At 66.8% G+C, this 44432-nt stretch carries 39 protein-coding genes and 2 tRNA genes; 29 read left to right on the top strand and 12 right to left on the bottom strand.

The window, feature by feature from the left end; translation table 11 throughout:
- Window positions 1-796: 796 nt before the first annotated feature.
- Entirely contained in the window at window positions 797-1504 is a 708-nt protein-coding gene (locus tag WS91_RS02870) for a lysozyme inhibitor LprI family protein (protein WP_059669703.1), read from the bottom strand.
- A 554-nt stretch (window positions 1505-2058) separates the two neighbouring features.
- On the opposite strand from WS91_RS02870, the gene WS91_RS02865 reads away from it, so the two are divergent.
- Both WS91_RS02865 and WS91_RS31885 read left to right on the top strand, forming a co-directional pair.
- The gene (locus tag WS91_RS02865) at window positions 2059-3225 is read left to right on the top strand and encodes a DUF4382 domain-containing protein (RefSeq protein ID WP_059669702.1); all 1167 of its coding nucleotides are present in this window, start codon (window positions 2059-2061) and stop codon (window positions 3223-3225) included.
- A 64-nt stretch (window positions 3226-3289) separates the two neighbouring features.
- Window positions 3290-3445 carry a lipoprotein gene (locus tag WS91_RS31885; protein ID WP_038754640.1) on the top strand — a complete coding sequence of 52 codons (156 nt, stop codon included), beginning with the start codon at window positions 3290-3292 and terminating at the stop codon, window positions 3443-3445.
- Window positions 3446-3783: 338 nt separating this feature from the next.
- Here WS91_RS31885 and WS91_RS36645 read toward each other — a convergent pair whose 3' ends face one another.
- A complete protein-coding gene (locus WS91_RS36645; RefSeq protein WP_162836179.1) occupies window positions 3784-3954 on the bottom strand; it encodes a hypothetical protein in 171 nt (56 codons plus the stop codon).
- Between the two features lie 160 nt (window positions 3955-4114).
- Between WS91_RS36645 and speG the strand changes: the two genes are divergently transcribed.
- From speG to WS91_RS02845, 3 genes are all read left to right on the top strand, one after another.
- On the top strand, window positions 4115-4675 hold the full coding sequence (gene speG / locus WS91_RS02855) for a spermidine N1-acetyltransferase (RefSeq protein WP_059669700.1): 561 nt from the start codon (window positions 4115-4117) through the stop codon (window positions 4673-4675).
- 486 nt (window positions 4676-5161) lie between these two features.
- Window positions 5162-5509, top strand: a complete 348-nt coding sequence (gene sap1 / locus WS91_RS02850) for a surface attachment protein Sap1 (protein ID WP_038754645.1) — start codon at window positions 5162-5164, stop codon at window positions 5507-5509.
- Window positions 5510-5701: 192 nt separating this feature from the next.
- Entirely contained in the window at window positions 5702-6256 is a 555-nt protein-coding gene (locus WS91_RS02845; RefSeq protein WP_038754648.1) for a YaeQ family protein, read from the top strand.
- 193 nt (window positions 6257-6449) lie between these two features.
- Here the strand turns inward: WS91_RS02845 and WS91_RS02840 are convergent, their stop codons facing one another.
- Window positions 6450-6866, bottom strand: a complete 417-nt coding sequence (locus WS91_RS02840; protein ID WP_038754650.1) for a VOC family protein — start codon at window positions 6864-6866, stop codon at window positions 6450-6452.
- Between the two features lie 402 nt (window positions 6867-7268).
- Between WS91_RS02840 and ada the strand changes: the two genes are divergently transcribed.
- The 3 genes from ada (at window position 7269) to gshA (ending at window position 11087) form a co-directional block, all read left to right on the top strand.
- The gene (gene ada / locus WS91_RS02835) at window positions 7269-8366 is read left to right on the top strand and encodes a bifunctional DNA-binding transcriptional regulator/O6-methylguanine-DNA methyltransferase Ada (RefSeq protein WP_059669699.1); all 1098 of its coding nucleotides are present in this window, start codon (window positions 7269-7271) and stop codon (window positions 8364-8366) included.
- Window positions 8363-9304 carry a DNA-3-methyladenine glycosylase family protein gene (locus tag WS91_RS02830; protein ID WP_059669698.1) on the top strand — a complete coding sequence of 314 codons (942 nt, stop codon included), beginning with the start codon at window positions 8363-8365 and terminating at the stop codon, window positions 9302-9304. The genes ada and WS91_RS02830 overlap by 4 nt, the downstream gene beginning before the upstream one ends.
- 169 nt (window positions 9305-9473) lie before the next feature.
- Window positions 9474-11087 (top strand): glutamate--cysteine ligase, encoded by a 1614-nt coding sequence (gshA, locus tag WS91_RS02825; RefSeq protein ID WP_038754673.1) that lies wholly within the window; start codon window positions 9474-9476, stop codon window positions 11085-11087.
- Between the two features lie 353 nt (window positions 11088-11440).
- Here the strand turns inward: gshA and WS91_RS02820 are convergent, their stop codons facing one another.
- From WS91_RS02820 to WS91_RS02805, 4 genes are all read right to left on the bottom strand, one after another.
- Complete coding sequence (locus WS91_RS02820; RefSeq protein ID WP_059669697.1) at window positions 11441-13531, bottom strand: NAD(+) synthase; 2091 nt, start codon at window positions 13529-13531, stop codon at window positions 11441-11443.
- A 211-nt stretch (window positions 13532-13742) separates the two neighbouring features.
- Window positions 13743-15194: an RNA polymerase sigma factor RpoD/SigA gene (locus WS91_RS02815; RefSeq protein WP_059669696.1), complete on the bottom strand. Its 1452-nt coding sequence runs from the start codon at window positions 15192-15194 to the stop codon at window positions 13743-13745.
- Between the two features lie 248 nt (window positions 15195-15442).
- Window positions 15443-16027, bottom strand: coding sequence for a hypothetical protein (locus WS91_RS02810; RefSeq protein WP_059643443.1), 585 nt, complete (start codon window positions 16025-16027; stop codon window positions 15443-15445).
- Window positions 16028-16714: 687 nt separating this feature from the next.
- Complete coding sequence (locus tag WS91_RS02805; RefSeq protein WP_059669695.1) at window positions 16715-17683, bottom strand: LysR family transcriptional regulator; 969 nt, start codon at window positions 17681-17683, stop codon at window positions 16715-16717.
- Between the two features lie 142 nt (window positions 17684-17825).
- Here WS91_RS02805 and WS91_RS02800 point away from each other — a divergent pair, with 142 nt between their 5' ends.
- Genes WS91_RS02800 through aguB form a run of 3 tightly spaced genes read left to right on the top strand, consistent with a single transcriptional unit; the run spans window position 17826 to window position 20947 of the window.
- On the top strand, window positions 17826-18920 hold the full coding sequence (locus WS91_RS02800) for a polyamine ABC transporter substrate-binding protein (protein ID WP_059669694.1): 1095 nt from the start codon (window positions 17826-17828) through the stop codon (window positions 18918-18920).
- Window positions 18921-18948: 28 nt separating this feature from the next.
- Window positions 18949-20061 carry a class II histone deacetylase gene (locus WS91_RS02795; protein ID WP_059583725.1) on the top strand — a complete coding sequence of 371 codons (1113 nt, stop codon included), beginning with the start codon at window positions 18949-18951 and terminating at the stop codon, window positions 20059-20061.
- Between the two features lie 10 nt (window positions 20062-20071).
- Complete coding sequence (aguB, locus tag WS91_RS02790; RefSeq protein ID WP_038754670.1) at window positions 20072-20947, top strand: N-carbamoylputrescine amidase; 876 nt, start codon at window positions 20072-20074, stop codon at window positions 20945-20947.
- Window positions 20948-21969: 1022 nt separating this feature from the next.
- Here aguB and WS91_RS02785 read toward each other — a convergent pair.
- Window positions 21970-22045: transfer RNA gene (locus WS91_RS02785), tRNA-Lys, on the bottom strand.
- A gap of 191 nt (window positions 22046-22236) precedes the next feature.
- Between WS91_RS02785 and WS91_RS02780 the strand changes: the two genes are divergently transcribed.
- Window positions 22237-22641, top strand: a complete 405-nt coding sequence (locus WS91_RS02780; protein ID WP_038748597.1) for a PaaI family thioesterase — start codon at window positions 22237-22239, stop codon at window positions 22639-22641.
- A gap of 38 nt (window positions 22642-22679) precedes the next feature.
- Entirely contained in the window at window positions 22680-23549 is an 870-nt protein-coding gene (locus tag WS91_RS02775; protein ID WP_059669693.1) for a patatin-like phospholipase family protein, read from the top strand.
- Window positions 23550-23836: 287 nt separating this feature from the next.
- Here WS91_RS02775 and WS91_RS02770 read toward each other — a convergent pair whose 3' ends face one another.
- Window positions 23837-24853, bottom strand: coding sequence for a D-2-hydroxyacid dehydrogenase family protein (locus WS91_RS02770; RefSeq protein WP_059583732.1), 1017 nt, complete (start codon window positions 24851-24853; stop codon window positions 23837-23839).
- Between the two features lie 438 nt (window positions 24854-25291).
- Between WS91_RS02770 and WS91_RS02765 the strand changes: the two genes are divergently transcribed.
- Window positions 25292-26350 (top strand): LysR family transcriptional regulator, encoded by a 1059-nt coding sequence (locus WS91_RS02765; protein ID WP_038748594.1) that lies wholly within the window; start codon window positions 25292-25294, stop codon window positions 26348-26350.
- A 211-nt stretch (window positions 26351-26561) separates the two neighbouring features.
- On the opposite strand, the gene WS91_RS02760 is transcribed toward WS91_RS02765, so the two are convergent.
- The 3 genes from WS91_RS02760 to dprA all read right to left on the bottom strand — a co-directional run bounded on the left by WS91_RS02760 (window position 26562) and on the right by dprA (window position 31002).
- Complete coding sequence (locus tag WS91_RS02760; RefSeq protein ID WP_038748593.1) at window positions 26562-29171, bottom strand: DNA topoisomerase III; 2610 nt, start codon at window positions 29169-29171, stop codon at window positions 26562-26564.
- A gap of 211 nt (window positions 29172-29382) precedes the next feature.
- On the bottom strand, window positions 29383-29754 hold the full coding sequence (locus tag WS91_RS02755; RefSeq protein ID WP_038748592.1) for a thioredoxin family protein: 372 nt from the start codon (window positions 29752-29754) through the stop codon (window positions 29383-29385).
- A 60-nt stretch (window positions 29755-29814) separates the two neighbouring features.
- Complete coding sequence (dprA, locus tag WS91_RS02750) at window positions 29815-31002, bottom strand: DNA-processing protein DprA (protein ID WP_059583738.1); 1188 nt, start codon at window positions 31000-31002, stop codon at window positions 29815-29817.
- 232 nt (window positions 31003-31234) lie between these two features.
- Between dprA and def the strand changes: the two genes are divergently transcribed.
- The 15 genes from def (at window position 31235) to WS91_RS02680 (ending at window position 44337) form a co-directional block, all read left to right on the top strand.
- Entirely contained in the window at window positions 31235-31738 is a 504-nt protein-coding gene (def, locus tag WS91_RS02745) for a peptide deformylase (RefSeq protein WP_038748590.1), read from the top strand.
- Window positions 31739-31769: 31 nt separating this feature from the next.
- On the top strand, window positions 31770-32753 hold the full coding sequence (fmt, locus tag WS91_RS02740; protein ID WP_038748589.1) for a methionyl-tRNA formyltransferase: 984 nt from the start codon (window positions 31770-31772) through the stop codon (window positions 32751-32753).
- Window positions 32754-32873: 120 nt separating this feature from the next.
- Complete coding sequence (locus WS91_RS02735; RefSeq protein WP_038748588.1) at window positions 32874-33512, top strand: LysE family translocator; 639 nt, start codon at window positions 32874-32876, stop codon at window positions 33510-33512.
- Between the two features lie 105 nt (window positions 33513-33617).
- A complete protein-coding gene (gene htpX / locus WS91_RS02730) occupies window positions 33618-34475 on the top strand; it encodes a zinc metalloprotease HtpX (RefSeq protein WP_038748587.1) in 858 nt (285 codons plus the stop codon).
- Between the two features lie 182 nt (window positions 34476-34657).
- Window positions 34658-34951, top strand: coding sequence for a hypothetical protein (locus tag WS91_RS37125; RefSeq protein WP_156432267.1), 294 nt, complete (start codon window positions 34658-34660; stop codon window positions 34949-34951).
- Window positions 34952-34955: 4 nt separating this feature from the next.
- Window positions 34956-36368 (top strand): 16S rRNA (cytosine(967)-C(5))-methyltransferase RsmB, encoded by a 1413-nt coding sequence (rsmB, locus tag WS91_RS02725; protein ID WP_059669692.1) that lies wholly within the window; start codon window positions 34956-34958, stop codon window positions 36366-36368.
- Entirely contained in the window at window positions 36365-36955 is a 591-nt protein-coding gene (locus WS91_RS02720) for a DUF4390 domain-containing protein (RefSeq protein ID WP_038748585.1), read from the top strand. The genes rsmB and WS91_RS02720 overlap by 4 nt, the downstream gene beginning before the upstream one ends.
- 1 nt (window position 36956) lies before the next feature.
- A complete protein-coding gene (esaS, locus tag WS91_RS02715; RefSeq protein WP_038748584.1) occupies window positions 36957-39365 on the top strand; it encodes a sensor histidine kinase EsaS in 2409 nt (802 codons plus the stop codon).
- Complete coding sequence (gene esaR / locus WS91_RS02710) at window positions 39366-40052, top strand: response regulator transcription factor EsaR (protein ID WP_038748583.1); 687 nt, start codon at window positions 39366-39368, stop codon at window positions 40050-40052.
- A gap of 59 nt (window positions 40053-40111) precedes the next feature.
- Window positions 40112-40187: transfer RNA gene (locus WS91_RS02705), tRNA-Phe, on the top strand.
- 336 nt (window positions 40188-40523) lie between these two features.
- A complete protein-coding gene (queC, locus tag WS91_RS02700) occupies window positions 40524-41258 on the top strand; it encodes a 7-cyano-7-deazaguanine synthase QueC (protein ID WP_059583743.1) in 735 nt (244 codons plus the stop codon).
- Window positions 41259-41345: 87 nt separating this feature from the next.
- Window positions 41346-41978: a 7-carboxy-7-deazaguanine synthase gene (gene queE, locus WS91_RS02695; protein ID WP_038748640.1), complete on the top strand. Its 633-nt coding sequence runs from the start codon at window positions 41346-41348 to the stop codon at window positions 41976-41978.
- Between the two features lie 19 nt (window positions 41979-41997).
- The gene (queD, locus tag WS91_RS02690; RefSeq protein WP_038748581.1) at window positions 41998-42450 is read left to right on the top strand and encodes a 6-carboxytetrahydropterin synthase QueD; all 453 of its coding nucleotides are present in this window, start codon (window positions 41998-42000) and stop codon (window positions 42448-42450) included.
- 325 nt (window positions 42451-42775) lie between these two features.
- Window positions 42776-43561, top strand: coding sequence for an HpcH/HpaI aldolase family protein (locus WS91_RS02685; RefSeq protein ID WP_038748580.1), 786 nt, complete (start codon window positions 42776-42778; stop codon window positions 43559-43561).
- Complete coding sequence (locus tag WS91_RS02680) at window positions 43558-44337, top strand: tetratricopeptide repeat protein (protein WP_059669691.1); 780 nt, start codon at window positions 43558-43560, stop codon at window positions 44335-44337. Before WS91_RS02685 ends, WS91_RS02680 begins: the two co-directional genes overlap by 4 nt.
- The last annotated feature ends 95 nt before the right edge of the window (window positions 44338-44432 follow it).

The following is a 44432-nucleotide window of genomic DNA, read 5'->3' as shown; positions in this document are numbered from 1 at the left end:
GGCCAACACGAGCGCTCGATAACCAATCATGCCTCACGTGCGCGCCGGATTGCGGACGGCCTTCGCGAGGCGCTTACCGTGCAGCGGCGCGGGGGAGTCTTTTGCGCGCACCGTTCCAGACGGTAGACATTGCTTGCAAAGCACCCGCCCGAACGCTTGAGACGAGGCCGCCTGTCTCCAACTTTGTCTCCAAGAAATTGGGTGTTTTGGAGATACACTTGGAGATAGTCGCCTCTATGCCAGACAAGGCTCACAAGCCGAAACGAGTGTTTGTCTCCAAATCTCCAGATATTTTTGCTTCCGGCGGCACGACAAGGTTACGCACAGCGCCTCCCTTCCCTGATCGAGCCTACGCCGATACGCCTGTTGGTATTTTTGTTGGTATCTACGGAACACCCATGCTGGAATAGCAGATACAGCCAAGCGATATGAATTCTGTCGGGGCACCGCTGCGGGGCGCGTACCCTGCGAGGGCGGTCATTTCTGAGCAGCGTCCCGCGTGACGTTTGCCAACTTCGGCAGCCCATGTTTGCCGGTGGATAACTGCGATGACTTTGTGGTTTTAGTACACAAGTTAGTACACAAGGTAAGGGCGACAGGCCGCTGATCCTTTATGTCATGGGCATTTTTGGAGCATTGCTAGGTTCTGTATTGATCGCACGACACCATCAACGCAAGATCGAACCGCCAGCCCAGTTGCCTAACACGGGTTTCCACTGCGCCATGTCCGAAGGCTCGGCCGATTGATCTCGCGCATCGCTTTCCGCGCGTGACCCGGCATCGTCGAAGCCGGTGCTCACTGCGACTGCGCGTTCACGTCACCGGTCTGAGCGATTTTCGTCAAAACCTCCTTTTGATACACGTACCACGAAACGAGACATGGCTTGTCTCGGCAATTTTTTTGACGATAGTTCCATTGCCTTCGCGTGCGTTCGGCGAATGCGGCCTTGTCAGGAACCGCTTCTTTCGCTTGTCGGTAGATATCAGCGAGCTCTCGATCCGAAGCGGCAAGTTCCGGATCATGGCAGATCAGGTATTCGGGAATCGAGTTGGCTTTCGAGCAATCGAAACTCGTTTGCTGCGCAATTGATTCCGTCTGCGAAGCTTGCGTCGTCGATTGCGCCGAAGTCGTCGCCGCGGTATTGGCGGGCGGAACGGAAACGGGTTGCGGCATCGATGGCGACGACTGGCCATACGGTTTCAGTTGGCCCGATAGCGCGTCTTCCAGCATGGCGCCTATCAGCGAATTCGGTACAACGCGAATGGTATCGGTTTTGAGAACCGTCGCGGCGGACATGCTCTGCACTTTCGCAAAATTGCACGGCGCCTGGCATGTCACGCGCGTCGCATAAGTTTCGTTATCCGGATCAAGCATCAGCAACACGTACGTTCCGTCTCGAAATCCGACATAACGCATCATGACGAGAGGCTTCGTTGCTTTGCCGCTGCGAACGTCGTCCTCGCTCAAGGCCGGCTCGTAGCCATACGTACCGTCTTGCTCCATTGCGTATTGGTGAGAAGGCAGCGCGGGCGCAGCGATCGGCGCGGGAGGCGGGGGCGGCGCGTTGTTGGAACTGCTCGCGGACGCCGGCTGTTGCGGGCTTGCCGAAGCAGTGGGCGTTTCCTGCTTGCTCGAGTGGTTGCAAGCGCCAAGCGTCGCCGCCAATAGGCACGACAGCACCGAAGTTCTCATGGCTCACCCCGTCGTATTGTGTTGGTTCTCGTGCCGCCGACAACGTGATTGCCTTTTGATTTTAGTGCTATGCCCGGCGCCGGCAGCGAGGAAAATACGCACTCGAGACGTGGCTGGAAGAAATGAAACTCACTCAACAATTAACAATCTTTCACATTCCTCGGCAGCCGGTTCGACATCGTCAAACACCGCCAAACTTGCCTCGGCGTTTCTCCTAACTCCGTCCTTCTCTTCATACTGACAAGCTTTTCCGAGCCGCTCTGAAACACAAGATGCAAAAGTTACGGCTGGTTGCAAAAGGGTAAAAGACGAACACTCATCCGCTACGTATCCTTCGCACACCAAGACAATGGTTGGGGGGTGTCATGAAAACAATCTGGAAGATTCTCGGCCTGACGGCCGCGGCGTCGATCTCGCTCGCCGGCTGCGGTGGTGGCGACGGCGGCGGCAGCAGCAGCGGGCAAACCGGCACGCTGCATGTCGCGATGACCGACGCGCCGTCGTGCGGCTTCGATCACGTCTACGTGACCGTCTCGAAGGTGCGCGTCAACATGAGCGCGCAAGCGGGCGACAACGATTCCGGCTGGACCGACGTCGCGCTCGCGACGCCGCAGAAGGTCGACCTTCTGTCGCTGACCAACGGCGTGCTCGCCGACCTCGGCCAAAGCGCGCTGCCGGCCGGCCAGTACCAGCAAGTGCGGCTCGTGCTCGCGCAGAGCCAGGGCAATACGCTCGCGAACTCGGTCGTGCCGACGGGCGGCACCGAGCAGCCGCTCGCCACGCCGAGCGCGACGCAAAGCGGCTACAAGATCATCACGCCGTTTACGGTTCAACCGAACACGCTCGTCGATCTCGTTCTCGACTTCAACGCGTGCAAGTCGATCGTCCAGCGCGGCAACGGCGCGTATGCGCTCAAGCCAGTCGTGACCGCCACGCCGACCGTCGTCAGCGGCGCGATCGACGGCTATGTCGCGCCGAACGAAGCCGGCGCGACGGTCTACGCCGAGCAGAACGGCCAGGTCGTCAGGGGCACCATCGCCGACAGCAGCGGCCACTTCGTGCTGACGCCGCTCGTGCAGAGCTCGACGAACGGCAACTACGACATCGTGATCGCGCAGAACAACGTGGCGACCGGGATCGTTCGTTCGGTGCCCGTCGTCGTGAACACGACGACGTCGGTGTCGACTTCATCCGTGCCGATCACCCTGCCCGCATCGACGATGAACGTCGTGAGCGGCACGGTCACGGCGAGCGCCGACGCGATCCTGCGCGCGCTGCAGATGGTGAACTCGCTGCCGTACGAGGTTGCATCGACGAACGCGAATCTCGACACGGGCGCCTACGCGCTGACGCTGCCGACCGCGGCGCCGATCGTCGGCACGTATTCGGGTTCGCTGCCCGTCGCGATGAGCGCGGCGCCGAGCGCTGCCGGCCAGTACACGATCGAAGCCGATGCGGCGAACGGCGCGACGCAGCAGCAGCCGGCGAACATCGCCGCAGGCTCGGTCGCGAACGTCAATTTCGGGTTCTAATCGTCGGCAATACGAACGGAAGGGGCGCTGCTCCTTCCGCCTTCATCACAAACGGGGAAACAACATGAAGAAAATCATCATCGCGCTGGCGGTTTCCACAGGTGTCCTGAGCGGCTGCGCAGTCTACGTGCCGGATCAGCCGGGCGTCATCATGGCGCCGCAAGGCGGCCCGGGCAATGGCTTCTGCCCGCCGGGACAAGCGAAGAAGGGAAATTGCTGAGTCTCGCGAGCACGTGTACCAAGGCGCCTTCGGGCGCCTTTTTCGTGTCCGAACGCGGGGTATCGAGGATTGGCGGGATGTGCGGCGGTTCGACTCGGATCGGCGTGTTTCGATGCGCGCGTGAAGCGAAGCGCGGCACGTGACGCACGGCGCGCAGCGCCTCGGCGGCAAGCTCGCGGCCTGACGTGCGACGGGAATGGCGCGTCGAACGAATCACGCGTGCGTGGCAGGAGCGCCGATGCGGCGCGTACTTGCCGCTTTCGCCGAGCGGCGGCGCGGCGGATGTCCTCGTATGCGGCCAATCCGCGCGCGGCCGGTGCGCGGACGTCTCGACGCCGTCAGTGCCCTCGCCGCAGGAGCCGCCACGGGTGGCGCCAATCGACATGCGGTGCGTGCTCGTCGCGCGGATGCTGCAGGCGATGTTCCTGCCAGAGTTCGTCCGAATACAGCACCGCGACGATGAGAAGCGGGAGTACGAGAAAAACGCCCAGTATCACTTGCTCGATCACGATAGTCTCCATCGCGGGGCGGGAACCCTCGCTTAATTTTAGACTCTGTACCAAAGCCCACAGTCATTTTCCGTCGATGCTTTCTTCGACGCACTCCGCGCTTGTACGGGTGTCCATGCCGCCCCCACGCCGCCCCTCGAATGACTCAAGGACAATCAACATGCAAATCCAGAACGAACAACACACGCTCGCGCTGAGGCCGCTCGAGCGTCAGGACCTGCGTTTCGTGCACGAACTGAACAACGACGCGAAGATCATGCGTTACTGGTTCGAAGAGCCGTACGAAACGTTCACCGAGCTGTCGCAACTGTACGACCAGCACGTGCATGACCAGCGCGAGCGCCGCTTCGTCGCGTTCGATTCGGATGACGAACTTGTCGGTCTCGTCGAACTGATCGAGCTCGACTACATTCATCGCCGCGGCGAGTTCCAGATCATCATCGCGCCGAACCGTCAGGGCCGCGGCTACGCGACGCGCGCGACCCGGCTCGCCGTCGAATATGCGTTCAAGGTGCTGAACCTGCGCAAGCTGTATTTGATCGTCGACAAATCGAATGCCGCGGCGATTCGGGTTTACGAGAAATGCGGTTTCAAGCACGAAGCCGAATTGATCGAAGAGTTTTTCGGCAACGGCCAATATCACAACGCATTGAGAATGTGCATTTTCCAGCGCGATTATTTCGAGACCCAACGGGGTGCGGAATTACACGGGTGCGAATAAAGCCGGCCGGCGTGTACGGCGGCGCGCCGCGCCAGCCGGGGCGCTTGAAGGCTGGCGACGGAACGGATGCCGGGTGCGAACGCACCTGGCATTTTTTTTGAATTCCGCTGATCAGAAGATTTTCATGTGGCGGTGCGAAATTTCTTGACGAATTTATGTGCGGCGCATCAAATCGATAAGCGGCGCCTTTTGAATTATCCAACTCGTTCATCGTGAGAAAACGCGTGCGACCGGAAGGCTTGCAGCGCAAGACTTTTGGGCATCCGAAAAATTGGGAATACGGATTTGCGCCGTGGCGGAGCGCAGCGGCAGGCTGCGCGAACAGGGCTGCGGAGCGGGTGCGGCAATCCGTCGCTATTGCGGTCGCACAACGAATGTGCTTGCGATCGCCTTCGCTTTTCCTAGCATGAGAAGACGCGGGTCGACGCAAGCCTTTAAATACATACCTAACCCGAGCTCATGACCCGAGCGATTGGGAGACACGACATGATGAAGCGAACCGGTCTTTTACTGGCACTGACGAGCGGCATCGTTGCATTTTCGGTGGCGCAGGCCAATGGCGATGCGCCGCTCAAGCCGCAGCAGGAAATCCAGCTGACGAAGAACGCTTGGGGATGCCTGTCGAAAGACAATCTGGATTCCGTACTGAGCCACGAGCGCGACGGCCAGTCTCAGGCGAGGCAGCAGTATTTCGACGACTATCGCTGCCTGTCGGTGCCGGAGGGACAGCGCTTCCGGGTCGTGAGCGTCGACGAGGGCGACGTGCAGTTCGTGAGCGCCGAGAACAGCGACCAGCAAGGCCTCTGGACCGACGCGCGCTTCATCAAGCAGTAACGCGTTCGCTTTCGGCGGCGCGTTCGGTACGGGCCGAGCGCGCCGAGTTCGTACGGCCCGGTGCATGTCGGGCCGTTGCGCGTTTACGGCCGCCGTCGGCGGCGACGCGTGCGAGCGGTCGCGCGAGCATCGCGCATTCGGTATCATCACGCCCCGACCCGAATCAACGGCCCGTGCGGGCCCCGATGCCGAATGGCGCTCAAATCGACGATCTACAAGGCGGAGCTGCAAATCGCCGACATGGACCGGCACTATTATGCCGATCATTCGCTCACCGTCGCCCGTCACCCGTCCGAAACGGACGAGCGGATGATGGTGCGCATCGCCGCGTTCGCGCTGTTCGCGCATGAGCGGCTCGAGTTCTGCAAGGGGCTGTCGGATATCGACGAGCCCGATCTCTGGCAAAAGGACCTGACCGGGGCGATCGAGACCTGGATCGACGTTGGCCAGCCGGATGAGCGCCGCATCGCGAAAGCGAGCGGCCGCGCCGAGCGGGTGAACGTCATCGCGTACGGCGGGCGCACGTCCGACATCTGGTGGCAAGGCGTGCGCGGCAAGGTCGAGCGGTTGCGCAACGTGCAGGTGACGTCGCTCGCGGAGGGCGTCGCGGCGGCGTTGGGCGGTTTCGCCGAGCGCACGATGCGTTTGCAGTGCATGATTCAGGACGGCGCCGCGTGGCTGTCGAGCGCGACGCACGATCCGGTCGCGATCGAGTGGACGACGCTGAAGGCTCGCGAAGACGCTTGAGCGGGTGGTTGGCGGCGCAGGCGGCCGCGCGTTGCAGCTTGCCAGCCGGGGCGGTTAGCCTGTTCCGCTTTCCGCTTTCCGCTTTCCGCTTTCCGCTTTCCGTCCGTCGCCCGCCGTCCGCCGATTCCGGATTTCAGGTTCCCGCGTTCGGGAGGAGAATTGCCCGCCTTGCGCCGGCGCCGTGTCGTGGCGCTCAGCACGCGACGGCTTCCGGCGGCCCTTTGAGCTCGACCATATTGCCTTCCGGATCGAACAGGTAGATCGACGGCCCGTAGCCGTCCGCGCCGTAGCGCCGCGCGGCGTCGCCCGGCCGCGCGCCGTGCGCGGCGAGATGCGCGTGCAGCGCGGCAGCGTCGAACGGCTCGATGCGCAGGCACAGATGATCCATGTTCCGCCCCTTTCCCGGCGTCCCGCTGTCCGCACGGTCGATCGGCGCGCCGGCCGCGAGCAGATCGATCAGCGAGCGCCCCGCACGCAATTGGACGAGCCCCAATTCCCGCTGCTCCTTCTCGACATGACAGCCGAGCACTTCGCAATAGAAACGGGTCATCGCCGCCAGATCGGCGGCGCGCAGCACCACGTGATCGATCTCGTGGATGTGGAATTTCATCGGGGACGTCTCCTTCGGGGGGAGTCCTACCGAGTGTAGACGGTCCGTGCGGCGCACGAGCGGGCGGTGCAAAATCGATGGACGAAAAAAAGCCCGTTCGCAATTGAACGGGCTTAATCCATATCAGGAGGAGACATGGAGGAGACAGTTCCAACTATACACATCCGGATGGTGCGACGCAATATTCCTAGTGTAAAAAAACGTCAGGACGGCAATCTGTCGCATCCGCACCGCAACAAAATGGGGCAGAGGCGACGCTCGCGCGATAGTTGGCGCAACGAAGCGAACGATTGTGTGTCATTCGTGTGACGATGATTCGAATGAGAGCGCAAGAAACAGCGCGTAGGCGGCGGGAGCGGCGTCTACAGTGACAGGCATCCGTTCCGTCTTTGCGAGGTCATCATGAAGAAGCCAGCCTATTCGACCGACGACGCGCGCTGGGCCGCGCTCGTCGCGCGCGATGCCGACGCCGACGGCGCGTTCTGCTACGCGGTCAGGACGACGGGCGTGTTCTGCCGGCCGTCGTGCGCGTCGCGGCTGCCGAAGCGCGAAAACGTGTCGTTCTTTGCCGATACGGGCGCCGCGCGCGCGGCCGGCTATCGCCCGTGCAAGCGTTGCCGGCCCGAGGGGTTGCCGCGCGAGCTCGAGATCGTCCATCGCGCGTGCGCGGTGCTCGACACCCATCGCCAGGACCGGTTCACGCTTGCGCAACTAAGCGATGCCGTTCACGTGAGCCCGTTTCATCTGCAGCGGCTCTTCAAGCGCGTCGTCGGCGTGTCGCCGCGCCAGTATCAGGCCGCGCAGCGCGGCGCGGCGCTGCGCGACGCGTTGCAAAGCGGCGTCGCCGTCACGCGAGCGGCCGTCGACGCGGGCTTCAATTCGCCGTCTCGGCTCTACGAATCGGTGCCGCGCGAGCTCGGCATGTCGCCGTCTGCGTTTCGCCACAAGGGCGCCGGGCTAGAGATCGACTACGCGACGGCCGACACGCGGCTCGGCGTCGTGCTCGTCGCGGCGACGAGCAAGGGCATCTGCAGGATTGCATTCGGCGACGCTGCGACGCCGCTCGTCGACGAGCTGAAAGCGGCGTTCGCGAATGCGCGAATCGTCGAGTCGGCCGAGCGGATCGCGCCTTTCGTCGAGCAGATCGACGCGTATTTGAACGGCGCGCGCCGGCGTTTCGAGTTGCCGCTCGATCTCGCCGCGACCGAGTTCCAGCAGCGCGTGTGGGATGCGTTGCGTCGGATTCCTTACGGCGAGACGCGCAGCTACACGCAGATCGCCGAGGCGCTCGGCGCGCCGCGCGCCGTGCGGGCGGTCGCGAGCGCGTGTGCGTCGAACCCGGTTGCGCTCGCGATTCCGTGCCATCGCGTCGTGCAAAAGGGCGGCTCGCTCGCCGGCTATCGATGGGGCCTGCCGCGCAAGGCGGCGCTCCTCGATGCGGAGGCGCAACGCGCGGCGGGCGAGTCCGCCGCCGCGCTCGCCGTGGACGACGCAGCTTGAGCGCCGCGGTTCGACCAGCCGCTCCGCGGCCCGGCAGCGTCGCGCTCGAGCTGCCGTTCAAATCGCCCTACGATTGGCGCCGCGTGCTGCGTTTCTTCGCCGGGCGCGCGATTCCGGGCGTCGAAGCGGTGGAGGACGACGCGTATCTGCGTACGATCGACTATCGCGGCGTGACGGGCGCGCTGACGGTGCGCAAGCATCCGCGTAAGCGCTGTCTCGTCGCGCTCGTCGAAGGCGACGCGGCGCGGCACGCGGACGCCGCGTTCGCCGAGCGGCTCGCGACGATGCTCGATCTGCACGCCGATCCCGCCGCGATCGGCGCGCATCTCGCGCGCGACGCCTGGCTCGCGCCGCTCGTCGATGCGGCGCCCGGCTTGCGCGTGCCGGGCGCGTGGTCGGGCTTCGAGCTGATCGTGCGGGCGATCGTCGGCCAGCAGGTGAGCGTGAAGGCCGCGACGACGATCGTCGGGCGACTCGTCGAGCGCGCGGGCGAGCGGCTCGCCGATCACCCGCAACGCGCGACCGGCTGGCGTTTTCCCGAACCCGCCGCGCTCGCCGCGTGCGATCTGTCGCGCATCGGGATGCCGGGCAAGCGCGTCGCGGCGCTGCAGGGCGTTGCGCGTGCGGTCGCCGCGGGCGACGTGCCGCTCGACGCGTACGCGGCCGATCCGGCCGGTGTGCGCGCCGCGCTGCTCGCGCTGCCGGGGATCGGCCCGTGGACCGTCGAATACGTCGCGATGCGCGCGTGGCGCGACGCCGACGCGTGGCCCGCGACCGATCTCGTGCTGATGCAGGCGATCGTCGCGCGCGACCCGGCGCTCGACCGTCCGGCGAGCCAGCGCCGCCGCACCGATGCGTGGCGCCCGTGGCGCGCGTATGCGGCGATGCATCTGTGGAACGAGATCGCCGAGCGCGCCGGCGCGGCGCGCGGCGGATAGCCGCCGACCAGACGCCGACGCCCGCCGGACGCGGTGGGCGTGAATCGTCCGGCAACGCCCGAGGGCAGGTCAAGCGAGCCTTTCGGCGAGATGTTAAAGTGCCCGCTACCATCAATCCCGCCAGGTGGTCCGCGCGCGTCGCGCGGCTGCCGAGCCCGCACTTGCATCGATGCCGAACAACATGACTTCCCGACAGACAGACTTGTTGCAGCAACGCCTCGCCGTGTTGAGCACGAGCCCGACGCGCGAGCAGCTACCTGACGGCCTGCGCGGCATCGAGAAGGAAAGCCTGCGCGTGACGCGCGACGGCATGATCGCGTTCACGCCGCATCCGCGCGCGCTCGGCTCGGCGCTCACGCATCCGTCGCTCACGACCGACTATTCGGAAGCGCTCGTCGAGCTGATCACGCCCGCGGAGCGCGACGCCGCGACGACGCTCGAGCGGCTCGACGAACTGCATCGCTACGTCTACGCGTCGATCGGCGACGAAATGCTGTGGACGGATTCGATGCCGGGCCTTTTGCCCGCCGACGACGAAATCCCGATCGCTTACTACGGCACGTCGAACATCGGACGCCTGAAGACCGTCTACCGGCGCGGCCTCGCGTATCGCTACGGGCGCACGATGCAGTGCATCGCGGGAATTCACTACAACTATTCGCTGAGCGAGGAAGTCTGGCGGCGGCTGCACGCGGAGGACGGCTCGACCGCGAACATGGTCGACTATCAGTCCGAGCGCTACCTCGCGCAGATCCGCAATTTCCGCCGCACGAGCTGGCTGCTGATGTACCTGTTCGGCGCGTCGCCCGCGCTCGATCTCGGTTTCCTGCGCGGCCACCCGCACAAGCTCGACACGTTCGACGCCGCGACGCTGTATCGCCCGCATGCGACGAGCCTGCGGATGAGCGACCTCGGCTACTCAAACACGACCGCGCAGGCCGCGCTGGAAGCCGACTACAACACGCTGCAGGGCTACCTCGACGCACTGTCGAAGGCGGTCAGCGAGCAGTACCCGCCGTACGAGGCGATCGGCACGCACCGCGACGGCGAGTGGATTCAGATCAACACGAACGTGCTGCAGATCGAGAACGAGTTCTACTCGACGATCCGGCCGAAGCGCGTTACGTACTCGGGCGAGCGGCCGCTGCACGCGCTCGCGTCGCGCGGCGTCCAGTACATCGAAGTGCGCTGCCTCGACATCGATCCGTTCGAGCCGACGGGCATCTCGCTCGACACCGCGCGCTTCATCGACGCGTATCTGCTCGTCTGCGCGCTCGCCGAGAGCGCGCCGCTCACGTGCGACACGTATCGCGAATCGAATGCGAACTTCGGCCGCGTGACGATGGAGGGGCGCAAGCCGGGGCTCGAACTGACGCGCGACGGCGCGGCCGTGCCGATGCGCGCTTGGGCCGACGAAATCTTCGCGCAGATCGAAGCGGCGGGCCGCGTGCTCGATGACATTCGCGGCGGCGATGCGCATGCGCGCGCGATCGCCGCGCAGCGCGCGAAGCTCGACGATCCGGAGCGCACGCCTTCCGCCCGCGTGCTGCGCGCGATGCGCGAGAACGGCCAGTCGTTCCTCGAGTTTGCGCGCGCGCAAAGCGAAGCGCATGCCGCGTATTTCCGCGGCCGTCCGCTCGACGAGGCCGCGATGCGCGATGCGCAGGCGCTCGCCGAGCGCTCGCTCGACGAGCAGACGGAACTCGAAGGGAAGAACGCCGGATCGTTCGACGCGTTCGTCGCCGCGTATCGCGCTTATACGTTGAATCGGTTCAGCGTGTGAGGGAACGCGGGCGCGCGCCAGGCCGGCACGCGCGTGAGCGTGTGCGTGTGCGTGTGCGGCGCGAGGGCATGATGTCGACGGGCGGCGTGTTGGTGCGTATGCGTGTTGCGGCTATGCTTGCCGCCGCTTCGCCGCTTCGCCGCTTCGCCGCTTCGCCGCTTCGCCGCTTCGCCGCTTCGCAACGTCCCCGTCCATTGCGACCCTCCGCCAACGCCTGAGCGCCGCCGATAAACCGCCGAAGGTCGCGCGGCTTACCTGCATGCGCACACGCCTCGCCGCGCTCAACGCCATGATTGGAGCCAACGCCCCCCGAGACGCTTTGCTGCTTTCCGCTTGACTCGGCAGACGGTTGCTCAGAGCGGATCGCGGCCGCCGGGCCGCGCCTCGCCGGCGGCGCTCTCTTCATCCGGCACGGTCTCGAGATCCGCGAGCCAGACGGCCGCCGACGCGTCGCTCGGCGCGCGATAGTCGCCGCGCGGAGACAGCGATCCGCCCGATCCCACCTTCGGCGCATTCGGCACGCAACTGCGCTTGAATTGCGATTCCTCGAAGAAGCGCCGCACGAACACGCGCAGCCAGTGCTTGATTTCGCGCAGCGTGTACTGGTGCCGTTCCTGTCCCGGATCGGGCCATGCGCCGAGCGTCGCGTCGCGCCACGCGTGCCACGCGATGAACGCGAGCTTCGACGGCCGGTAGCCGAACCGCGACACGTAATAAAGCGCGAAGTCCTGCAATTCGAACGGCCCGACGACGTCCTCCGAGCGCTGTTCCGGCTCGTTGCCGGCGTTGCCCGGAATCAGTTCCGGGCTGATCGCCGTGTCGAGCACGGCTTGCAGCACCGGCGCGAGCGCCGGATCGAACAGCGTCGATTGCGCCGCCCAACGGATCAAGTAGCGGATCAGCGTCTTCGGCACGCTCGCATTGACGCCGTAATGCGCCATGTGATCGCCGACGCCGTATGTGCACCAGCCGAGCGCGAGCTCGCTCAGGTCGCTCGTGCCGACGACGAGCCCGCGATGCAGGTTCGCAAGCCTGAACAGATAGCTCGTGCGCATGCCTGCCTGCACGTTCTCGAAGGTCGCGTCGTAGATCCGCTCGCCGCGCGCGAACGGATGGCCGATGTCGGCGAACATCTTCAGGCAGGCGGTGCGGATGTCGATGTCGAGCGCGGCGCAGCCGAGCGCGGCGATCAACTGCCGCGCCTGGCGGCTCGTCTTCTTGCTCGTCGCGAAGCCGGGCAGCGTGCACGCGACGATGTTTCCGCGCGGCAGGCGCAGCACGTCCATCGCGCGCGCGCAGACGAGCAGCGCGTGCGTCGAATCGAGCCCGCCCGATACGCCGATCACGAGCTTGTCGACGTGCGCCGCGCGCATTCGCGTGACGAGCCCCTGCACCTGAATGTCATAGATCTCGCCGCAGCGCCGGTCGCGCAGCGCAGGGTCCGACGGCACGTAGGGAAAGCGCTCGTACGTGCGCGCGAGCGGCAGGCGGCGATCGCGGTCGATCGGCGCGTCGATGCGCACGGTGCGGAACGTCGCGCAGACGTCGAGATGCCGCTGCGCCGATTGCGCGAAGCTTGTCTGGCGCGCGCGCTCGCAACAGAGGCGATCGAGGTCGATGTCGGCCCTGATCGCCTGCGCGGCGTCGAGAAAGCGCCGGCTCTCGGCGAGTTGCACGCCGTCCTCGTGGATCATCGCGTGCCCGTCCCAGGCGAGATCGGTCGTCGATTCGCCGGCGCCGGCGCTCGCATACGCATACGCGGCGAGGCAGCGCGCCGACTGGTTCGCGGCGAGCGCCTGCCGGTATTCGGCCTTGCCGACCGTCGCGTTCGACGCCGACAGGTTCAGCAGCACCGTCGCGCCCGCGAGCGCGGCGAACGACGACGGCGGGATCGGCACCCACAGGTCCTCGCAGATCTCGACGTGGAACGTGCAGCGCGGCTGCGCGCCGATCTCGAACAGCAGCGCGCTGCCGAACGGCACGCCGGAATGGCCGGGCAGATCGACGGCGGCGCGCGGCAGCGCGTCGCCGGACGCGAACTGCCGCGCTTCGTAGAACTCGCGGTAGTTCGGCAGGTAGGTTTTCGGAACGATGCCGCACAGGCGGCCGCGATGGATCACGGCCGCGCAGTTGAACAGCATCGAGCAGAATTGCAGCGGCACGCCGACGACCGCGATCGAGCCCAGCGCGCGCGATGCGGCGAGCACGTCCTCGAGCGCCGCGACGCATCCGTCGAGGAGCGCCTGCTGGAGAAAAAGATCGTCGCACGTGTATGCGGACAGGCATAGCTCCGGAAAGAGCGTGAGAAGCGTGCCGTCGTCTTCGGCCTCGCGCAGCGCGGCGATCACCTGCGCCGCATTGAACGCCGGATCGGCGACGCGCACGCGCGGCGTCGCGACGCGGATGCGCGCGAAGCCGTGCCGGTAGAGATTGAAGAAGGCCATGGTGCCGTGTGCGAGACTCGCGCGCTGCGCCCAATGCGGTGCAGCGCGACATGCGCGCGAGGTGCGGCGACGCGTGGCGGGCGAAGCCGCGTTTGCCGACAGTGTGCGGCGCGCATCGGCCACACCGTTGACTCAGATCAAGCGATGCGGCGATGCGCCGCGCAGAAGCCGGCACGGCGCGTGGTTGCGCTTCGCTGGCGGCGCGCGGCGGTTACGGCTGCACGTCGAGGAAGTCGCGCGCGTTGCACGCTTCGGCGCTCACGCGCAGCGTCTGCAGCGCGCGCTTCTCGATGCGGCGGATCTGTTCGCGCGACACGCCCGATTGCGCGGCGATCTGCTCGTAGCTGCACGGCTCGCCGCCGCCGATCCCGAAGCGCAGGCGGAGAATATCGGCTTCCTGCGCCGACATCGTCTTCAGCAGCGACGCGACGACGTCGCGCATCTGCGCGTCGGCGAGCGCATCGAACAGGCTCGGCGTCGACGCGTCCTCGACGAGATCGCCGAATTCGGCGTGCTCGTCGTCGCCAAGCGGCGCGTTCAGCGAGCGCGGCTCGTGCGGCAGCGTCAGCATCGCGCGCAGCCGCTCGGCCGACAGCTCGGTCGCCGCCGCGAGCTCGGCGAGCGAAGCTCGCGCGCCGCTGCGCTGCCTGATCCGATCGGCGGCCTTGCGCACGCGGCGCGCTTGGTCGCCGACGTGAACCGGCAGGCGGATCGTGCAGGCGCGGTCCGCGATCGCGCGCGAAATCGCCTGACGAATCCACCATGTCGCGTACGTCGAGAACTTGAAGCCGCGTTGATATTCGAATTTCTCGATCGCACGCAGCAGGCCGAGATTGCCTTCCTGAAGCAGATCGGCGAGATCCAGCCCGCGCGACGCATACCTGCGCGCGATCGACAGCACGAGCCGCAGGTTCGCCTCGGCCATCCTGGTGGTCGCGGTCGAGATGCGCGCTTCGCCTTCGGCAAACGCGCTCGCGGCGGCGCGCAGCGCGTTCGAGCCGCCCTTCGTCGGCGACGCCGGCGGGCGCTGCATCGCGCGCCGCACCGCGTTGATTTCGGCCGACGGCCAGCCGTGTGCGTCGAGCGCGGCGTACGCCCGCTTGCGCGCGCGGGCGAACGCGCGCGCACCTTCGTCGCCGCGGGCGCGTGCGCGTTGCAGCGCGGCGCGCGCGTGGGCGAGCGCCGGATCGTCCGGCAACGACGCGAGCGCGAGAAGATCGAGCGCATCGGCGAGCGCGTGCAGCACCTGCGTGCGGCCGGCTTCGATTTCGGTTGCGAGCGCGATTTCCTGCGCGTGGTTCAGAAGCGGCACCGCGTGCATCCGGCGCACGAAGAGCGTGAGCGGATCGGTCGAGGCGGCGGCGTCGCCCGTCGCGTCGTCGCTTTGTTCGGACAACGGAGCGTTGGTGTCGTCGCGCCAATCGGCGCCGGCGTGCGCGGACCGCGCCGGCTTGCCGTGCGACGGCGCGTCGCCGCCGCTTTCTTCGGATGGGTGGTGGTCGAGAGGATCGAGCTCGCCGAAGTCGTGCTCGAGCGCGCCGGAGGGCGCGCGGGCGGGCTCGTCGCCCAACTCGGCAAAAGCCGCGTCGTCGTGGGCGCCGGCAAGTTCGAGCAATCGGTCGATGCCCTGTTCGTAGCGCACTTCGCGCTCTGAGACTTTCATGGCAAACGCGGATCGGGCCGCGGTACGTCGTGACGGAGCGAATCCGTCGAGCCAGGCCCGTCGGCTCGTCGCGAACGCCCGTCCGCGCCGATGAGCCTTACAGCCGTGCATCTTGTGGCGGATCGCGAAATTTCAATGGCGAGCTGCGCTTTCCGATCGGCGAGACGCGCGCCGCCGCGCGGCCGAAACAGGTTCGGAAGCCTTATTGATCGTGATTGCGTGTCGGCACGGCGTCATGAAACGCGTGGCTATTCATACGATTCGCGGCGAACGCGCGCTGCGTCGGGGCTCGCGCTTTCGACGCCGGCGGCGGCGCGCTCGCGCAAACGGGCGTCGTCCGCGTCGTCTTCGCCTTCGCCTTCGTCGCGTTCGACGGAGATGTCCCGGGCCGCTTCGTCGCGCACGTCGCGCTCGTCGTCGGGGTAGCCGGAGTCGTCGGGCTCTGCCTCGTGCGGCTCGGCCGTGTACGAGCCCGCCGTGCCGAAGCCCGGTGCGGCTTCGCGCAGCGCCGCCGCGTAAGCTTTCCACCCGGTGTCGTTGCCTGCGAACAGGTGCTTGCGAACGGGCAGCGCAAGCGCGTCGTAGTCGAGCGGATCTTCGAGCAGCAACTGCGGCCACAGGCAGAACGAGCGCAGCGCGCGAGCCTCGAACTCGCGCATGGTCATGTCCTGCACGACGTACTCGACGAGCGGCACGTCGGCGAGCATGCCGTTCGTCGCAAGGAGCGCTTCGATCGACAGATCGTCGCGCTTCTGCTCTTCGAGGCGGCTCAGGATTTGCAGCACGCTGCCGAGGTGCAGCAGCAGCGCGCGCCGTGCGTAAGCGTCTTCCATGACGGTGCCTCCGGGCGGATGGCCGTGCCGCATGCCGCGCGCTCGGCGAGCGTGCGGCGGCGGGCGCGCATCGCGCTGCGCGGCGTGCGAGATCGAAACGCGGCTGCGTCGACGCGCTCGCCGCGTCGGATGCGGCACGGCATGCATACAAGGGTATCCAATCTGCACGCGGGCCGCCGATGCGGATTGACGCACGTCAACGGACGAGCGCGGCTGGGCGACCTGGGACGTGTCGAATCGTGCGTGAGTTGGGGACGGCCGGCGGATGCGGCGCTTGCCTGGCGCCGCGCGACGGCTGATGCGACGGAGCGGGCGTGTCCGGCGGCTTGCCTGCCAGCTGAGGGAGCGCGGCGCCGCGGCGCGTCGATCCGATCGTGCTCACGCGTCGGCAGACCGATAACGCGGCGTCAACAACGATAAGGGGACACACTCATCCTGACGAGACCGGCCACGCGTTGCACGGGCCCATTCCGTAGCTGTAGCCGTAGCCGCGACCGCTGCCGCACGGCGATCGCGCCTACTCGTCGGACGCGTGCGTCGACCGGCCGCAGTGCAGCCGGCAGCGCAGCGATTGCTCACCCCTTCGAATGCCGTTCGACCTTCATCGCGCTCTCCTTGACTTCGTGCCGGCGTACGCGCGTTGCGCGGCGACTGCAGGAAACGTGGAAAGCGGCCTGTCGATTCTCGTCAACGAAGCACGAGATCGGAGCCGATCGCCTCCCCCAGCGCCCGCGCGATGCGCGCTTCGCTGTCGGCGAGCTTCGCCTCGACGCGTTCGACGAGACGGCGGATCTTTGTCGAGCCGCGCCGGCTCGACGGATAGGCGGCGCAGATCCGCTCCTCGCCGAACGACGCGCTCTCGAAGCGCCATTCGACGAGAAGCGGCACGAGCCGCCCCGCTTCGAGCGCGTCGACGACGCTCCATTGCGGACACGGCAGGATGCCCGCGCCGTCGAGCGTCGCCGCGAGCGCGAGGCCGTAATTGTCGGTCGCGAGCGGGCCTTTCGGCTCGATGCGTTCGCGCGTGCCGTCGCGATCGAAGGCCCACGTGTTGGCGAGCGTCGGGTGGCGGTAGATCACGCAGTCGTGCCGCGCGAGATCGGCGGGCGCGACGGGCCGGCCGCGCTGCGCGAGGTAGCCGGGACTCGCGCACAGCAGGCTGCGGTTCGAGCCGATCGGCTTGACGATCTGGCTCGGCAGATCGTAGTTGCCCATCCTGAGCGCGAGGTCGTAGCCTTCGCCGACGATGTCGACGTAATGATCGGACAGCGACAGCTCAATGCGCACGCGCGGAAACGCCCGCGTGAACGGCAGGCAGAGCGGCGCGAGGATCGCGTGCCCGAACGAGTGCGCGGCGGTGACGCGCAGCAGGCCGCGCGGCTCGTCGTCGTGCTCGGAGAGTTGTCGCGCGCCGTCCGCGAGCCGGCGCAGCACGTCGGTCGCGGTCGCGAGATAGAGCCGCCCGCCTTCGGTCAGCACGAGCTTGCGAGTCGTGCGTTCGAGCAGTTGCACGCCGAGCGTCTCTTCGAGCCCGGCGATCGCTTTCGTCACCGCCGACGGCGTCTTCGCGAGCCGGCGCGCCGCTTGGCTGAGGCTGCCCTCGTCGACCGCGCAGACGAAGGTTTCGAGCGCGGACAGCAGATCGATTCGCCGCATTCTTTCCTCAAAGGCACAAGCGATGTGCGTAATAAGATCACGAATCGATTTTTTTCTCTACTTACGCTTCACAAGCGAAGCGTTCGGCGGCGCAGCCGTCGAGCGGCCGCCATTTCGTTCGGCGTCGTCAAAGGAGGGATCGATGAAGCGCATCGCGTGGATCGTCGTCGTGCTCGCATCGCTTGCGTGTTTCGCCGCGCGCGCGGCCGACGGCAACGTGCTCAACGTCTACAACTGGGCCGAGTATTTCGCGCCCTATACGATCCCGGGCTTCGAGAAGGAGACCGGCATCAAGGTGCGGCTCGACGTCTACGACAGCAACGAAGCGCTGCAGACGAAGCTGACGACGGGCAACAGCGGCTACGATCTCGTGTTTCCGTCGAACGACTTTCTCGCGCGGCAGATTCAGGCGGGCCTCTACCAGAAGCTCGACCGATCGAGGCTGCCGAACCTGAAGAATCTCGATCCGGCGATCGTCGCGCGCGCGGCCGAAGCCGACCCCGGCAACCAGTACAGCGTGCCGTACATGCAGGGCACGTTCGGGCTCGGGCTCAACGTCGCGAAGGTGAAGCAGGCGCTCGGCGGTCCGCTGCCCGCGAACACGCTCGAGCTGATCTTCAATCCCGCGTACGCAGCGAAGCTCAAGGGCTGCGGAATCGCGTTCAACGATGCGGGCAGCGAAGTGTTTCCGCTTGCGCTGCGCTACATCGGCCGCGATCCGAACACGACCGATCCGCGCGACTACGAAGCGGCGCTCGACATGATGAAGAAGATCCGGCCGACGATCCGCCAGTTCATCGCGACGCCCGTGATGAACGATCTCGCGACGGGCGACGTGTGCGTCGTCACCGGCTACTCGGGGGCGGTGCTCGTCGCGGCGCTGCGCGCGGCCGACGCGAAGAACGGGCAGCGGATCGTCTACAGCCTGCCGGCGGGCGGCGCACCGTTCTGGTTCGACAGCATGGCGATTCCGAAGGGCGCCGCGCACGCGGACAACGCGCTGCGCTTCATCGATTACATCCTGCGGCCCGACGTCGTCGCGAAGATCAGCAACAAGGTGATGTATCCGAATCCGAACCGCGCGGCGACGCCGCTCGTGGACAGGCGGCTCGCGTCGAATCCGGCGATCTACCCGGACGCCGCGACGATGCGCACGCTCTGGGTGAAGCGCCCGATGCCGCCGCAGGCGATGCGCATGCAGACGCGCTACTGGACCCGGTTCAAGACCGGTTACTGAGCGGCTTCATTTTGACGAGGAGACCGAAGTGATTCCCACCGGACTGCTGTTCGACCCCGCATTCCTCACGCATCGGCAAGGCGATCTCGTGTATGTCGTTCCGCGCGGCACGCTGAATTTCGGCGAGCATTTCGACAGCCCGCTGCGGCTCGCGTACACGAAGCAGCTGCTCGACGCGGTGGGCATGACCGAGCGCCTCACGCGAATTGCGTTCGACGGCGCGACCGACGAGCAGTTGCTGCGCGTGCATCGGCCCGAGTATCTGCGGCAGCTTGCCGAAGCGTGCGCGGTGGCGGGCGCGCAAGTCGTGCAGCTCGGCGAGGACGCGGCGGGCAGCGCGCTGACCGAGCGCGTCGCGCGGCTTGCGGCGGGCGCCGCATGCGCGGCGGTCGATGCGGTCGTGACGGGGCCGCTGCGGCAGGCGTACGCGCTGATCCGGCCGTCGGGCCATCACGCGGGCGCGGATTTCGCGATGGGCTACTGCTACTACAACAACGTCGCGATCGCCGCACGGCATGCGCAGGCCGTGCACGGCATCGAACGCGTCGCGATCGTCGATTGGGACGTGCATCACGGCAACGGCACGCAGCAAGTGTTCTACGACGATCCGTCGGTGCTGTTCGTCTCGCTGCACGAGGCGGAGAATTTCCCCGTCGACGGCGGCGAGGCGCGTGAAACGGGCGGCGGCGCGGGCGCGGGCTACAACGTGAACGTGCCGCTGCCTTCCGGCACGGGCGATGCCGGCTATCTGCATGCGTTCGAAGAGCTGGTGCTGCCGCTCATCGACGCGTTTTCGCCGCAACTGATTCTCGTATCCGCGGGGCAGGACGCGAACGCATTCGATCCGCTCGGCAGAATGCGCGTGCAGCGCGACGGGTTCCGGCAAATGGCGCGCGCGCTCCGGCAAGCGGCGGGCAGCGTGTGCGGCGGACGCATCGCGATGTTGCAGGAAGGCGGCTACAGCCTGCCGTATCTGCCGATCGCGACGCTCGGCGTGCTCGAGGGGCTCGTCGGCTGGAACGCCCCGTTCGACGATCCGCACCTGTTCGTCCAGCATCCGCTCGGCGACGGCGAGCGCAACGCGGTGAAGGCCGCCCGCAACGCGCTGGCGCCGTATTGGCCGACGCTGAGCCAATCATGAGGAGAACGAGATGAGAAAGACGATCGTGGCCGCCACGCAGATGGCGTGCGATTGGAATATCGAAGCGAACCTGTCGCGCGCCGAGCGCGTCGTGCGCGACGCGGCCGCGCGCGGCGCGCAGATCGTGCTGCTGCAGGAATTGTTCGAGACGCCGTATTTCTGCATCGACCAGAATCCCGCGCACCTCGCGCTCGCGAAGCCGTACGAAGGCCATCCGTGGCTTGCGCGCTTCGCGTCGCTCGCGCGCGAACTCGGGGTCGTGCTGCCCGTGAGCTTCTTCGAGCGCGCCGGCCAGACGCAATTCAATTCGGTCGCGGTCTTCGACGCCGACGGCCGCGCGCTCGGCGTTTATCGCAAGACGCACATTCCGGACGGCCCGGGCTACACGGAGAAATACTATTTCACGCCGGGCGACACGGGGTTTCGCGTATGGGACACCGCGTACGGCAGGATCGGCGTCGGGATCTGCTGGGACCAATGGTTTCCGGAATGCGCGCGGGCGATGGCGCTTGCGGGAGCGGAGATCCTGCTCTATCCGACGGCGATCGGCAGCGAGCCGCACGATGCGTCGATCGATTCGCGCGCGCATTGGCAGAACACGCAGCGCGGGCATGCGGCCGCGAACTTGATGCCGCTCGTCGCGAGCAACCGGATCGGCGTCGAGCGCGGCGAATCGGGCGAGATCGTGTTCTACGGCAGTTCGTTCATCGCGGGCGCGGACGGCGAGAAGATCGTCGAATGCGATCGCGACGGCGAAGCGATCGCGACGGCCGAATTCGATCTCGACGCGCTCGCGTATCGACGCCGCTGCTGGGGCGTGTTTCGCGATCGGCGGCCGGAGTGCTATCGGATCTTGAGCGCAGAGGCGGCGGATCGTTCGCGATGACGCGGCGAGCACGCGGCCGCGATCGAGGAGATGAATTTGATGCGGCAGAAAGCGATTCTCGGTGACGGAAAACCGAATGTCATACGTGCTGCCGAGATCACTTCCCTTTATCGAGCAGGAATTCCATGGAGGCGATTCTCCTTGCGGATTCGAATTGGGGCGCTTTATTTTCGAGGATCGTCGAGTAATTGAGAATCTTTGCTAGGAAGGTGATTTTGGAACGGACGCAATGGAAAATGTGCCGCTTCAAATGGAATGAACGGCGCTTCGGAAGGGGATATCGGTTGCGTTGCGCGCGACGGCGGCATGCGGTGAAAGGCGGAACTCCGGATGCCGCACTTGCGAGGCGACCGGCCGGGAGTGGCCGATAAGCGTGCGTCGCACCGCATTCACGCGTTGATTTCCCGGGGCGTTGATCGAATTGTGTGGCGCGCGGACATTCGTTGCATTTTGCGTAGCCGGTATTGCGTATGCCGGCGGCGCGGCAATCGATTAATCGAAGCGGGGGCTTGTGCAAACCGCATCGAATAGTCGATTTGGATCGGATTTATTCAGCGAGCGAGCGGATTCGGATTATCCGATGTCGAGAGCCTGCGACGCTTTCCGGATATTGCCAAACGAAACGGCGGGGCGATCCGAATAATCGAGAGCGAACATGCACGTCGTGAGCGAAGGGGGCGTGGAATGTCGGCGGCGCAAGCGCGAACCGGTTCGAACGCGTCGACTCGGCTTCTAGCGCGCGGAGCCGGCAAGCGCGCGGTACGGCGATGAAATGACGGAATTGGCGCGGCTGCGGGACACGTCGGGCTTTCGACTCGAAGGGGCGACAAATCTTCGGGGCGTGCGCTGTCAGCGGAATGCGCGATGGGATGCCGCTTCGCACTCGCTTGCGCCGACGCGATGCCGGCATCGAGGGAAAATAGACTGGTGGATTCGGCTGCCGCGGAAGGCGAGGTGATCGATGGGCGCGCCAAAAACAGAAAAGGGTTACAAGCGACTAGCCTGTAACCCTTCGAATTCTTTGGTGGGGCGTGAGTGACTCGAACACTCGACCTACGGATTAAGAGTCCGCTGCTCTACCAACTGAGCTAACGCCCCGACAGAAGTGAAATTATGCATGGGCTTTTGAACCATGTCTAGCCCTTTTTGCTTTTTTCTCGAAAAATTCGCGCGCGGCCCGCGCTGCTGTGTCGAGTTCGCACGATCCGTCGCTTCTCGCGCGCTCCCGGTATGATGTCGCCCAAACCCTGTCGCGCGGCGGGCGCGCGGCTCTTTCTGGGCGTACGACGATGGACGAAAACACTGTCCGTGATTTGCTGGATCGGCTCCTTGCTCCGTGGGTCCGCTCCCTTTCCCTCACTCCCGTATCGGTTTCGGAGGAGCGCGTCACCTTGCGGCTGCCGTTCTCCGGCGAGCTGCGCCACTCGGGCGGCGTGATCTGCGGTCAGGTGTTCATGGCGGCCGCCGACACCGCGATGGTCGTCGCGATCTCCGCCGCGCTCGGCGAATTCCGACCGATGACGACCGTCGCGCTCAACACCCATTTCATGCGCCCGGTCCGCAAGGGCGACGTGCTCGTCACCGCTCGCGTGCTGCGGATGGGCCGCAATCTCGTGTTCGGCGAAATCGAGCTGTTCGACGAGGACGGCAAGATGGCCGTCCACGCCACGTCGACCTACGCGCTCGTTTCCTGAGCGCCGGCAGCGGCAGGCGGCAACGAGGAGCGCATCCGATGTTCGACCAAGTCGTATTCGCGGGCGGCGGCAATCGCTGCTGGTGGCAGGCGGGATTCTGGGACGTCCTGCGGCCCGCGCTCGACGTGCGGCCGCGCGTGATCGCCGGCATTTCGGCCGGCGCGGCGACCGCGTGCATGCTCTACACGCGCGATTCGCGCTGGGTGATGCGCTATTACGAAGAGACGCTCAAGCACAACCGCAGGAACGTCTACTGGGGCAATCTGCTGCGCGCCGAACCGGTCTTTCCGCATTACCGGATCTATCGGCAGGCGCTTCTCGACATCTACGGCGAGCCGTTCGCGAAACTCGCCGGCGCGCCGGAGATCCGCATCGGCGTGTCGCACGTGCCGCGCTGGCTCGGCGCGCGCAGCGCGGTCGCGGCGGGACTCATCGCGTACAACATCGAGAAGTACGTTCGCAAGGCGCTGCACCCGACGCTCGGCCGTTCGCTCGGTTTCCGCCCCGAATTCGTCCGCGCGCAGGATTGCACGCGCGCCGACGAGCTCGCCGATCTTGTTCTCCAGTCTTCGTGCACGCCGCCGTTTACACCCGTTCTGCGCCGCAACGGCCGGCCGGTGCTCGACGGCGGGATGGTCGACAACGTGCCGGTCGGCGCGCTCGATGCGTCGCCCGGGCTCGTGCTCGTGATGGTGACGCGGCTCTACCCGAGGCCGCAGACGTTCGTCGTCGAGCGCGGCGGCCAGCGGCGGCTTTACGTGCAGCCTTCGCGCAAGGTGCCGATCTCGAGCTGGGACTACACGAGTCCGCACCAGATGCAGCATGCGTACGATCTCGGCCGGCGCGATGGTGAGCGCTTCCTCACTTCAGCGCCGACGCTCGTCGGCGAAACCGGTGCGGGGTGTTAAGGCTGGGCGGGGCTGCGGTGTGCGGAATGCGGGGCCCGGGACTTGGGATACGAGATACGAGATACGAGATACGAGATACGAGATACGAGATACGAGATACGAGAGGCGAGATACGAGAGGCGAGAGGCGAGAGGCGAGAGGCGAGAGGCGAGAGGCGAGAGGCGAGAGGCGAGAGGCGAGAGGCGAGAGGCAACTTGCGGAATGCAGCGAACCGCTGAATCGGGCGCGAGGCGCGCGACCGCCGCGCACCTCGCTTCCTCCCGCCGCCGCCGCCGTCCCGCCGACGCTCAGCGGCGAATCCGTCCCTGAGTGAGCGCCTCGGGATTCGCGACACTCGACAGGTCGCCCGCGTCGAACGCGAGGATGTTCTTGAACGCGGCGCTGAAGTAGAGCTCGTAGCTTTCGCGTTCGACGTAGCCGATGTGCGGCGTGCAGATCACGTTCTCCATCCGCAGCAGGCTGTAACCCTGCAGGATCGGCTCGCTCTCGTAGACGTCGATCGCGACCATCCCCGGCCGGTTGCGCGCGAGCGCGGAGACGAGCGCGTTTTCTTCGAGCAGCTCCGCGCGGCTCGTGTTGACGAAGAGCGACGTCGGCTTCATCCGCAGCAGATCGTCGAGCTTGACGATGCCGCGCGTGTCGTCGTGCAGGCGCAGGTGCAGCGACAGCACGTCGGACTGCTCGAAGAGCGCCTCGCGGCTCTCGGCGGTCGCGTAGCCGTCGGCGCGCGCCGCTTCGAGCGAATGCTCGCGGCCCCAGATCATCACGTTCATCCCGAACGCCTTGCCGTAGCCGGCGACGAGCCGGCCGATCTTGCCGTAGCCCCAAATCCCGAGCGTCTGCCCGCGCAGCACTTGGCCGAGCCCGAAGTTCGGCGGCATCGCCGACGTCTTCAGGCCCGACTGCTGCCATGCGCCCTGCTTCAGGTTCGCGACGTACTGCGGAATGCGGCGCTGCGCGGCCATGATGAGCGCCCAGGTCAGCTCGGCGGGCGCGATCGGCGAGCCCGTGCCCTCGAGCACGGCGACGCCGCGCTCCGTGCATGCGTCGAGGTCGATGTGGGTCGAGATGCGCCCCGTCTGGCTGATCATGCGCAGATGCGGGAGCTTGCCGAGCAGTTGCGACGTGATGTGGGTGCGCTCGCGAATCAGCACGAGCGCTTCGACTTCCGCCAGGCGGCTCGCGAGCTGCCCGAGGCCGCGCACCGTGTTGTTGAAGATCTTCACTTCATGGTCGGCGAGCATCTCGAAGCAGTTGAGCTTGCGGACGGCGTCCTGGTAGTCGTCGAGGATGGCAATTTTCATGGCGTGTTTCGGGATTCGCGCGGGATGAGCGATGTCAGGTGGTGGCCGTCGCGCTTCGTCGCGCGCCGGTCCGGCCCGGTTTGGGGGCCGTAATGATCCTATGGCGGCGCGGCAACAGGTGTATCTCTTTTTAACAGCTTGTTACGCGGCGCGGCAAGCGTTTGCGTCCGGGCGGAAATCATGCTGTTCGGGCCCCGCTCGATGCCGGCCGGACGGCGATTCCGCCGTTTCTCAATTGGGCGATTTGCGCAGGGAGATTGCTCAATTATTTCATTCTCAAGAACAATTGGTCTTTCCAGCTAGGCGGGCTGAGCAAGTTCGAAGGTTTTTATCGAGATTCCGCGCGAAGTTGAGCAACTCTGCATCTTTTTCGCTGTCGTAGGAAAATTACTCATTTGCTTCATATTTTTGAAGCGGTAACAGCGGTAGGAGTGGAGTATGGATCATTTGCAGTCGATGCGAGTGTTCGTCAAGGTCGCGGATCTCGGCAGTTTCGCCCGGGCGGCGAGCGCGATGGACATCTCGAACGCGGTCGCGACGCGCCACGTCGCCGACCTCGAAGGCCGGCTCGGCACCCGCCTTCTGAATCGCACCACCCGTAGCCTCTCGCTGACCGAATCCGGCCAGGTCTATTTGGAGCGGGCGCGCCAGATCCTCGACGAGCTCGAAGATGTCGAGCAGATGGTCGTCGCGCGCAACCACGAGCCCGTCGGCACGTTGCGGATCGTCGCGCCCGTCGTGTTCGGCCTGCATAACCTCGCGCCGGTGCTGCAGACATACACGCAGCGCTTTCCAAAGGTCATTCCCGATCTGACCCTCGTCGATCGACAGGTCGATCTCGTCGAGGAAGGGTTCGACGTCGGCGTCGTGATCACGCGGCAGATGCGCAGCGCGAGCATCGTCACGCGCCGGCTGACGACGGGCTGCATGGTGGTCTGCGCGACGCCGAGCTATCTGGAGAAGCACGGCATGCCGACGCATCCCGAGCAGCTCGTCGAGCACCCGTGCCTCAGCCTGCCGTCCGAATACTGGGGCGACGAGCGCGTGTTCACCGGCCCGGACGGCGAGGTGCGCGTGCGGCCGTCGAACGTCGTCGTCGCGAACAACACCGAAATGCTGCGCCAGTTCGCGATGCTCGGCATGGGCGTCGCGATCCTGCCGAGCTACCTGATCGGCAGCGACATCGCGCGCGGCAAGCTCGTGCGCCTGCTGAGCGAGTACCGGCTGCCGCAGGTCGAGATCAACATCGCGTATCCGAGCCGCCGTCACCTGCCGGCGAAGGTGCGCACGTTCATCGATCACCTCGTCGAGCACTTCAGCCAATTGCCGGACACGATGTTGGGCGAGCAGTGGGCCGCGCAGGGCGGCTTCGGCCAGCCCGTCGAGGCGCTGCCCGCCGACGCGCTCGCCGAGCGCCCGAGCGCCGCCGATCCGGCGCTGTCGCCGCGCCTGCCGCGCGCGCCGCGGGCGCGCACCGTCGTGCCGTCTCCGCTGTAACGCGCGCCGGCGCCGCGCGCGTCCTTGTCCGGCGCGCACGCCGCTGTGCGCCGGATCTCCACCGCAAAAAGCAAAAGCGCGGGCTCGTCGGGAGCCCGCGCTTTTGTTTGGACCGACGCGTCGAGGCGTTCATGCCGCTCGATCGCACGGCACGGCGCACGCCGCGTGGCGCCGCGCCCGGCGCGCCGCGCGGGCTCGGCGTCGACGCCGATTACGAACCCGTCTTGCGGGCGGGCGTCTTGCGCGCGGCCGTCTTTCGAGCGGGCGCCGCCTTCTTCTCGGCTTTTTCGTCGCCGTCCGTCGCGGCGTCTTCGGCCGCGGCCGTCGACTTGGACGCGGTCTTCTTCGCCGCCGCGGGCTTCGGCTCCTTCTTCTCGAACTCGAAGCCGATCTTGCCGTCTGCCTGCTTGACGAGGTACGCCTTGAAGTTGCGTCCGGTGCGCGACGACTTGAAGTTCGGCAGCAGATCGGTGCGGCCGTTCTCGAGGAGCTTCGCCATCTGTTCGCGGGTGATCTCCTGCTGCAGGATCACCTTGCCGGAGCGGAAGTCGCAAGTCTTCGGGTTCGCGACCGCATGCTCGCAGACGTAGCTCATCCCGTGCTCGAACACGCGGCCCTTGCACTTCGGACATGCGCCGACCGGCTCCTGCGCGGAAAAATCGGGCGCCTCGCCCTCTTCGCCGCCCTGGTCCTGGCCGAAGTCGAACTCGAGCTTGTAGTTCTTCGTCTCGTCGTCGAACGTGAGCTTGAGGATCGCGGAGAACGGGCGGCCCATCTTGCTGCGGAAGCCCGACAGCGGCCCGATCTCTTTCTTCTGCAACAGCTCCTCGACTTCGGCGATCTCGAACTGCCGGCTGCCCGGGATCTTCGAGATCGAGAAATCGCACTTCGTGCAGGCGAAGCGCCGGTAGTTCTCCTTCACCTGGCCGCCGCAGTTCGGGCACGGCGTCTCGAGCGTCGCGTAGTCGCCCGGGATCGTGTCGGAGTCGTATTCCTTCGCGCGCTTGACGATCGTCTGCGTCATCCGCGCGATTTCCTGCATGAACGCGTCGCGCTGCAGGTTGCCGCGCTCCATCTGCGACAGCTTGTATTCCCACTCGCCCGTCAGCTCGGGGGCGGTCAGCTCCTTCACGCCGAGGCCGCGCAAGAGCGTCATTAGCTGGAACGCCTTCGCGGTCGGGATCAATTCGCGGCCTTCGCGCACGAGGTACTTCTCGCCGAGGAGGCCTTCGATGATGGCCGCGCGCGTCGCCGGCGTGCCGAGGCCCTTTGCGGCCATCGCTTCGCGCAGCTCGTCGTCCTCCACGAGCTTGCCCGCGCCTTCCATTGCCGACAGCAGCGTCGCTTCCGAATAGCGCGCGGGCGGCTTCGTCGTGAGGCCGTGCGCGGCGATCTTGTCGGTCTTGACCTTCTCTTCCTTCTGCACCGGCACGAGGTTCGCGTCGGCGCCCTCGGCGTCGCGGCCGTACACCTGCAGCCAGCCCGGCTCGACGAGCACCTTGCCTTCCGTCTTGAAGTGGTGGCCGGCGACTTCGGTGATCCGCGTCGTCACCTTGTACTCGGCGGCCGGGAAGAACACGGCGAGGAAGCGCTTGACGACGAGGTCGTAGAGCTTTTGCTCAGGCTCGGACAGCGATTTCGGCGCTTGCAGCGTCGGGATGATCGCGAAGTGGTCGCTGATCTTCGAGTTGTCGAAGATCCGCTTGTTCGGCTTCACCCAGTTCTTGTCGAGCACCTGCTTCGCGTGCGGCAGGTAGTTGTTGCTTTCCTTGAGCATCTCGAGCGTCGATTTCACCGTGTCGAGGTAGTCCTCCGGCAGCGCGCGCGCGTCGGTACGCGGATAGGTGAGCACCTTGTGCTTCTCGTACAGCGCCTGAGCCAGGCCGAGCGTATTCTTCGCGGAGAAGCCGAAGCGGCTGTTCGCCTCGCGCTGCAGGCTCGTCAGGTCGTACAGCAGCGGCGACAGCTGCGTCGACGGCTTCGATTCCTCGGTGACGGTGCCGATCTGGTCGCGGCACGCGGCGACGATCGTCTCCGCGGCGGGCAGGCTCCAGAGGCGCGAGTCGCGCTTTTCGGGGTCGAATTCGTCCTTCTTGAACTTCGGATCGTACCAGCGGCCTTCGTAGAAGCCGCCCGCGCAGACGAATTCCGCGCGCACTTCCCAGTAGTCGCGCGGCACGAAGCGGCGAATCTTTTCTTCGCGCTCGACGACGATCGACAGCGTGGGCGTCTGTACGCGGCCGACGGTCGTCAGGAAGAAGCCGCCGCCCTTGCTGTTGAACGCCGTCATCGCGCGCGTGCCGTTGATGCCGACGAGCCAGTCGGCCTCCGAGCGGCAGCGGGCGGCGTCGGCGAGCGGTTGCATGTCCGAGTCGGTGCGCAGGCGCGCGAAGCCGTCGCGGATCGCGGCGGGCGTCATCGACTGCAGCCACAGGCGCTGGACCGGCTGCTTCGCCTTCGCGTGCTGCGCGATCAGGCGGAAGATCAGCTCGCCCTCGCGCCCCGCGTCGCATGCGTTGATCAGGCGCTCGACGTCCTTGCGCTTGATCAGCTTCGTCAGCACCTTGAGGCGAGACTCGCTCTTCGCGATCGGATTCAGATCGAAATGGGGGGGAATGACGGGCAGGTGCGCGAAGCTCCATTTGCCGCGCTTGACCTCGTATTCCTCGGGCGCGGCAATTTCGAGCAGGTGGCCGACCGCCGACGACAGCACGTAATCGTCGCTTTCGTAATATTCGTCATGCTTGGTAAAGCCGCCCAAAGCGCGCGCGATGTCGTTCGCGACAGAAGGCTTTTCCGCAATGATGAGTGCTTTCGACATGACAAGTGTGTATTGGTAGACCGGGCGAGCCCGAGTGCGGGCCCTTTTACGACGGCTTTATAGCACACGGCGCCCAAACGGCGGCCGGCGCGAGCAAAAAGCGGGTCATCATAAGTGGGGGCAAGGGCGGCGGCAAGCCTGTCGCACGCCCTCTCGCGTAAACCAGCGGTAAAGCCGCATTTCGCGATCGATATTTTGGGGCCGAATGGCGCTAGTCGAACAAATTGCGCAGCTTCGGTGCATGCGGCGCGCCCGGCAGCGCGGTCAGGTCGGACAGCATTCGTTCGACGATTGCCGCATGCGGCAGCACGGTGCCGAAGAAGCGAACCGAGTTCGCGTCTTCGATAAGGAGCGTCGGGAAGTTCTCGACGTCGAGCTCGTCGAGCCGATCGGCGTGCGTTTCGATGTCGACCCACGCGAAGCAGGCGTCGGGGTGCGCGTCGGCGAGCCTGTCGAACGCAACGCGGTATTCGCGGCAGGTGCCGCACCACTCGGCGCACAGGCAGGCGACGAGTAGCGTGTCGGGATTCCGGAGGCGCTCGGCGATCCGATCTTCGTCGGTGTCGAGATTCAGCGCGGGCATTGGTGGATTTCCTTGAATCGTAAGGTGGCGGCGGCTCGGGCGAACGCGCGAGCGGGACGCCTATTCGCCGGAATGTAGCACGCCGCCCGTTCCGCGCGCTTGAGCGCACGCCTGCGCGCCGTCGATGCGGGTGTAGCGGCCGCCCGGCAGCGCCGCGATGCGTCCGGCAAGCTCCAGTTGCAGCAGCAGCCGGTGCAGCGAGTCGCTCGCGAGCGACGTGCGCTGAGCGAGCAGCTCGGGCGGCACGGGGCCGTAGCCGATCGCGTCTAGCAGGCGGCGTGCGTCGTCGTCGAGCGCGGCGTCGGCCGACGCGCCGGCGCGCGCGTCGCACGGCTTGACGGCAGGCCGGGCGGGGTCGAGGCCGAATTCCTCGAGCACGTCGGCGGCGGTCTCGACGAGCTTCGCGCCGTCGCGGATCAGCGCATGGCAGCCTTGCGACAGCGGCGCGTGGATCGAGCCGGGGATCGCGAACACGTCGCGTCCCATCTCGTTCGCGAGTCGCGCGGTGATGAGCGAGCCGGAGCGCGGCGCCGCCTCGACGATCAGCACGCCGCCCGATAGCGCGGCGATCAGCCGGTTGCGTTGCGGAAAATGCGCGGATCGCGCGGGCGTGCCGAGCGGCCACTCGGAGACGAGCGCGCCGCGCTCGGCGATTTCGTGGGCGAGCGCATGGTGGCGAGCGGGATAGACGAGGTCGGCGCCGGTGCCGATCACGGCGACCGTGCCGCTTGCGCCGTCGAGCCCGCCTCGGTGCGCGGCGCCGTCGATGCCGCGCGCGAGGCCGGACACGATCGAAAGGCCGGCGTCCGACATCTCGCGCGCGAAGCGTGTCGCGTCGGCGAGCCCTTGCGGCGTGGCGTCGCGACTGCCGACGATCGCGACCGCGCGCGCATGGAGCAGCGCAACGCGCCCCTTTATATATAGCAGCGGCGGCGGATCGTAGAGTTCGGCGAGCGAGCGGGGATAGGCGGGATCGTGCCGGGTCACGAGCGCGTTGCCGGGTTCGGCGAGCCAGGCGAGCGCCGCGTCGACGCGCGGCTCGAAATCGTCGGCGGGCGGCGCGAGCAGCGCGCGGGCCGCCGCGTCGCCGGCGAGCGCCGCCAATTCCGCGTGCGACGCGGAGAAGAGCGCTTCGGGCGACGCGAATGCGCCGAGGAGCGCAGCGCAGGCCGCGGCCGGCACGCCCGACGCGCCGGCAAGCCGCAGCCAGCCGGCGAGCTCGGCCCGCGTTAGCGTCAGCGGCGACATGATGAAACCCTCCAGAAGCGCGGCCAGCGGGCCGCGTGGTGCCGTGATAAAATTTTCATCATCCGAAATAAAACGAATGCCACGCGCGCAGGCGCGCGGCGATTGGCCGGTCATCGCGGCGCGCGGCGCATTCCGCGCGTCGCAGAATCCATCTTGAGGCCGGCGCGCGCGCCGCGGCAGTCGGCCGAACGGCCGATGCGCGCGAGTCGTTCGTCTCTCAACACTGAACATCATGGCTTTGCTGAACATCCTTCATTACCCCGACAAACGGCTGCACAAGGTGGCCAAGCCGGTCGACAAGGTCGACGATCGCATCCGCAAGCTCGTCGCCGACATGGCCGAGACGATGTACGCAGCGCCCGGAATCGGTCTCGCGGCGACGCAGGTCGACGTGCACGAGCGCGTGATCGTGATCGACGTGTCCGACGAGAAGAACGAGCTGCGCGTTTTCATCAATCCGGAAATCGTCTGGACGAGCGACGGCAAGCAGATTTACGAGGAGGGCTGCCTGTCGGTGCCCGGCGTCTACGACGAAGTCGAGCGGCCGGACCGGGTGCGCGTGCGCGCGCTCGACGAGAAAGGCGAGCTGTTCGAGGTCGATTGCGAAGGGCTCCTCGCGGTGTGCATCCAGCACGAGATGGATCACCTGATGGGCCGCGTGTTCGTCCAGTATCTGTCGCCGCTCAAGCAGAACCGGATCAAGACGAAGATGAAGAAACTCGAACGCGCGATGTGACGCGCGCGGCTGCTTCCCGATTCATTTGCACATGACACATTCACTGCGAGTCATTTTCGCCGGCACGCCGGAATTCGCCGCGGCGGCCCTCGCCGCGATCCATCACGCCGGCTTCCCGGTGCCGCTAGTGCTGACGCAGCCCGATCGCCCGGCCGGGCGCGGGATGAAGCTGCAGGCAAGCGCGGTGAAGCGCTATGCGCTCGAGCACGGCATCGCGGTCGCGCAGCCGCCGTCGCTGCGCCGCGCGGGCAAGTATCCGGCCGAAGCCGCCGCCGCGCTCGATTTGCTGCGCGCGACGCCGCACGACGTGATGGTTGTCGCCGCATACGGCCTTTTGCTGCCGCAGGAAGTGCTCGACCTGCCGCGCCACGGCTGCATCAACATCCACGCGTCGCTGCTGCCGCGCTGGCGCGGCGCGGCGCCGATCCATCGCGCGATCGAGGCGGGCGACGCCGAAACCGGCGTCACGCTGATGCAGATGGACGCGGGCCTCGACACGGGCGCGATGCTGCACGACGCGCGCGTCGCGATCGCGGCCGACGACACGACGGCGACGCTGCACGACAAGCTTGCGGCGTCGGGCGCGCGCCTCATCGTCGATGCGCTCGCCGAGCTCGAGCGCGCAGGCTCGCTCGTGTCCACGCCGCAGCCCGCCGGCGGCGTCACCTATGCCGAGAAGATCGGCAAGCACGAGGCGGCGCTCGACTGGCGCAAGCCGGCCGCCGTGCTCGCGCGGCAGGTGCGCGCATTCGACCCGTTCCCGGGCGGCGCGGGCACGCTCGACGGCGCGGCGCTCAAGCTGTGGGCGGCCGATGCGGTGCCGGCGCATGGCGGCGCGGCGCCCGGCACGATCGTCGAAGCGGGGCCGGACGGCGTCGTGATCGCATGCGGCGACGGCGCGCTGCGCGTCACGCAACTGCAGAAACCGGGCGGCAAGCGCTTGCCTGTGCGCGAGTTTCTCGCGGGCGCGCCGCTCGTGGCCGGGCAGCGCTTCGTATTGCCCGACGCCGCGTAATTTCGTCGCCCGAGAACATTCCATCGGAATCGCGCGCGCCGCGCAATCGGCCGAACGGCCAGGTCGCGCGGCGTCGGGCGCACGCGTAGAATTCTTTGACATCAGCATCGAGGGATCGGCATGTTCGGCATCACCCATCTTGGCTTGTTCGTGGCGGCAGTCTTCCTGTTGAACGTTACGCCGGGGCCCGATACCGCGTACATCGTCGGCCGCAGCGTCGCGCAAGGGCGCGGCGCGGGGCTCATGTCCGCGCTCGGCATTTCGGCCGGCTGCTGCGTGCATGTGCTCGCATGCGCATTTGGCCTGACGGCGGTGCTTGCTGCGTCGGCTACCGCGTTTACGGTCATCAAGATCGTCGGGGCGGCCTATCTCGTCTACCTCGGCGTGCGCCTCATTTTCTCGAAGCAGGAACCGGCGGCCGAGCAGTCCGCCGCGCGGCGCGGCGCGGACAAATCGCTGCGCCAGCTGTTCACGCAAGGGTTCCTGACCAACGTGCTGAATCCGAAGGTGGTGCTGTTCTTCGTGTCCTTCTTCCCACAGTTCGTGTCGGCGGACAGCGACCACAAGGTGCTCGCCTTCCTCACGCTCGGCGCGGTGTTCCTCGCGATGAGCACGGTGTGGTCGTGTACCGTGGCGTGGGTCGCGGGCACCGTCACGCGGCGCTTCGCCGGCAAGCCTGGTGTGAAGAAATGGCTCGACCGCGGCGTCGGCAGCGCGTTCGTGGGCCTCGGCGTCAAGCTCGCGACGTCGACGCGCTAAGGATTGAATTTTCTCGAAACGCTCTTATCTAACAAATCACTTACAATCATGCGCCGCCGATGAGCGTGCGGCGCGATCCCCGCAGACGGATAAGGAGTGGGAAACATGTTCAATTGGGTCAAAACGGCGATGCTGATGGCCGCGATCACGGCCCTGTTCATCGTGATCGGCGGGATGATCGGCGGATCGCGCGGGATGATGATCGCGCTGCTGATCGCGCTCGGTATGAATTTCTTCTCGTACTGGTTCTCGGACAAGATGGTGCTGCGCATGTACAACGCGCAGGAAGTCGACGAGACCACGGCGCCGCAGTTCTATCGGATGGTGCGCGAGCTCGCGACGCGCGCGAATCTGCCGATGCCGCGCGTCTACCTGATCGACGAAGCCCAGCCGAACGCGTTCGCGACCGGCCGCAATCCCGAGCATGCGGCTGTTGCCGCGACGACAGGCATCCTGCGCGTGCTGTCCGAGCGCGAGATGCGCGGCGTGATGGCGCATGAGCTCGCACACGTGAAGCACCGCGACATCCTGATTTCGACGATCTCCGCGACGATGGCGGGCGCGATCTCGGCGCTCGCGAACTTCGCGATGTTTTTCGGCGGGCGCGACGAGAACGGGCGTCCGGCCAATCCGATCGCGGGCATCGCAGTCGCGCTCCTCGCGCCGATTGCTGGCGCGCTGATCCAGATGGCGATTTCGCGGGCGCGCGAGTTCGAGGCGGACCGCGGCGGCGCGCAGATTTCGGGCGATCCGCAGGCGCTTGCTTCGGCGCTCGACAAGATCCATCGCTATGCGTCGGGCATTCCGTTCCAGACGGCGGAACAGCATCCGGCCACCGCGCAGATGATGATCATGAATCCGTTGTCGGGGGGCGGGCTGCAGAACCTGTTCTCGACGCACCCGGCCACCGAGGAGCGGATCGCGCGGCTGATGGAAATGGCGCGCACCGGCCGCTTCGATTGACGACCGTCATCGCGCGGCGACGCACTCGCGAAGGGGCGTCGCGGCGGTAGCAATTCCTGACGCGCTTTCGCGCGTCGGACGATCGGGCAAACCCCGCATGCCTTGAGCTGCGGGGTTTGTCGTTTTCGGCGAGATGGCTGCTTGGTCGATGCCGCAAAGAGCGCCTTGCGAGCGGCCGAGGATTGTGTCGATACTGCGCCAACCGCGCCAACCGCGCCAACCGCGCCAACCGCGCCAACCGCGCCAACCGCGCCAACCGCGCCAACCGCGCCAACCGCGCCAACCGCGCCAACCGCGCCAACCGCGCCAACCGCGCCAACCGCGCCAACCGCGCCAACCGCACCAACCGCACCAACCGCACCAACCCGAGTCCCACTCCCCCGGCACGCTACAATATCCCGCTGACCGGCCCAGAGCCGGCCACCGGCACCTCCCTACCATCGCCCGGCGCCATCGCGCGCTGCGGACACTGCTGATCCGATGACCCAGACTCGCCCTTCTCGTTCCCGCGCATCCGGCGCGCCCGCTCGCGCCCCGCGCCTGTCGATGCTGCATCTCGTCCCCGATTCGCTCGGCTTCGCGCTCGACGGCGCCGCGCAAGCGGTCGACGCGGTCAGTCGCGGCGCGGCGCTGCCCGCCGCGCTCGCCGCCGTCCAGGCGTCGTTTGCCGACGGGGCGCAAGCGGCGGCGCGCGGCGCGATCCAGGACATCGCGTATCGCGCGGTGCGCCGTCGCGGCACGGCTGAATGGCTGATCGCGCAATTCGTCGCGAAGGCGCCGCATGCGCATGTGCATGCGCTTCTCGTCTGCGCGTTCGCGCTCCTCGTCGACGACGACGAACACGCCGCGTATGCGCCTTTCACCGTCGTCGATCAGGCGGTGAGCGCGATCGGCGCGCGCCGCGAGTGCTCGTTCGCGAAGGGGCTCGTCAACGCGGTGCTGCGCCGGTTCCTGCGCGAACGGGCCGCGTGGCTCGAGCGGATGCAGTCCGATCGCCGCGCACGCTGGAACTACGAGACGTGGTGGATCGACGCGGTCGAGCGCGCATGGCCCGACGCGTGGCAGCGCATTCTCGCCGCGGGCGACGCCCCCGGCCCGCTGACGCTGCGCGTGAACGCGCGCCGCATGACGGCCGACGCGTATCTCGATCTGCTGCGCGCCGAGCGGATCGACGCCGAGAGGATCGGCCGGCACGCAATACGACTCGCGTCGCCGCTGCCGGTCGAGCGCATTCCGGGCTTCGCGGACGGCGTCGTGTCGGTACAGGATGCGGGCGCGCAGCTCGCGGCCGAATCGCTTGGCGCGCGCGACGGCATGCGCGTGCTCGACGCGTGCGCGGCGCCCGGCGGCAAGACGGGCCATCTTCTCGAGCTCGCGGACGTCGAAGTCGTCGCGCTCGAAAGCGATTCGGCGCGCGCGCCGCGCATCGGCGAAAATCTCGCGAGACTGTCGCTCGCGGCCGACGTGCGCGTCGGCGATGCGGGCGATCCCGCGCAATGGCACGACGGCCGCCCGTTCGAGCGGATTCTCGCGGACGTGCCGTGTTCCGCGTCGGGCATCGTGCGCCGTCATCCGGACATTCGCTGGCTGCGCCGCGCGGCCGACATTCCCGCGCTCGTCGCCGAGCAGCGTCGCATTCTCGCCGCGCTCTGGCCGCTCCTGAAACCGGGCGGCGAGCTGCTGTATGCAACCTGCTCGATCTTTCCGGAAGAGGGCGAGCAGCAGGCGCGCTGGTTTGGAGACGCCCATCAAGATGCGGTACGATTGGACGCGCCCGGGCAGTTGCTGCCGCAGGGGGCGTCAGGCGGGGCGCCGGCCGTCGGGGGATCGGGCGAGCCCGGCCGGCATGTCGATCACGACGGATTTTTCTACGCGCGCTTTCAGAAACGGTGACGATCAAACGCTTCTTTCCACTCCGGCTCGCGGCCGTGCTCTGGGCCGCGCTGACGCTGTGTCTCGCTGCCGTTCCCTCCGCGCACGCCGATCCGATCGCCGTGCAGCGCGCGTCGCTGCAGTCGGACGGCAACGGCTGGAGTCTCGACGCGCGTTTCGACTTCGAGCTCAACAGCAGCCTGGAGGATGCGGTCAACAAAGCCATTCCGCTTTATTTCACGACCGATTTCGAATTGAGCCGCGCGCGCTGGTATTGGTTCGACGAGCAGCCGGTGTCGGTGTCGCAGACGATCCGTCTGTCGTTTCAGCCGCTCACGCGCGAATATCGCGTGTCGACGGGCGGCTTGCAGCTCGGCTTTCCGACGCTGAAGGAGGCGCTCGCGGTGGTCAAGCACGTGACGTCCTGGCATGTGATCGACAAGAGCCAGGTGCGCCCGGGCGAAACGTACACGGCGTCGGTGCGGATGCAGCTCGACACCGCGCTGATGCCGAAGCCGTTCCAGGTCGATGCGGTGAACAACCGCGACTGGAACCTCGTTTCCGATTGGAAGCGCTTCACTTTCACGGCGGCCGAACGTGCTAAGTAAAATGCGCGTCCGCCGCGCGACGAGCGGAAAGAGCCTCCTCATACGCGTGATCGTGTCGACCGTCGCGATCACGGCGATTCTGTTGCTCGTGCTGCTCGCGGCCGCGAGCGCGAACACCGAGTTCTTCGATCGCTACTACTCGTGGCTCTACTCGGCGAACATCATCGTCGCGCTCGTGTTCATGCTCGTCGTGCTCGGGCTCGTCGGGATGATCGTCGCGCGGCTGAGGAAAGGCAAGTTCGGCACGCGGCTGCTCGCGAAGCTCGCGGTGTTCTTCACGCTCGTCGGCGTCGTGCCGGGCGGGATCATCTATATCGTGTCGTATCAGTTCGTGTCGCGCAGCATCGAGTCGTGGTTCGACGTGAACGTCGAGACGGCGCTCACCGCGGGCCTGAATCTCGGCCGCGGGATGCTCGACACGTCGCTCGCGGATTTGCAGACGAAGGCGCGCCTGATGGCCGAGCAGCTCGCGAGCGCCGACACCAACACGAACGGCACGACGCTCACGCTCCTGCGGCTGCGCGAGCAGATCGGCGTGCAGGACGCGACGATCGTCGAGCCGGGGCGCAGCACGGGCGCGTCGCCCGACGTGCACATCGTCGCGCAGGCGTCGGGCAACTTCGCCGCGCTGATCCCGGACGACATGCCGACGCCGCTGATGCTGAGCCAGGCGCGCGAGCATGGCGGCTATGCGGCGATCGAAGGCGAAGTGGACGGCGATCCGCACGCGCACGGCTCGAAAGGCGCGCTGCGCCTGCGCGTCGTGCAGCGCATTCCCGATTCGTCGACGTCGCTGCTGCAGCCCGACGAGCGCTTCCTGCAGCTCACGCAGCCGGTGTCGCCGACGCTTGCGCGCAACGCCGACGCGGTGCAACGCGCGTATCGCGAATATCAGGAGAAGGCGCTTGGCCGCAGCGGGCTGCGCAAGATGTACATCGGCACGCTCACGCTCGCGCTCTTCCTCGCGACGTTCATCGCGATGATGATCGCGCTCGCGCTCGGCAACCAGCTCGCGCGGCCGTTGTTCCTGCTCGCGCAGGGCACGAAGGAGGTCGCGGAAGGCGATTACACGCCGAAGCGCGAAATCAAGACGCGCGACGAGCTCGGCTTCCTCACGCAGTCGTTCAACGCGATGACGCGGCAGTTGTCGGAGGCGCGCCTCGCGGTCGAGAAGAACCGCGTCGCGCTCGAGCATTCGAAGACCTACCTCGAGAGCATTCTCGCGAACCTGACGGCGGGCGTGTTCGTGCTCGACCGCCAGTTCCGCCTGACGACCGCGAACCGCGGCGCCGAGCGGATTTTCCGTCAGCCGTTCAATTCGCTGATCGGCACGACGCTCGATCAGGTCGGCGTCGTCGCGGAATTCGGCGCGATGGTGAGAAAGGCGTTCGCCGATCGCGAGGCGGCGGGCCGGGGCAGCGGCGAGGATCGCGGCCACTGGCAGCAGCAGTTCGCGGTCGAGGTGCCGGGCGAGGCCGATCCGCTGACGCTGCTCGTGCGCGGCACGCGGCTCGTGTCGACGGCGGCCGCTCCGGGGCAGCCCGACGATCCGCAGACGTCCGGCTACGTCGTCGTGTTCGACGACATCTCCGACGTGATCTCCGCGCAGCGTTCGGTCGCATGGGGCGAGGTGGCGCGGCGGCTTGCGCACGAGATCAAGAATCCGCTCACGCCGATCCAGTTGTCGGCCGAGCGCCTGCAGATGAAGCTTTCCGACAAGCTCGCGCCGCCCGACGCCGACGTGCTCAAGCGCGGCGCGACGACGATCGTCAATCAGGTGGCCGCGATGAAGCGGATGGTCGACGATTTCCGCGATTACGCGCGCACGCCGCCCGCGGTGCTCGTCAATCTGCAGCTCAACGATCTGGTGAGCGAAGTATTGACGCTCTACGGCGTCGGCGAAGGCAAGAACACGATCGTCGTCGAGCAGGCGCCGCTTCCCGTGATCCGCGGCGATGCGACGCAACTGCGTCAGGTGATCCACAATCTGCTGCAGAACGCGCAGGATTCGGTCGCCGACGTCGAGCATCCCCGTGTGTTGCTCGAAACCAAGACAGTAGAATATGGCGATCCCGACGCGGACGGCAAAACGCGGGTCGCGGTTCGGTTGACCGTCTCGGACAACGGTCCGGGTTTTCCGGCGCGCATCCTGACGCGCGCGTTCGAGCCTTACGTGACGACGAAGGCGAAGGGCACGGGGCTCGGTCTCGCGACGGTGAAGAAGATCGTCGACGAGCATGGCGCGCGGATCGATTTGCGCAATCGCATGCACGGCGACGTCGTGGAAGGCGCGCAGGTCTCGATCCTGTTCCTGCAACTCGCGGACGATGCGGCGGGCGCCGGGGGCGGAGCGAACGGCGGCACGGCACCCGCCAAGACAAGAGCAACTGTGCAGACAAAGGCAGCGTAAATGGCAACCATCCTGGTGGTAGATGATGAAATGGGCATCCGGGAATTGCTCTCGGAGATCCTCAGCGACGAAGGGCATGTCGTCGACGTAGCGGAGAACGCGCAGGCCGCGCGCGACTACCGGCTGCGGCATGCGCCCGATCTCGTGCTGCTCGACATCTGGATGCCCGATACCGACGGCGTCACGTTGCTGAAGGAGTGGGCGAGCCAAGGACAATTGACGATGCCCGTCATCATGATGTCGGGGCACGCGACGATCGACACGGCCGTCGAGGCGACGAAGATCGGCGCGCTCGATTTCCTCGAGAAGCCGATCACGCTGCAGAAGCTGCTGAAGTCGGTCGAGCACGGCCTCGCGCGCGGCGCGGCGCCGCTGCCCGCGAGCACGGCGGCGAAGCCGGCGGCGGGGCCGTCGTCGGTCGCGTCCGCGGCCGCGCTGCCGACGTTCAACGACGACGCGTCCGCGGCGTTCGAGGGCCAGACGACAGCCGCGATTCCGTTCGACATTCCGCTGCGCGAGGCGCGCGACGCGTTCGAGCGCGCGTACTTCGAATATCACCTCGCGCGCGAGAACGGCAGCATGACGCGCGTCGCGGAGAAGACGGGCCTCGAGCGCACGCACTTGTACCGGAAGCTGAAGCAGCTCGGCGTCGAGCTCGGCAAGAAGCCGGCCGAAGGCGCGGTATAAATTTTTGCGCAAAGGGCTTGATCGGTGTTTTGCGCATTGCTATAATCTTTTTTCTTCGTGGCCCGGTAGCTCAGTTGGTAGAGCAGCGGATTGAAAATCCGCGTGTCGGTGGTTCGATTCCGCCCCAGGCCACCAGCAGTATTACACCCCAAGAATCGCCAGATTCTTGGGGTTTTTCGTTTGTGGAGCGGCATGTCCGGCCTTCGGCCGATTTTGGGGCGGCGTGATAAAATCTCCGTCGACTCAAAGACTTAGAGGGCTTGAGGGCGCGCCCGAGCGGCGCCGCAAGTCCTTTTTTGTTTCGGCGCCCGAGCACGGCGCGAGAGCGTGCGCCGCCGCAGCGCGGCGCGATGAGCGACATAAGCGCCGCGCCGTTTCGGGCCGCGCGCTGCTGCCTATACTGGGTGGGCCGGCACTGCCGGCGCGCGTCGGGCCGCCGGCGCGCTCGCTCATCATTCACGGAGTATCACGGTGATTCGGACAGACGCTAAGAACGGCGCGCTCGTATTGTTTTCCGGCGGCCAGGATTCGGCCACGTGCGTTGCCTGGGCGCTCGAGCGCTATCAGAGCGTCGAGACGCTCGGCTTCGATTACGGCCAGCGTCATCGCGTCGAGCTCGAGTGCCGCGAGGGCGTGCGCGACGCGCTGAAGCGGCGTTTTCCGCAGTGGGCGCACAAGCTCGGCGACGATCACATGATCGATCTGTCGGTGCTGGGCGCGATCAGCGACACCGCGATGACGCGCGCGATCGAGATCGAGACGGCGTCGAACGGCCTGCCGAACACGTTCGTGCCGGGCCGCAATCTGCTGTTCGTGACGATCGGCGCGGCGATCGCGTATCGGCGCGGGCTGCGCGCGCTCGTCGGCGGCATGTGCGAGACCGATTTCTCCGGTTACCCGGATTGCCGCGACGACACGATGAAGGCGCTGCAGGTCGCGCTCAATCTCGGCATGGATGCGCGCTTCGTGCTGGAGACGCCGCTGATGTGGCTCGACAAGGCCGATACGTGGCGGCTTGCCGAGCAGCTCGGCGGCCAGCCGCTCGTCGAGTTGATTCGCGTCGAGACGCACACGTGCTATGTCGGTGAGCGCTCGGAGCTGCACGACTGGGGTTTCGGCTGCGGCGAGTGCCCGGCGTGCAAGCTGCGCAAGCGCGGCTACGAGGCGTATCTGCGCGGCGAAAGCGTGACGGAGGCGCCCGTCTGAGGCGCGCGGCGCTCGCGTGGGTGCGCGGGTGCCGGTGGGATTCATCGAGTAACGGAAGGCGAACGGCGCAAGCCGGAACGAAGCGGCATGACGTACACGGTCAAGGAAATCTTCTATACGTTGCAGGGCGAGGGCGCGAACGCCGGCCGTCCGGCCGTGTTCTGCCGGTTTGCCGGCTGCAATCTGTGGACGGGGCGCGAAGAGGATCGCGACGGCGCGGTGTGCCGTTTCTGCGACACCGATTTCGTCGGCGCCGACGGCGAGAACGGCGGCAAGTTCAAGGATGCGGAATCGCTCGCGGCGAAGATCGCGTCGCTGTGGCCGCCAGGCGAGGCGCATCGCTTCGTCGTCTGTACGGGCGGCGAGCCGATGTTGCAGCTCGATCAGCCGCTCGTCGACGCGCTTCACGCGGCGGGCTTCACGATCGCGATCGAGACGAACGGTTCGCTGCCCGTGCTCGAATCGATCGACTGGGTCTGCGTGAGCCCGAAGGCGGACGCGCCCCTCGTCGTCACGAAGGGCAACGAATTGAAGGTGGTGGTGCCGCAGGACAACCAGCGCCTTGCCGATTACGCGAAGCTCGACTTCGACCATTTCCTCGTACAGCCGATGGACGGCCCGTCGCGCGAGCTCAACACGAAGCTCGCGATCGACTGGTGCAAGCGCCATCCGCAGTGGCGGTTGTCGATGCAGACGCACAAGTACCTGAACATTCCTTGAGCCATACGCCTCATTCATCGTGCTGATTACCCGAAAACTCGAATTCGACGCGGGCCACCGCATTCCCGATCACCGCAGCCAGTGCCGCAATCTGCACGGGCATCGCTACGTGCTCGAAGTCACGCTGCGCGGCGATCTCGTCGAGACCGAGGGCGCGCCCGACCGCGGGATGGTGATGGATTTCGCCGACGTGAAGGCGCTTGCGATGGAGCACCTCGTCAGCAAGTGGGATCACGCGTTCCTCGTCTATGCGCGCGACGAGGTCGTGCGCTCGTTCCTCGAGAAGATGGCCGATCACAAGACGGTCGTTCTCGACCGGATTCCGACCGTCGAGAATCTCGCGGCGATCGCGTTCGACATCCTCGCGAACGTGTATGACGCGCATTACGGCGTGAATTTGCGGCTCGAGCGCGTGCGTCTGTACGAGACGCCGAACTGCTGGGCCGACGTCGAGCGCGAATCGCGCGCGTGATGCGGGCGGCGCGCGGCGCGATTGCGCCGTTGCGCGCGCTTCGACATGCATGCCGCACCGCGCGGCGGCCGATTGCGCCGCGCGTATCCTTTTCTTCGCCGAACCTGTCGGCTTCTCCGATTCCGCCGCGAGTCGCCCGGTCTTGCGCCGATATTCTCCGAATCCGCGTGCGGGCCGCGATCACGGTATGATCGACTCGTGAATCGTCCGCCGCGACGAACGAGCCGCGCCCCCGCCTGTTGCGGCGCAGCGCCCCGCCCGGCGGCCGCTTGCCCCCTCTTCCGAATCGCAGTCCGCTCGTGCGCAGCACGACAGGAGGCCGCCGATGAGCACGCTCACCAATTCCCTCAAGGCGCGCCTGCGCGACGGCGACGAGCCGCTGCTCGGCCTCTGGCTCACGCTCGCGAGCGCGGCGGCGACCGAGGCGCTCGCGCATGCAGGCTTCGACTGGCTGTGCATCGACATGGAGCATGCGCCGAACGATAGCCGCGACGTCGCCGCGCAGCTGCGCGCGCTCGCCGCCGCGCATTTGCCGAGCGAGCCCGTCGTGCGGGTGCCGGCGCGCGAGCCGTGGCTCGTCAAGCGGGCGCTCGACGCGGGCGCGCGCACGCTGATGTTTCCGAACGTCGAGACGGCCGACGAGGCCGCGCACGCGGTGCGGCTCACCCGCTTTCAGGCGCCCGATGCGCCGGACGGGCTGCGCGGCGTCGCGGGCATCGTCCGCGCGGCCGCGTACGGGATGCGGCGCGATTATGTGCAGACCGCGAACGCGCAGATCGCGACGATCGTGCAGATCGAATCGGCGCGCGGGATCGACGACGCCGAGCGGATCGCGGCGACGCCGGGCGTCGACTGCGTGTTCGTCGGGCCTGCCGATCTGTCGGCGAGCCTCGGGCATCTCGGCGATACGAAGCATCCGGACGTCGCGGCGGCGCTCGAACACGTGCTCGCGGCCGGACGGCGCGCCGGCGTGCCGGCCGGCATCTTCGCCGCCGACGCGGCGGGCGCGCGCCAGTATCTCGAAGCCGGCTTTCGCGTGATCGCGCTGTCGGCGGACGTCGTGTGGCTGCTGCGCGCGACGCGGCAGGCATTGCAGGAGGTGCGGGGATGAACGGGAAGCGTCGCGGCGCGCCGTGGTTCGCGCGCACGCGGCATGCGCATCGCGGCGCGGCGGTCGGCTCGCTCGTCGTCGCCACGGCGTTCGGCGCGGCGGCGGGCGGAGCGTTCGCGCAGGCGTCGGGCGCGCAGAAGCGGCCGAATCCGGAGCGCGAGACGGAATCGGCGGTCGCCGACTACAACGCGGGCAATCTGCGCGCCGCGCTCGTGCAGTTTCACGACGCGGCGACGCGCGGCAACCGCCTCGCCGCGTTCGATTACGCGATGATGCTGATCACGGGCGAAGGCGTGACGGCGAACGTGCCGGAAGGGCTGCGCTGGCTCAAGCGCGCGGCCGACGCGGGCATGTCGCAGGCGCAGTACGTGTACGGCCGGATGCTCGACGACGGCGAGTTCGTCGCGCGCGATCCGGCGGCCGCGCACGGCTGGTTCCTGAAGGCCGCGCGGCAAGGGCACGTACAGGCGGAGCTCGCGCTCGCGAACCAGTTTCTCGACGGGCGCGGCACGCCGCGCGACAACCGCCAGGCGTTCGAATGGTACAAGCGCGCGGCCGATGCGGGCGAGCCGGTCTCGCAATACGTGACCGCGTCGTTCTACGAGCGCGGCGGCGACGGCGTCGTGCGCAATCTCAACATTGCGCGCGCGTACTACGCGGCGGCCGCCGCGCAAGGCGACGACGCCGCGGCGCTCAAGTACCGCGAGCTGACGGCCGTGCTGAAGGCGGGGCCGGGCGGCGCGTCGGCGCCGAAGGCGCCGGCTCCGTCGAATTGATCGCGCGGGGAACCGCGAATCGACAGAGCATTCGAACCGGCGAACGGCGAACGGCGAACGGCGAACGGCGAACGGCGAACGGCGAACGGCGAACG

The organism is Burkholderia sp. MSMB1498, assembly GCF_001526245.1.
Taxonomy (GTDB): Bacteria; Pseudomonadota; Gammaproteobacteria; order Burkholderiales; family Burkholderiaceae; genus Burkholderia; species Burkholderia savannae.
This window is presented reverse-complemented; position numbering and strand designations above follow the sequence as displayed.

Coding starts and splice junctions, on each gene's coding strand:
- WS91_RS02870 (WP_059669703.1), bottom strand. CDS start 1,504: ATGGAGCAAGACGGTACGTATGGCTACGAGCCGGCCTTGAGCGAGGAC.
- WS91_RS02865 (WP_059669702.1), top strand. CDS start 2,059: ATGAAAACAATCTGGAAGATTCTCGGCCTGACGGCCGCGGCGTCGATC.
- WS91_RS31885 (WP_038754640.1), top strand. CDS start 3,290: ATGAAGAAAATCATCATCGCGCTGGCGGTTTCCACAGGTGTCCTGAGC.
- speG (WP_059669700.1), top strand. CDS start 4,115: ATGCAAATCCAGAACGAACAACACACGCTCGCGCTGAGGCCGCTCGAG.
- sap1 (WP_038754645.1), top strand. CDS start 5,162: ATGATGAAGCGAACCGGTCTTTTACTGGCACTGACGAGCGGCATCGTT.
- WS91_RS02845 (WP_038754648.1), top strand. CDS start 5,702: ATGGCGCTCAAATCGACGATCTACAAGGCGGAGCTGCAAATCGCCGAC.
- WS91_RS02840 (WP_038754650.1), bottom strand. CDS start 6,866: ATGAAATTCCACATCCACGAGATCGATCACGTGGTGCTGCGCGCCGCC.
- ada (WP_059669699.1), top strand. CDS start 7,269: ATGAAGAAGCCAGCCTATTCGACCGACGACGCGCGCTGGGCCGCGCTC.
- gshA (WP_038754673.1), top strand. CDS start 9,474: ATGCCGAACAACATGACTTCCCGACAGACAGACTTGTTGCAGCAACGC.
- WS91_RS02820 (WP_059669697.1), bottom strand. CDS start 13,531: ATGGCCTTCTTCAATCTCTACCGGCACGGCTTCGCGCGCATCCGCGTC.
- WS91_RS02815 (WP_059669696.1), bottom strand. CDS start 15,194: ATGAAAGTCTCAGAGCGCGAAGTGCGCTACGAACAGGGCATCGACCGA.
- WS91_RS02810 (WP_059643443.1), bottom strand. CDS start 16,027: ATGGAAGACGCTTACGCACGGCGCGCGCTGCTGCTGCACCTCGGCAGC.
- WS91_RS02805 (WP_059669695.1), bottom strand. CDS start 17,683: ATGCGGCGAATCGATCTGCTGTCCGCGCTCGAAACCTTCGTCTGCGCG.
- WS91_RS02800 (WP_059669694.1), top strand. CDS start 17,826: ATGAAGCGCATCGCGTGGATCGTCGTCGTGCTCGCATCGCTTGCGTGT.
- aguB (WP_038754670.1), top strand. CDS start 20,072: ATGAGAAAGACGATCGTGGCCGCCACGCAGATGGCGTGCGATTGGAAT.
- WS91_RS02780 (WP_038748597.1), top strand. CDS start 22,237: ATGGACGAAAACACTGTCCGTGATTTGCTGGATCGGCTCCTTGCTCCG.
- WS91_RS02775 (WP_059669693.1), top strand. CDS start 22,680: ATGTTCGACCAAGTCGTATTCGCGGGCGGCGGCAATCGCTGCTGGTGG.
- WS91_RS02770 (WP_059583732.1), bottom strand. CDS start 24,853: ATGAAAATTGCCATCCTCGACGACTACCAGGACGCCGTCCGCAAGCTC.
- WS91_RS02765 (WP_038748594.1), top strand. CDS start 25,292: ATGGATCATTTGCAGTCGATGCGAGTGTTCGTCAAGGTCGCGGATCTC.
- WS91_RS02760 (WP_038748593.1), bottom strand. CDS start 29,171: ATGTCGAAAGCACTCATCATTGCGGAAAAGCCTTCTGTCGCGAACGAC.
- WS91_RS02755 (WP_038748592.1), bottom strand. CDS start 29,754: ATGCCCGCGCTGAATCTCGACACCGACGAAGATCGGATCGCCGAGCGC.
- dprA (WP_059583738.1), bottom strand. CDS start 31,002: ATGTCGCCGCTGACGCTAACGCGGGCCGAGCTCGCCGGCTGGCTGCGG.
- def (WP_038748590.1), top strand. CDS start 31,235: ATGGCTTTGCTGAACATCCTTCATTACCCCGACAAACGGCTGCACAAG.
- fmt (WP_038748589.1), top strand. CDS start 31,770: ATGACACATTCACTGCGAGTCATTTTCGCCGGCACGCCGGAATTCGCC.
- WS91_RS02735 (WP_038748588.1), top strand. CDS start 32,874: ATGTTCGGCATCACCCATCTTGGCTTGTTCGTGGCGGCAGTCTTCCTG.
- htpX (WP_038748587.1), top strand. CDS start 33,618: ATGTTCAATTGGGTCAAAACGGCGATGCTGATGGCCGCGATCACGGCC.
- rsmB (WP_059669692.1), top strand. CDS start 34,956: ATGACCCAGACTCGCCCTTCTCGTTCCCGCGCATCCGGCGCGCCCGCT.
- esaS (WP_038748584.1), top strand. CDS start 36,957: ATGCGCGTCCGCCGCGCGACGAGCGGAAAGAGCCTCCTCATACGCGTG.
- esaR (WP_038748583.1), top strand. CDS start 39,366: ATGGCAACCATCCTGGTGGTAGATGATGAAATGGGCATCCGGGAATTG.
- queE (WP_038748640.1), top strand. CDS start 41,346: ATGACGTACACGGTCAAGGAAATCTTCTATACGTTGCAGGGCGAGGGC.
- WS91_RS02685 (WP_038748580.1), top strand. CDS start 42,776: ATGAGCACGCTCACCAATTCCCTCAAGGCGCGCCTGCGCGACGGCGAC.
- WS91_RS02680 (WP_059669691.1), top strand. CDS start 43,558: ATGAACGGGAAGCGTCGCGGCGCGCCGTGGTTCGCGCGCACGCGGCAT.